This window comes from Streptomyces sp. NPDC046349, assembly GCF_055587885.1.
Genome location: NZ_JBVJFK010000007.1, coordinates 57,169 through 114,523, shown reverse-complemented (window position 1 = coordinate 114,523; position 57,355 = coordinate 57,169). Strand labels below are relative to the sequence as shown.

Here is a 57,355-nt window from a genome sequence, read left to right as displayed (position 1 = left end):
GGCCTGATCGCGCTGCTCGTGTGGGTGTCGCTGGTGGTGCTGGTCTCCGCGGGGATCCAGGACCGGGCGCGCCTGGACGTGCTGCTTCGCCGGGCCGTGGTGATGGGGGCGGTCGTGGCGGCCGTAGGGTTCTACGACTTCTTCACCGCGACCAACATCGCCGACCGCATCAGTATCCCGGGGCTGTCGTCGAGCGTGCCTCAGATCACGACCCTGGACCGCGGGGCGTTCACCCGGCCCCGGTCCACGACGGCGCAGCCGCTGGAGTTCGGCGGGATGCTGGCCCTGCTGCTGCCCTTCGCCGTGCAGCAGGCCTTCGATCCGGTACGGCGCCACCTGAAGGCCTGGCGCCGGTGGGCCCCGGTGGCGCTGATGGGCGGGGCGCTGCCGCTGACGGTGTCGCGTACCTCGATCATCGGTGCGCTGATCGTGGTCCTGGTGATGGTGCCGCGCTGGAAGCCGCAGCGGCGGTGGACCGCGATCGGTGTGCTGGTGGGGGCGGTGGCCTGCTTCAAGGTGGTCATCCCCGGGCTGATCGGCACCATCACGGCCCTGTTCGCGTCCTTCCTGACGAACTCCGACAGCAGTACCCAGGCGCGCACGGTCAAGTACAGCGCGATCGTCCCCTACCTGGACGAGCGGCCCCTGTTCGGGCGGGGCCTGGGCACGTTCATCCCCGAGCTCTACTTCTTCACCGACAACCAGTACATGCTGACCCTCGCCGAGACGGGGCTCCTGGGGCTGCTCGCGCTCCTGTTCCTCTTCCTCACCGGCATCCACCAGGGCGGGGCGATCCGCCGGCTGGCGGTCGGCGAGTCCGACCGGGAGCTGGGGCAGGCGTTCTTCGCGTCCGCCCTCGTCGCCCTGGTCGTCAGCGCCACCTTCGACGCACTCAGCTTCCCGATGTTCGCGGGGATGTTCTTCCTGACGATCGCCGCCGGAGGCAGTTACCTCGGCTTCATCCGGCGCGCGGCGCCGAAGCCCCGATCCGTGGAGTTCCCATGTCTTCCCGCCGATCAGCATCCCCCGACCCCCTCGCGGGCGCCGGCTCCGGCCCGGTAGCGGTCCTCGTCGTCACCTGGAACAGCGCGGGGGTGCTGCCCGGGTTCCTCGCCTCGCTGCCGGAGGGCATGGCCGGGATCGACTGGCGCCTGGTCGTCGCGGACAACGACTCCGCCGACGACACGGTGGAGGTGATCCGCTCCCTGGCTCCGGCTGCGACGGTCGTCCGGACCGGCCGCAACGCCGGGTACGCGGCGGGGGTGAACGCCGCGCTGGCGGTCGCCGCCGGGTGGGAGGGCGGCTTCCGTGCAGCCCTGGTGTGCAATCCGGACATCCGGATGCGGCGGGGCTGCGCCAGGATGCTGGTGGACGCGCTGGGCCTGGGGCAGCCCGGCGGCGGCCGGGTCGGGATCAGCGTCCCGCTGCTGTACGAGGAGGACGGCCAAACGCTCCTGCACTCGCTGCGCCGCGAGTCCAGCGTGACCCGTGCGCTGGGCGAGGCGGTGATCGGCAACCGCCGGGCGGGCCGCTTCCCGCGGTGGAGCGAGCTGGTCACCGATCCGGCCGCGTACGAGCGGGAGACGGTGGCGGACTGGGCGACGGGGGCGCTGATGGCGCTGTCCGGGGAGTGCCTGGCCGCGTGCGGGCCGTGGGACGAGTCGTTCTTCCTGTACTCGGAGGAGACCGAGTACTGTCTGCGGGCCCGGGACCTCGGCTTCGTGACCCGGCTGGAGCCCTCGGCCTCGGCCACCCACCTCGGCGGGGACTCGAAGGTGTCGCCGCGGCTGTGGACCCTCCTGACGGTCAACCGGGTCCGGCTCTACCGGCGCCGTCACGGCCTGGCGGCCACCACCGCCTTCCGGGCGGCCGTGCTGCTGCGGGAGTCCTCCCGGGCCGCCCTGGGCCGCCCGGCGAGCCTGGCGGCGGCGCGGGCCCTGACCGGCCGGCCGGCGCCGCACGGCACCCCGTAGACCGTCGGAGCCGGCGCAACCGGCGGAACCGGCATGTGTTGTCACAGGAGCGGATCGGCCGGTGTCCTGTGGGCGTATCCCTGGAGATGGAGGAGACACCATGAGCGAGGACGGCGCCGGCGCGGCGACCGAGACCTTCGTCGCGCACCGCAACCTGCTGTTCACCGTGGCCTACGAGATGCTCGGATCGGCGGCCGACGCGGAGGACGTCCTGCAGGAGACCTGGCTGCGCTGGGTGGAGGTCGATCTGGAGCAGGTGCGCGACCGGCGTGCGTACCTGGTCCGGATCACGACCCGGCAGGCGCTGAACCGGCTGCGGGCGATGAGCCGCCGCAAGGAGGCCTACGTCGGTTCCTGGCTGCCCGAGCCGCTGCTCACCGCGCCGGACGTGGCCGAGGACGCGGAGCTCGCCGAGAGTGTGTCGATGGCGCTGATGCTCGTCCTGGAGACGCTGTCGCCGACCGAGCGCGCCGTCTTCGTGCTGCGGGAGGTCTTCGACGTCGGCTACGAGGAGATCGCGGCCGCGGTCGACAAGAGCTCGGCGGCCGTCCGCCAGATCGCCCACCGCGCCCGCAAGCACGTCGACGCGCGGCGGCCCCGGCAGGCGGTCTCGGCCGCCCAGACGCGGGCGGCGCTGGAGTCGTTCCGGGGCGCGCTGGAGTCCGGCGACCCGCAGGACCTGCTCGCCGTACTCGCCCCGGACGTCGTCCTCGTGGCGGACGGCGGCGGTATCAAGCAGGCGGCGCTGCGGCCGATCGCCGGCGCCGAGAAGGTGGCCCGCTTCATGGTGGGCGGGATCGGCAAGAACACCCGCAGGAGCCTTCCGATGTCCCTCGTGCCGGCGGTGGTCAACGGCAGCCCTGCCCTGGCCGTGCATCTGGGCGGGGAACTCGACGGGATCATGACGGTCCGGGTCGAGGACGAGCGCATCACCGGCCTCTACTACGTCCGCAACCCGGAGAAGCTGGCCCGTCTCGCGTCGGAGATCCCGCTGGCGCTGCGGTGAGCGCTGCCCCCGCCCTCCTCACCCGCCGTCCCACGTGGTGTAGAAGCTGCCGGGGTTGACCAGGTAGCGGACGGTGGGGCGGGGAAGGTGGCGCACCTCGTGGCGGCGGGCGTAGCGGCGGATGAGCTCCCAGTCCTCGCGGGGCAGTACCTCGGGGGTGCGGCGCAGCCGGCTGAAGTGCAGGGCCCGGCCGCGGCGGGCCACGAAGGCGTTGGTGTCGAGGAAGGCCTCGTGGGCGGCGCGCCGGCGGTCGAAGGGCACCGACAGGACGTCTCGTTCGGTGCCGTCGGGCAGCACCCTGCGCAGTGCGGTGTAGACGGCGTCGGGTCCGCCGGCCGCGTCCAGTGCGGCAAGGGCGTGCTCCAGATGGTCGGGCTCCCACAGGTTGTCGTCGTCGAGGAAGGCCACGTACCGGGAACGGGTGAGCCGGATGCCGACGTTGCGGACGACTCCGGCGGTGGCCGTGTTGCGGGCGAGGGAGACGGCGAACAGGCGCGGGTCGGAGGGCAGTTCGGGCAGGCCGGCGCCGTCGTCGACGACGATGACCACCTGGTCGGCGACGGTCTGCGCCAGGGCGGAGCCGACTGCGGCGCGCAGTGCGTCGGGGCGGCGGTGGGTGGCGATCACGGTGGCGACCCGGGCGGTCGGCGGCCGTCCCAGGAGGGCGGCGAGGCGGGTGGCCTCGGCGTCCTCGAAGCGCCGCAGCCGTACGGCGGAGGGCAGGAGCAGGAGTTTGTTGCGCGCTTCGAAGAGCACCAGCCAGCCGAAGGCCCGCTTGAGCAGATCCCAGGGGGCCCGGGCGATACGGCGCATGTCGCACTCTCCGTCGTGGGGTGGGTGTCAGGAGGCCGGTTCCACGGGGCGGCCGTCGGACATGCGGTTGTCCTTCCACACGTTCCCGGCGCCGCCCGTGTTCCAGGCGGTGACCGGGCCGTAGGCGCCGCCGGCCGGGTGGTACTGGGTGGAGAAGACGTTCCCGGTGACCTCGATCCCGGTGGCTCCGGGGCCGCCGCCGTAGAGCGCGTACGCGCCGCCGGCCAGCCAGTTGTCCTCGACGACGACGGAGGAGACGACCCCCGTGTCGGCGAAGAGGCCTACGGCGGCGGTGGCGCCCTTGTCCACGGGCGTGGAGTTGAGCAGGGTGTTGTGCCGGATCGTCAGCCGGCCCTTGTTGCCGCCGCCGCTGATGACGGCGTCGATGTGCTGCCATTCGCCGCCCTGGTTGCGGAAGGCGACGAGGTCGTGCACGTAGTTGTCGTGCAGGTTGCCCTGACCCATGGACAGGGCGTTGCCGAACACCGAGATGTCGCACCAGCCGACCTCGATGGAGCTGCCGCCCATGTTCGAGACGGCGTAGTTGACCCCGCCGTTGTCGGGGCCCTTGCCCGGTACGGCGGTGATGGTGGTGTGGAGGACCTTGAGCCCGCTGAAGCCGGGGCGCAGGTTGATCCCCCACCAGTTGGTGGAGGTGATCCTGCTGTCGATGATCGTGACGTCGTTGGCGTAGATGTCGAGCGAGCCGCGGATGTCCCAGCCCTTGATGACCGTGCCGTCCTTCTTGACCGACATGTTGCCGGTGTCGTGCCGCTCGAGGGCGATCCGCGGTCCGGTGCTGTTCGCGTCGGGGTATCCGCAGGCCCCCGGTGAGGTGCAGGCGGTGGCGGAGGGCGAGGGTGACGGTTCGCCCGTGGCCTGCGGGTCCGTCGGGGAGGGTGGCGCCGACGGGCCCGGCGGGGCGGTGGGGGCGGGCGTCGCGGTCCCGGGGAGGGCGGCCGACGGTGTCGTGGAGGGCGCGGCCTTGGAGTCGCCCACCCCGGTGCGGTCGGCGTCGTACAGCGTGAGGACGACGGCCAGGAACACCCCGGCGAGCAGCCACGCACCGAGGCGCCTTCGGTTCCGTGTCATGAGCGGCCGCCTATCCTCGGAGCGTCTTTCGGGCGGGCAGGAGGCACACGGCGTAGCACAGGGTGCCGGCGGCCGCGGTCGCCAGGAGCGCGGGCAGGGAGTCGCCGAGGTACCGCTCCAGTACGAGCAGCGCCCCGGCCATCACGCCTCCGCCGAGCAGCGGCCAGACACAGGCCCGGGCGACCGTGCCCAGGCGGATGCCGCCGCGGTGCAGGGCGAGGAGGAAGACCGGGACCACCACGGCGCCGGCGATCACGACGTGGCCCTGGGCCACGCCGACGATGCCGCCACCGCGGGCGCCGATGACGAGGGCCGGGATCAGGAGGACGAGCCACAGGCCCTGCACACCGATGAGCGAGCGGCGGCGGCCGATGGCGACCAGGCAGTCGTAGGCGAGTTCGCAGCCGATGCGGACCAGGCCCAGGGCCATCAGCCAGGGCAGGGCGCCGGCCGCGGGCAGCCAGCGTTCGCCGTAGACGAGTTCGATGACGGGTTCGGCGAGGGCGGCCAGCAGGACGCAGAGCGGGACGGTGGCCGCGGTCACCAGGCCGAGGGCGCGGGAGAATCCGGCGGCCAGTGCCTGTGGTGAGTCGGCCAGCCGGGAGAAGCCGGCGAAGGAGACGCGGCGGGCGGCTTCGGAGATGACGCGGACGGGCCAGCCGGAGATGTTGAAGGCGAGCACGTAGAAGCCGAGGGCGAGAGGGTCGAGGGTGGAGCCCACGACCATGGTGTCCACGTTGACCACGCCGAGGGCGAGCATGCTGGCCCCGGCGAGTGGGAGGCCGAACTTCAGCAGGGCGCGGGCCTGTTCGCGGTCCCAGCCGAACTTCAGGGTGCCGGGTGCGGCGAGGCAGCAGCCGATGAGGGCGGCCACGTTGCCGACGACGGATCCCCAGGCGAAGCTCATCGCGCCCCAGCCCTGGACGGCCAGGAGCAGGGTCACGGCGGTGCTGAGGACGAAGTTGAGCGCATCGACGGCCATCCGCCGGCCCTGCGCGAACTCCCTGGTGAGGAAGCCGGCCGGCACCTGGGAGAGTCCGTCGAGGACCACGCACAGGCACATGACCCGCAGGACCCCGGAGGCTTCGGGTGAGCCGAGCACGTCGGCTACGGCCGGGGCGGTCGCGAAGAGCACGGCGTACAGCAGGCAGCTGGAGGCCGCGCTCAGGGTGAGGACGGTGGGGGCGAAGCGGCGCGGGTCGCCCTCCCAGCGGACGATGGCGAGGGAGACGCCGAGCTCGTTCGCGGAGAGCAGGACGAGCAGCACCGTCTGGGCGATGCCGTACACGCCCCAGGCCTCGGGCCCGAGGAAGTAGCGGGCGAGGACGATGCCGGTCGCGAAGTTGCCGAGGCGCATCACGACCGTGTTGACCAGGCTCCATTTGGCCGCCGAGCCGACCTTGCGCCCCAGGGAGGGCGGCGCCGCGGGGGCGGTGTGGGTGCTCGTGCCGGTGCCGGTCACGCCGACGGCCCCGCCCCGCCCGGGCCGACCGTGCGCAGGGCCATGGTCTCGTCGGTCGTGGCGGGCGTCGCGGCGACGGGTACGGCGGTGGCCGCGGGCGTCCCGGCGGGGGCCGGGCGGTCCTTCCCGCGCGGGGCGCGCCTGCGGGCCTCCACGAAGAAGACGGCAACCAGGCTGAGGACGAAGCCGAGGGCGCCCACCATCACGATGTACTGGATGCGGGTCTTGGTCTGGGCCTCCGGCTTCTGAGGGGGCACGATCGTCGCCATCCGGATCATGGCCTCGGGAGCCACGGACTGCTGGGTCTGGAACTCCTTGAGCCGCTTGTCGGCGTAGGCGGCGAGGAGTTCGTCGGACTTGAGGACGGCCGCCGGGTCGGTGCCGGTGACGGTCAGCCACATGAAGGGGCCCTGGGCGTTGTCGGCGATCTTCACTTCGTGCTTGCCGGTGACGCCGAGGGCTTCGAGGTCGGCCTTGGCCCCGTCCGAGTTGAGGTTGCGGGCGAGGCCGTCGGCCATGCCGGTCAGCGAGGCCTGCGTGCTGAGGAAGGGGTTTCCGTCGAAGGCCTCGGTGGCCTTCGACGAGTTGAGCAGTGTGACGGTGCTCTGCGACTGGTACTCCACCGGGATCAGCAGGTGCACGGCGGTGGTGAGTGCCGCCGTCAGCAGCAGGCCGGGCAGCAGCACGTACCAGCGCCTGCGCATGACCCGCCATATCTCGGCGAGATCCATGGTCTTCCCCCTTGTAGCGGATGTTCCGGTTACTGCGGTCCGTGCCCGGCGGCCGGCACGAGGTCGGTGGGTCTGGGCCGGGTGCGGGCGGCGCCGCCGTCGAGGAGGACGGCGGCGATGCGCTCGCCGGCGCGGCCGTCCCACAGTGCGGGGCAGCGCGGGGCAGGCGGCGTGTCGAGCACCTTGTCGACGGTGGCGGCGATCCGGTCCGGATCCGTGCCGGCCAGGACGTTGGTGCCCTCCTCCACGGTGATGGGGCGCTCGGTGTTCTCCCGCAGGGTCACGCAGGGCACGCCCAGCGCGGTGGTCTCCTCCTGGACGCCGCCGGAGTCGGTGAGGACCAGGCGGGCGGAGTCCTGCAGGGCGATGAAGTCGAGGTACCCGGCGGCCGGGACGATCCGGATGCCGTCGGGGACGCCGACTTCGGCCAGCCGGCCGGCGGCCCGAGGGTGCACGGGCAGCAGCAGCGGGCAGCGGTCGGCGATCTCGCCGAGGGCCTTGAGCAAGCGGCGCAGCGCGCTCGGGTCGTCCACGTTGGCCGGACGGTGCAGGGTGACCAGGCCGTACCGGCCGCGGGTGAGCCCGTAGCGGTCCAGGACGTCGGACTGCCGGGCCCGGTCCAGGTTGGCGAGGAGGGTGTCGATCATGACGTTGCCGACGAGGTGGATCTGGTCCTCGCGGTAGCCCTCCGCGCGCAGGTTCGCGGCGGCGTCGGGCGAGGGGGCCAGCAGGTGGTCGCTGACCCGGTCGGTGGCGACCCGGTTGACCTCCTCGGGCATGCTCCAGTCGCGGCTGCGCAGCCCGGCTTCCACGTGCGCCAGCAGGGGGCCGGCCTTCGCGGTCACCAGGGCGCAGGCGAGGGTGGAGTTGATGTCCCCGACCACCACCACGGCGTCCGGGGCCAGTTCGTCGACCAGCGGCTCGAAGGCGGCCATCACCCGCCCGGTCTGCTGGGCGTGGGTGCCCGATCCGGCGCCCAGGTACCGGTCGGGCGGCCGGATACCGAGGTCGCGGAAGAACACGTCGTTCATGGATTCGTCGTAGTGCTGTCCGGTGTGGACGAGGATCACCTCGGCGCCGCGGCGCTCCAGTGCGTCCATCACCGGTTTGATCTTCATGTAGTTGGGGCGGGCCCCGGCGACGCAGACGATCCTGGTCATGGGTTCAGAGCACCTCCACCTTGGGGCCGGTCATGCGGTTGCGGGTGTCGAGCACGAAGGAGGCGTGCTCGGTGATCAACTGGTAGTCGAAGGAGTCGTGGTCGGTCAGCAGGACGACGACGTCGGCGGCGGCCAGCTCCTTGCGGGTCGCTTCGACCCGGGCGAGGCGGGCGTCGACCTTCACGCTCTCCACCACGTGCGGGTCGACGGCGCGGACCTTGGCCCCCATGTCCAGGAGCAGCTGGGCGATGCGTACGGCGGGCGACTCGCGCGCGTCGCCGGTGTTCTTCTTGTACGCGAGGCCGAGCAGCAGGATGCGGGAGCCGTTGACGGAGCGGCGCTTGGCGTTGAGGCCGTCCATCACGCGGCGCGTCACGTATTCGGGCATGTGGTTGTTGATGTCGTTGGCGAGTTCGACGAAGCGGAAGTTCTGGCCGAGCTCCCGCTGGACGCGCCAGTTCAGGTACGAGGGGTCGATGGGCAGGCAGTGCCCGCCGACGCCGGGGCCCGGGGTGAACTTCATGAAGCCGAAGGGTTTGCTGGAGGCGGCCTCGATGGACTGCCAGACGTCGATGTCGAGGTGGCGGGCGAACATGGCGATCTCGTTGACGAGGGCGATGTTCACGTGCCGGAAGGTGTTCTCCAGCAGTTTCGCCAGCTCGGCCTCCTTGGGCGAGCGCACGGGCACGGTGGTGTCGACGAGCTGCCCGTAGAAGGCCTCGACGGCCTTCAGGGAGGCGGCGTCGACGCCGGAGACGACCTTGGGCGTCTGCTGGAAGCCCCAGACGGTGTTGCCCGGGTCGATGCGCTCGGGGCTGTATCCCAGGTGGAAGTCGGCGCCGGCGGTGAGTCCGGAGCCGTCCTCCAGGATGGGGGCGAACAGCTCCTCGGTGGTGCCCGGGTAGGTGGTGGACTCCAGGACCACGGTGGCGCCCGGGCGCAGGAACCGGGCCAGGGTGTGGGCCGACTCCTCGATGTAGCGCAGGTCGGGCGCCCCGTCCTGCAGGGGGGTGGGGACGGTGACGACGGCGACGTCGAAGCCGCCGCAGTCCCGGGCGAGTTCGCTCGGGCGGTAGGTGCCGCGCTCCAGGGCGCGGGCGAGGCGTTCGCAGGAGACGTCCTCCACGTACGACTCTCCGGCGGCGAGGCTCTTGACCCGCCGCCGGTCCACGTCGTAGCCGATCACCTGGTGGCCGACCTCGGCGGCCCGGATGGCCAGCGGGAGGCCGACGTATCCCTGTCCCACGACGACGACGCGCATCAGCAGTGACTCCTGTTCGCGGAACCGGCGGACGGTGTGCGGTGGACGAGCTCCCGCACCGTCATGGCGAGGAAGGCGGCGTTGGTGGTGAGGTAGCGCTTGCCGAGGCGGCGGGGTTCCTGGAGGGTGCGGTAGAACCATTCGAGGCCCATCCGCTGCCAGGCGAGCGGGGCCCGCTTGGTGATGCCGGCAAGGATGTCGAAGGAGCCGCCGACGCCGTGCACGACGTGGGCGCCGGTGCGCTTGCCGTAGCCGGCGGTGAAGATCTCCTTCTTGGGCGAGGTCATGCCGAGGAACAGCAGGCGGGCGCCGCTGTCGGAGACGGCGTCGGCTATCTCCTCCTGCTCGGCGTCGCCGAAGTAGCCGTTGCGGCTGCCGGCGACCCGCAGTGCCGGGAAGCGTTCGGAGATCTGCCCGAGCATCATCTCGAGCACGTCCTGCCGGGCGCCGAGCAGGTAGACGGGGATGTCCGCGACCTCTGCCGCGGCGAGCAGGCGCATGAACAGGTCGATCCCGGCGACCCGTTCGGGCAGCCGGACGCCCAGGACGCGGCCGGCCCAGACCACGGCCTGGCCGTCGGCGAGGACGAGGTCGCAGCCGGCGACCGCTTCGGCGAGGGCCGGGTCGCGCCGCATGTTGACGAGCTTGGCGGCGTTGACCATGCCGATCTCGATCTGCTCCCCGCGCCGTACGGCGTCGAGGCAGCGCTGGACGGTCTCGTCCATGGTCAGGGGGTCGAGTGCGATCCCGAAGAGGGTGTGACGGGTCATCTCTGCGGCCCCCCGAGCCAGGCGAACAGCATCCAGCCGAACTCGTACGGGCGGCACTCCCGGTCCACGGCCCGGGGGCGGAAGAGCACGTCCAGGGGGGCGAGCCGGGCGTTCCGGGCGACCCGGGTGGTGAGTCCGCGGGCGGCGCGGACGGCCTTCTTCGGGTCGCCGCGGTAGACCTTGCGCCAGGTGAGTCCGAGGTCCTCGCGGATCATCGGCTCGCGCGGGGTCCCGGTGGGCCCGGCGAGTTCGGGGACCTCCGTCATCCAGCGCAGTCCCCGGCGGACCGCCGCGCCGAAATCGCTGCCGCCCGCTTCCGCGAGGTCCGACAGGGCGGTGGGAGCCATCGCGTGCTGGTGCACGCTGTAGACGGGGTAGCCCTCGATCACGCCGCCCGCGCGGGCGTCGTAGTGCCACCACCACTGGCCGCCGTCGCCCTGCAGGTCGACGATGCGGGCGGCGCAGGCGTCGGCGGCCGCGAGGGCCTCCGGGTCGTCGCCGCTCGCGTGCAGCCGGGCCAGCGCCTGCAGCGGATAGGTCTGGTCGGCGAAGCAGGCCACGTGCGAGCGGTAGCCGGGCACCAGGCCCGGGCCGGTGGCGTGCGGGAACAGCGGACTGTTCCCGATCCTGGCCGCCAGCAGGCGGTCGCGGGCGGCTGCGAGGCGGTCCTCCACGTCCACCACGGCCCGTGCGGCCGCGAGGGCGGAGAGCACCCAGGCCGCCTCGACCGTGTACTGCGGCCGCCCGGGCTGGTCCAGGGCGGCGACGCGGTCGAGGGCTTCGGACGGTTTCGGGTGGCCGGTCTCGGCGGCGGCCCAGGCGATGAGTGCCGCGTCGCCGAGGTTGACCACCCCGGGCAGCCGTTCCACGAGCAGTCCGGTGAACTCCTCGGCGGAGCGTCCGCCGAACAGGTCGCGCTGGCGGTCCTCGGGCAGGAACCGGGCGCCCAGCGCGGTGATGGCCGCGTACCGGGTGCTGGTGCCGCGCAGTTCCAGGCGGCGGGTCCCCTCGGGGGAGACCGCTCCGGCCCGGGTGAAGGCGAAGGTCTCGGCCTCCGGCAGGTACATGGCGGGCAGACCCGCCTCGGCCAGCCGGAGCAGCCGCTGCGCCAGCGCGTGCAGTTCCGGGTCCTGTTCGGCCAGTGCTTCTAATCGCGTGGTGGTCATCGGGTCCCCACCCCGACGTCCCGGGTGCCGCTCGCACCCCGTATGTCCGAGCTCTTCGGCTCCAACACACCTACCCCCTCTGATCGCTCCTCGGACGGACCTGGCGGTCGTCATTCCGCGGAGGGGGACTGCGCGTGACGGCGCCCGCGCCCGCGGCGTCCGACGCCGAGGGCACGAGCCGTCCGAAGGCTGCCGTCTGGATCCCCCCAGCGATGCCTCGGACCGGGACACGCGTGCACGGCAGTGTCGGCGGGCACGGTGGAACCGCGCTCCGCCGGGCGCTGCCCGCGGTGCCCTCGTCGTACACAACCCCCCACTGAACAAGGCCTGTTGCCTGCTCAGATCCCGTGTGCAGGGACACGTTATGCCCACGGTTGTTCATTGATTGTGGTTTTGGGGAAATGCTTGTGGCCTGATTGCCGACATTCCGTCAGTTGCGCTCGACGAGCGCGCCGTCCTTCTCGTCGTGCAGCACCCCGGTGCGCGGACACTCCCAGACGCCCGGCTCGCCCTCGCGCTCCACCAGCCGAACCCCCGCCCGGCCCACCCAGCCGATCCGACGGGCGGGCACCCCGGCCACGAGCGCGAAGTCCGCTACGTCCTTGGATACCACCGCCCCTGCCGCGACGAGGGCCCAGCGCCCGATGCGGACCCCCGCGACGCACACCGAGCGGGCCCCCAGCGAGGCGCCCTCGGCCACCACGACCCCGGCGGCCTCCCAGTCGCCGTCGCGCTTGAGACGGCCGTCGGGGTCGACGGCGCGCGGGTAGAAGTCGTTGGTGAGGACGGCGGCCGGCCCGATGAAGACCCCGTCGCCGAGCTCCGCCGGCTCGTACACGAGCGCGTAGTTCTGGAGCTTCACGTGGTCGCCGATCCGTACGCCCGGCCCGACGTACGCGCCGCGCCCCACGATGCAACCGCGACCGAGCCGGGCCTCCTCGCGTATCTGCGCCAGATCCCAGATCGTGGTGCCCTCGCCGAGCTCGGCGCTCTCGTCGACCTGGGAGGAGGGTTGAATGCGGACACTCACGGCGCGGTCCCCTAACGGTTCGCGAGACGTACGGTGCACGGGTGCACGGGCATGCGGGCGCACGGATGTGCCGGTGTTCAGGCGTACGGAAGTACGCGCCGAGCATATGCGCCCGCGGGCCGCTCCATACGCGGATCAACCGACTGTTCATCCCACGCATGCGGGAGCGCGGGGCAGGGGGCACGGTTCAGGGGCGCGGAACACCGGACACGGCCGCGGGCCCGCCCCCTGCCCCGTCACAGGAGTCGTTCGGGAACCGATCCGGCGGGGACCGTGCGCGTGCGCAGACGCCCGTCGGGGGAACGGAACTCGACCTCCCCCATGGGATCGGCCGTGACCTCGCCGACGACGGCGGCCAGCCGGCCGCGGGGGTGGGCGTGCAGCGCCGCCAGGACCCGGCCGGTGTGCTCGGGCGGGACGAACAGGCACAGGCAGCCGGCGCACGCCGCGTCCAGGGGGGCGAGGCCCCGGGCGCCGAGGGCCACTCGGGCCTCGTGGCGTACGGGCAGGGCGGACTCGTCGACGCGCAGCGTCAGGCCGCGGCCCGCCGCGGTCCGCCGCAGCACCTCCGCCAGGCCGCCCGCGACCACGGTCCGGGCGTGGCGGACGTCGGCGCGCACCGTGCGCAGCAGGCCGGCCAGCGGGGCGCAGTCGCTGGCCACGTGGTGCTCGTACCCGAGGCCGTCCCGCAACGAGACGAGGTGGGCGGCGTGGCTGCCCAGCGGCCCGGTCACGACGATGCGGTCGCCCGGCCGGACCGAGTGGAGCTCGAGGGAGGGGCCGGCGGCCAGGACCCCGAACGCGGTCGTGGTGACGAAGACCCGGTCCGCCTCACCCGCGCGGACGACCTGGGTGTCCACCGCGGCGATGGCGACGGCGGCCTCGGCGGCGGCGGTGCGCACCGATGCCGTGAGCCGGTGGACCAGCTCCATCGGGAGCCCGGCCTCCAGCACGATGCCGAGGGCGATGTGCCGGGGCTCGGCTCCGGTGACGGCCAGTTCGTTGACGGCGCCGCAGACGGCCACCCGGCCGATGTCACCGTTGCCGAAGAAGGGCGGGTCGACGACGTACGTCCCGGTGCGGACGACGACGCCGCGGTCCGCGGGGAGCTCCTGCTCGATCAGGGCGCGCAGGCCCGGGCCGAAACCGACCTGGGCCGCGTCCCATCCCCGTGCGTACGTCACGCCATCCCCCGATGTGCCCGATTCGTGTCGCCCCATCATCCTGCGCCCGAGGGGCCGCGCCTACCCGTGTCACCCCTGCGGCGTCCGATCAGGGGTCGGTAGGGGCGGCCGGTCGGTCGTACCCGCGCAGCAGGACGACGGCGGCTGCCGTGGCGAGGGCCGGCAGGGCCGCGAAGCCGGCCAGCACGCCCAGTTCGGCGGTCGCGCTCTGCTGCGCGGCGCGGCCGGTGCCGGAGGAGACGTAGCCGGAGATCTGGAGCACGAGGCCGAACAGGAAGGGACCGGCGGCGACCCCGAGGCCCTCGCCGGTGGTGAACAGACCCGACAGGACGCCCGCCCGGCGGCTCCCGCCCCGGGCGCCGTCGCGGGCGATGCACTGCGGCAGCATGGCGTATAGGAAGAGCAGCTGGCCGGCGTGGCCGGTTCCCGCGAGAGCCATCACGGCGAGCACCGCGGCGTCGGGCAGTACGGGAGCGGCGAGGAGGAGCAGGCAGCCGGCGGCGAACAGCGCGGACGCCCAGGCGTAGCCGCGGCTGCCGCGCAGCCGCGACCAGAGCGGGACCGTCAGCAGGTTGGGGGCGACGAACGCGACGACGAGGGCGCCCAGCCCGGCGGAGTCGCGCAGCACGTGGTCGGCGAAGTACGGGGCGCCCGCGAGCAGGACGCCGGTCGCTGCGGACTGGACGACGGCGCACCGCAGCAGCGCCGCGAAGGACGGGTTGGCGCGAGCGGCGGCGAACTGGCGGCGCAGCCCGGGCTCGCTCTCGGAAACCCGCAGGCTGACGGGCTGGGCGGCGCCGGAGGTGCCGGCGAAGACCCACAGCGCGCCGAGGGCGATGACCACGGCGCCGAACACGCCGGCCCAACGGTGCCCGGCGAGGCCGCCGCCGCCGGCGTCGATCAGGGCGGGGGCGGCGGCCCCGGTGACGAGGGCGGCCACGCCGATGACCGCGACCCGGCCGCCCACCAGGCGCACACGGTCCTCGTCACGGTCGGCGAGTTCTGCGGGCATGGCCACGTACGGCACCTGGAAAAAGGCGAACGCGGTGGCGGTGAGCAGGTATCCGGCCGCCGTGAACCAGGCGCCCGCGGTGCCCGGCAGCGGGCCCGCGAAGGTCAGCGCGAAGGCCGCGGCCATCGCGAGCCCGCCCCACAGCACGTACGGGCGGCGGGCGCCCCAGCGGGTGCGCGTACGGTCACTGGCCCGGCCCACGAGGGGGTTGAGCAGGGCGTCCCAGACCTTGGGCACGAACACGACCGCGCCCGCGAGCGCGGCTCCTACGCCGAGGGTGTCGGTGAGGTACGGGAGCAGCAGCAGGCCCGGGAGGGTGGTGAAGGTCGCCGTGACGAGGGACCCCGAGGCGTAGCCGAACCGCAGCCGGGCCGACGGGCCGGCCGGCGGCCCGGGGGCGGACGGTGCCGCGCCCCGCGTGCGCGCGGTCGCTGTGGTGGCCATGGGGGTCCCTTCCGGGGGCTGTGGAACGCGGGTACGAGGGCCCCGCCCGGAGGGTGGGGGACGCCCCTTGAGGGGGCGGGGCCCCGGCCGGACCCACATTCCCCGCCGCGGCATGGAGCCCGCTAAAGCCCGCCCCGCGCGGGCGGGGCCGACGGGCCGGACGAGTTCCTGCCATGCACTTTGCTGACACCGGCTCCGGCTGGCCGCCCGCTCCGCGGCCGCCCCACCATGTCTGCAGAGAAGGAGAGGGACATGACAGTCGACAACGGCACGACCTCGCCCCCCACCATCCATGGACATGCGACCGCGGGCACCCAGCACCTGATCCACCGCCCGCCCTCGCGGGCGTACTACGCCCTCGACGCACCCAGCCTGGGTGAGGAGAACTTCACCCTCGTCGGCGCGACTCCCGTCACTCACCCGCTCTTCAACGACGGCCCGGGCCGCTTCCACGACCTGCAGATCGCGACCGAGACGGTGCGCGAGATAGGCGAGTTCGTCGGCCACCGCTACTTCGGCGTCCCGGACGACCGGCCCGGCCTGTTCTACCGCTTCGCCCTCGACTTCACCGATCTTTCCGCCTGGCGCACGGACGCGGGCGCCCCCCGTCCCGTGCCGCTGGCCACCCACATCCGGGCCCGTCCGGCGAACGTGGTGGCCGAGGTGCCGCGCGGGCTCGACTTCCACCTTCAGGTGACCATCGACGGACGTCCGTGCGCCACGGGCGCGGCCGGGCTGGTCTTCCTCATGCCGAAGCTGTACCGCAAGCACGTGGAGCACTCCCGGCGGGCCCTGCAGGCGGCACCGGAGATCGACGACGCGCCGGACGGTCCGCTGCGCCCGGCCGGCTCCGCCGAGGCGGGCCGCTACGCGCCCGAGAACATCGTGATCAGCGAGCCGACCGACGTATCGCGCGGCCGGCTGAGCACCTGGCTGCTCACCACCCCCGTCAGCCCCGTGTTCAGCGGCGAGGACGGCCAGTACTCCGGCCTGCACCTGCTGGAGGCGCTGCGCCAGACCTCGCTGGTCGCCGCGGGCCGCGCGCACGGGCTGAGCTCCGCGCACAGCACGCTCGGCGCCTGCCAGATCCACTTCCGCGGTCCTGCTGAGCGCGAGCTGCCGCTGCGCTGCACGGCGGTGGCCGGTCCGCTGGGGCGCGACGACGAGGGACGCCCTGCCGTCGCGGTCACGCTCACCCTGACCCAGCGGCGGCGTGCGGTGGCCGAGGCCCGTACGACCGTGGTGCAGGACCACTGAGCACCGTGCGCTTCGGGATCCTGGGCCCGCTGGAGGTCACCGGCGCCGCGGCCCCCGCGGACGGCCGCCGGGAGCCTTCGTACGCTCCGCAGGCCGCCAAGCTGCGGGTGGTCCTCGGCACGCTGCTGATCCGCGCGAACGAGGTCGTGTCGGTGGAGAGCCTCATCGACGAGCTCTGGCCGGACGCGCCGCCGCGCACCGCGACGACCACGCTGCAGGTGTACGTGTCCCACCTGCGCAAGACCCTGCAGAGCGCCGATCCGGACAACGGCCGCGAGGCCCTGGTCACCCGGCGCCCGGGGTACCTGCTGCGGGTCGGTGCGGACGCCCTCGACGCCCTCCTCTTCGAGGACCTGTACCGGCGCGGCCACCAGGCGCTGCAGACCTCGGACTTCGCCGCCGCGGCCGATCTGCACCGGCGGGCGCTGGCGCTGTGGCGCGGGCCGCTGCTGTCGGACACCCCGCACGGGCCGGTGCTGGAGGGCGCCGCCGTGCGGCTGGCCGAGGCGCGCACCGGCGCCCTCGACGAGCGGATCCGGGCCGAGCTGCACCTGGGGCTGCACCGCGAACTGGTCGCCGAGCTCCAGGAGCTGGTCGCCGAGCACCGGATGCACGAGGAGTTCCACACCCACCTGATGGTGGCGCTGTACCGGTGCGGGCGGCAGGCCGAGGCCCTGCGGGTGTTCACGTCGCTGCGGCGGACACTCGTCGAGGAGCTCGGGATCGAGCCGGGCCCCTCGTCGAGCCGGCTCCAGCGGCGCATCCTGGAGGGCGACCCGTCACTGGCGCGCGCCGGGGGCCGGGCCGCCGATCCGTCCGCGGGTCCGTTCGCCGGGACGGCCGGCGCGGCGGGTTCGCCCGGGCGGGACCCCGGTCACGACGGGCCGCCCGCGGCCGTCGCGGACACCGCGGACGGCTCCGTCCAGGCTGTCGGCGGCTGGTCGGCGGCGCTCGGCGCGCTGCCCGCCGCCGACCCCTGCTTCACCGGCCGCACGGAGGAACTGGCCGAGCTGGAGCGGCTACTGCGCAGCGCCCCGGCCGGCGGCTGTGTCGCGGTGACGGGCATGCCGGGGGCGGGCAAGACCGCGCTGGCCGTCGAGGCGGCGCACCGGGTCGCGGACGCCTTCCCCGACGGGCGGCTCTTCCTGGACCTGCGCGGCGGCGCCCGCACCGGCCTGCCGTCGGCCGCGGGCCCGGTCCTGGACCGGCTGGTTCGGGCGTCCGACCGGCCCGAAGCCGCCTCCGCGGACGGCGCCGCGGCGGCCCCCCGGCTGCTGCTGGTCCTGGACGGGGTCGGCTCGGAGACCGAGGTGCGGCCCCTGCTGCCCGCACTGTGCGGCGCGGTGGTGCTGCTCGTGGCCCGCCGGGTGCCCGCCGGGCTCCCCGGGCTGCGGTCGGTGCTCCTCGGCCCGTGGCGCCCCGACGAGGCGCAGCGGCTCGTCGGGCTGTTCACCGGACGTGCGGGAAGTCGCGCGGGGACGCTCGGCGCCGCGGCCGCGCTGGACGCCGGGCCCGGCCTCGGTCCCGACACGGTCGCCGAGATCGCCGAACTGTGCGGGCGGCTCCCGCTCGCCGTGCGGACGGCCGCGGCACAGCTCGCCGCCCGTCCGCACTGGACCGCCGCCGTCCTGGCGGACCGGCTGCGGGACGAGGGCGGACGCCTGGACGTGCTGCGGACGGGTGACGTGGACGTCCGCTCGCGCCTCCTCGACGCCTACGAGGCCTGTCCCGGCCCGCAGCGGCGGGCGTTCCGGCTGCTGTCCCTGCTGCCGCCCGGCCGGTTCGGCGCCCGGCAGGCCGCGGCCGCCCTGAACCTGACCGAGCCGCAGGCTGGCGCGGCCCTGGAGGCACTGGCAGACGAGCGGCTGGTGACCGTGGACCGGGACGGCTGCCGCCTTCCTGAGCTGCTGCGGCTGCTGGCGGTGGAACGGCTGGCGCTGGAGGACCCGCCCGAGGTGGTGCGGGCGGCGGCGGAGCGCGTGTGCCGGGCGTACGCGGACGGGGCGGCGGAGCCCGGACGCGTCTCGGACGCGGGCGCGCGCGGGCTCGTACGCCTGGCCCGGACCGCGTACGGGGCGGAGCTGTGGGCGCTGACCGTACGGCTGACGGACGCCTTGGCCGGGTGGGTGCCGGACGACGCGGAGGCCGTGTACGCGCTGGCCCTGGACGCGGCGGGGCGCTGCGCGGACCGTTCGGCGCAGGCGCGGATGCGGCGCTCGCTCGGTGAACTCGCCTGGCAGTACCGGCGCGTGGAGCGGGCGGACGAGCTGTTCACGGGCGCCCTCGAACTGGCCCGGGAGGCAGGTGACGAGGAGGAGGCCGCCCGCGCCCTGGTGGGCCTGGCCGAACTGCGTCTGGATGCAGGGGAGTCGGCGCGGGCCGCGGCGCTGCTGGAGACCGCGCTCGCCGCCCTGTCGGCGCCGGGCCGCGCCCGGGGGCGGTACGAGGCGAGCCGGGCGCGGGCGCTGCTGGCGCTGGCGCAGGAGGGCCGGGAGAGCGCCCGGGCCTGGTTCGGCGAGTGCCTGGAGCTTGCCGGGGCGCTGCGCGACCAGCGGCTGGAGGTGTACGCGCTGCGCTCGCTGCGCGCGCTGAGCCTCCCGCCGCAGGGCGGCTCAGGCCCGGCGTCGCGGGCGGTGGAGATCCGCCCCGGCCTCTGGCGCATCGCCCCGTCCGCAGTCCCCGCCAACCCTTTGTGAAAGGAGCACCATGAGCGCGATGGGCACCCTGCCGGCATCGCTCGGCCCGGTGACGGAGCTCGTCGGCCGGGAGCTCGAGGCGGCCATGCTGCGCGAGCGGCTGCGGGACCCGCTGGTCCGGCTGGTGACGGTCACCGGGCGGGCCGGGGTGGGCAAGAGCCGGCTGGCGCTGGAGGTCGTACGGGAGATCGGCGGGGAGTTCGGCCGCGTGGAGGTCCTCGACGCGGCTGCGCCGGCCGGGTCTTCGGCGCTGACCGCCATGACCGCCATGACCGATTCGGCTGCATCGGCTGCATCGGCCGAACCGTGTCCGCCGTCCGCGCAAACCGGGGAGCCCGGCCGGTTCCTGCTGCTGCTCGACGGCTGCGACCACGAGGCGCGTGCGGGCGCCGCCGCGGCCCTGGAGGCCCTCTCCGGGGATCCGCGGGTGGTGGTGCTGGCCACGGCCGTGGAACCGCTGGGCGTGTACGGGGAGTTGCTGCTGCCGCTGGCCCCGCTGCCGGTCCCGGGTCCCGTGCGCGGTCCGGCCGGCGGCGGATCGGCCGCGGCCGATCCGCAGGAGCTCCAGGAGGTGGCCTCGGTGGCGCTGTTCGTACGGCGGGCCCGGGCCGCCGACCCGGCCTTCGCGCTCACCCTGGAGAACGCCGCGGCGGTCGCGGAGATCTGCACGCTCCTGGACGGCCTGCCGCTCGCCGTCGAACTCGCCGCACGCCGACTGCGGCTGCTGCCCCCGCACCTGCTGCCGGTCCGGCTGCGGGACCGTACGACCGTCCTGTCCGGCGGGCCGGCGAACGCTCCCGAGCGGCACCGCTCGCTCGCCGCGCTCGCCGAATGGAGCTGCCGCGGCCTGGACGCCACCGCCCGTGCCCTGCTGGCCCGGCTCGCCGTGTACGAGCCGGGCTTCGGCCTGGCGGCGGCGGGGCTGTCGGCCGAACCGGCCGTGGACACGCTGATGGACCGCGGCCTGCTCGTCGTGGTGGGCGAGGAGCAGGGGGAACTGCGGCTGGCCGTCTCCGAGCCCGTACGCTCCCACGCGCGCGACGCGCTGGCGCAGACGGGCGGCGAGGACGCCGCACGGGACGCGCACGCCGAGCGCTACCGGACGCTGGTGGGCTCCGCGCAGGCCGGGCTCGGGGGGACCGGCCAGGACCACCTCCTGCGGGAGCTGGCGGCCGAGGGCGCCAACGTGACCGCGGCCCTGCGGCGGCTGCGCGAGCGGGGCGACGTCGAGGCGGCCGCCGCCCTGGTGCTCGGCTGCCGCCTGCCCTGGCTGGCGCAGGGGCGGCTGCGGGAGGCCCTGGAGTGGTGCGACGCGAGCGACGGCGCGGACGGTGCGGCACTGCCGGAGGCCGTGCGGGCCCGCCTCGCCGACATGTCCGGCGTCTTCGCACTCGCCCTCGGCGATCCGCGGGAGGCGGTCCGCCGCCACCGCCGCGCCCTGGCCCTGGGCAAGGGTGTGGGCGACCGGCGGCAGAACGCCCTCGTCTCCGCCCACCTCGGCGCGGCCCTGCTGGAGGCCGGCGATCCGCCGGGGGCGCGGGCCGTGCTGGTGACCGCGCTCAGCGCGCTGGAGTCGATGGGCGTCACCGGGGGCGCGGCCGGAGCGGCCGCCTCCCTGGCCGGCGTCCTGCGCGCCGAGGGCGACCGGCGCCGGGCCCGGGAACTGCTGGACCGGGCGGTGGAGGCGCTGCGGCGGATCCGGGACGGCCGCGGTCTCGCGGGTGCCCTGCGCACGGAAGCCTCGCTCGCCCTCGACGGCGACGAGCCGGCCCGGGCGGACCGGGCACTGCGGGAGAGCCTGCGGCTGTACGGCGCCGCCGGCGAGCGGACCGAACTTCCGGGCCTGCTGGAGGAGTTCTCGCTGCTGCTGATGCGCACCGCGCCCGCCCAGCGGCCGCGGACGGTACGGCTGCTGGCGGCGGCCGACACCCTGCGCGGCGAAACGGGCGCCACGGTCGCGGACGAGTGGCGCTCGGCGGCCGAGCGGGCCCGTACGGATCTCAGCGCCCGCCTGGACTGGACGGACTTCGCGGTGGCCTGGGCGGAGGGGGTACGGATGACCGCGCCGCAGGCGGTGGCGGAGGCCCTGTCGGCGCCCGCGCCCGCGCGCCGCGCGGCGACCGGACCGGCACCCGAGGACCGGTCGCTCACACCGCGCCAGGTCCAGGTGGCACTGCTGGTTTCCGAAGGTATGACGAACCGCCAGATAGCGGCCAGGCTGGACATATCCGAGTGGACCGTGGTCAATCACGTACGGCAGGTCATGCGCCGCCTGGGCTGTTCTTCCCGGGTGCAGGTCGCGGGGGCGGTGGGCAGATGGAGCTGACGAGCCCGGCGGATACCGCCCGTACCACGGGCCGCCCGGGCCGCGACCCCCGGCGGCTGCTGGACCTGGCTCCGCCCGCCGAGGTCGCGGACCGGTTCCGGTCCGCCGGCTGGTGGCGCGGGGAGACCTTCCTGGACGACCTGTACCGTACGGCCGCCCGGGCGCCGCAGCGTCCCGCGGTCGTCTCCGAGCGGGCCCACCGGCCCGCCGGCCGGCGCCTGGTCACGCTCACCTACGCCCAGCTCGCCGCGTACGTGGACCGGTTCGCCTGCGCTCTGTCGTCCCTCGGGGTCGTACCGGGCGACCCGGTCGCCTACCAGCTGCCGAACTGGTGGGAGACCACGGCCCTCACCCTGGCCTGCCTGCGGGTCGGCGCCGTCGCGGTGCCGGTGCTGCCGACCGTACGGGCCCGCGGCCTGCACCGGATCCTGGACGGCACCCGGGCCCGGATCTGCGTGGTGCCCGACGTCTGGGAGGGCTTCGCCCATGCCGAGGCGCTGGCGGACCTGGCCGGGCGGCTGCCGTGGCTGCGCCACCGGGTCGTCCTGGGTGACGCGGCGGCGACCGGAGCGGTGGACTTCACCGCCTACTTCCGGCGGACCGCGCACGAACGCACCCGGGCTCACCTGCGCGCGAGGCCGCGCGGCGGGCGGGCCGACCGGCCCGCCCTGTTGATCAGCGTCATGGGGTTGCGGGACGCCTACACCTCGGTGCTGCACTCCCCCAACACCCTGTACGCCAACGTCTCCGCGCAGAACGCGGACGACGGGCCGGGGCGGCGGCCGGGCGAGGCCTTCCTCAGCACCCTGCCGCTCACCTCGCTGGCCTCCTTGATCTACACCGTGTGCTGGCCGCTGGCCGTCGGCGGAACCGGGGTGTTCCAGGACGTGTGGGACCCGGACCGCTGCCTGGACCTGATGGCGGCGGCCGGAGTGGACCAGCTGTACGCCGAACCGGCCTATCTCGCCGAACTGGTGACGGCGCAGCGCCGCCGGCCGCGGACGGCGCGGCGGCTGCGTCTGGTGCTGTCGGGGGGCCGCACCAGTACGCCGGCGCCGCTCGCCGAGGAGCTGCGGGAGGTGTTCGGGGTGCCGGTGCTCTCCGTGTGGGGGGCTCCCGAGCTGGGCATGGGCGCGCTCTCCGGCAGCGGGGACGCCGACGGGGACGGGGTCCGGCCGCTGGGCGGCCTGGAGGTGTCGGCCGCGCACGCGGGCTCGGCGCTCGAGGTGCGCGGCCCGTCCGTCTGCCTGGCCACCTGGCGGCCCGGTGCTGCGGCGCCGGTGGCGACCTGGGAGCACGAGGACGGCTGGCTGGACACGGGGGACCTGGCGGTGGCCGGCCGGGACGGCGGCATCCGGGTCCTGGCCCGGGCCGGCACGCGGACCGGCGCCATCTTCATGGTGCCGGTCTCCGAGGTGGAGGAACGGCTGCTGGCCCACCCCCGGGTGCGGGAGGCGGCGGTGGTGGCCTACACCGACCCGGAGCACGGTGAGCTGCCGTGCGCCGTGGTGGTGCCGGTGGCCGAGGACGGGCCGCCGGGCCCGGCCGAACTCCGCGAGCACCTCGTCTCCCTGGGTGTCGCGGAAGCCTTCCTCCCCACCCGGCTGGAGATCGTCGGAGCGCTGCCGCGCGACGACCGCGGCAGGGTCCGCCGGGAGGCCCTGCGCAGCTGGCTGACCCGCCTGCGCCCGGGCGCCCCCCGCCCCACCCCGTCCTGACCGCCCGCCCGGGCGGACCGCCCGCCCGTCCTGACCGCCCGGACGATGCCGGGCGGGGCCGTCCCGGACGACGGGACAGGATCAGCCGGCGATCTCGCGGGCGAGGGCCCCGAGTTCGCCGCGCCACCCGGGGGCGATCCGCGCCCCGGCCACGGCCTTGTCGGCGCGGACCACGAGCGCCGCTATCGTCTCCTCGGCCCGTTCCCGCGCCTGGGCGTCGAAGAACACGTCACGCAGGAACTGCGCGTCGCCGTCGAAGCCCGGGCCCCCGCCGAGGAAGCCGCGGATCCGCCAGGCCGCGTGCAGGGCCCGCGCGTACTCCTCGTAGGCCGCGCCGAGGTCGTCGCGGCCCGCGAGCGCGGCGCCGATCAGCAACGCGTGGCGCAGCCCGTACCAGCCGGCGCCGCAGCCGGTGGCGCAGCCGTCGAGGCACTGGCCGGGCCAGGCGTCGTCGAGGTACTCGGTGGCCGCGGCGGCCTCCATGTGCGAGCCGATCGCCCGCTCGACGCGCAGGTCGTACCACAGCAGGCGGGCCCCGGGCGGCAGCCCGGCGGCGAGCCGGTCCCCGTAGGCGAGGGTGAGGTCCCCCGCGAGCACGGCGGTGCCCTCGCCGAACCGGCGCGGCTCGCCGCGCCAGCCGTTGCGCTCGTGTTCGGCGGCGTGGCTGATGTGCAGGGTCGGGATGCCGCGGCGCAGCGGGGCGTTGTCGCGTACGTCCGCGCGGATGACCCAGCAGGTGTCGAGGAGTTCGAGGGCGGCGGCCGCCGCGAGGGCGTCCTCGGCCCCGGGGTCGCCGCCGGCGGCGAGGTATCCGGTGAGGCAGATGGCGGGGCGGGCCCGTTCGCCGCCGGCCTGGATGAGCTCGGCCACCCCCATCACCAGGACGGCGCTGCGCGGATCGGAGGTGCGCCGGACGCGGTGCTCCTGCGCGAGGAGCTTCGCGAGTTCCTCCTCGACCCGGTCGAGCATGGCGTCGCGGACCTCTCCGGGCGGCGCGGTGCGCCACGGCCGGTCGTGTGTTGTGGTCATGGTGCCCTCCCTGCGGGCTACGGCTCATGACCGACTTTCCCGGACGCGGGGCGCGCAAGCCACCCGTTCGGCGTTCGGAGGCGGGAACGGGCGGTGCGGCGGTTGCGTCCGTGCCAGATGCCTGTCACGGGCGGGCCCGTCGGGCCGGGCTTGCCATGACCTTGCCATGGCGGCCCCTCGCGCCCCGTCGGCCACGCCCGCCCCACCGCCCCCCCTCAGACGGGCTCCGTGAGGCCCGCGGGGTCGAGATCGACCGGCAGCGCCTTCCGGCCCGGGATGTTCAGCTTGCGGTACACCCGGGTGAGGTGCTGTTCCACCGTGCTGACGGTGATGTAGAGCTTCTTGGCGATCTCCCGGTTGGTGTGGCCGTGCACCGCGAGCAGCGCCACCCGCCGCTCCGACTCGCTGAGGCTCGCCACCAGTCCTGCGTCCGGGGCCCCGGTCCCGCCCTCCTCGTCGGTGGGGTCCTCGGTGTGGCCGGGGAGGATCGTCTCCTTCAGGGCGTCCGCCCCGCAGGTCTTCGCGAGGTGCCAGGCCTTGCGGTGGACCATGGCCGCCCGTGCCGGGTCGCCGGCCTCGCGCAGCGCCTGTCCGAAGTCGGCCATGGCGCGGGCCAGTTCGTACTTGTCCCCCGAACGCTGGAGGTCGTCGACGGCCCGGGCCAGCATCGCCTGGCGCTCCCCGGGCCCGCGCAGGGACGCCCGCAGCCGCAGGGAGGTGCCGCGTACCCATGGGTCGGCGGCGTCCCGGGTGGTGAGCTGGTCCGCCAGGAAGCGCTCGGCCCGGTGCGCCTCGCCGAGCCGGAGCAGGGCCTCGGCCGCGTCCGCGCGCCAGGGCAGGACCCGGGGCCGGTCCAGGCCCCAGAGCTTCGAGCGCCGTCCGATGTCCAGGAAGTCGCCCAGGGCCGCGTGGAAGCGGCTCGTCGCCAGGGCGTGATGGCCCCTGGCACGCAGGTACGCCAGGCCGTGCACGCCGCCCCCGTGCTCCGCGGGCGCGGACCGGGTCAGGACGGCCGCGGCCTCCTCCGGCCGGCCCATCGCGGTGTACGCCCGGGCCAGCGTGCCCGCCAGTGCGCTCAGCAGCACGCTGGTACCCCGGGCGGGCGCCGCCCGGAGGGCCGCTCCGGCCGTTTCCGCGGCGCCCGTGAGGTCGCCCAGGCGCAGCCGGGCCTCGGCGGCGAGTCCCGCGAACACGGCCTGCCAGCCGGTGGCTCCGCGCCGGGCCGCCTGGTGGGCGAACTCCTCGCACCAGGGCAGGGCCCGGGCCGCGCTGTCCAGGTGGAGCAGGGTGCGCAGGGCCTGAGCAACCGGTTCCACCGTGCCCTCCGCGAGGGTGGCGCCCCGCAGGAACAGCTCGGCGGAGCGGGCTGCGGCGCCCTCCTCCGCCTCGACCGGGAGCGCCCACAGGGCCGCCGGGTGGACGGTGGTGCCGTCGGACCCGTGGGCCGGGTTCGCGCCGGGCTCGGCCGGGGTGCGCCGGCGGGCCGCGGCCCACCGGGGGAACGCCGACAGGCCGTCCAGGGGGTCGCTTCCCGGGCCGGCGCCGCGTCGTGCACCGTCGGCCGCGAGGCGTTCCAGTACGTCGGCGGACTCGTCGACGCGGCCCTGCGCGGCCAGTGCCCTGGCCAGGGGGGCGAGGGCGCGCGGTGCGAGCTGTCCGGCCGCCGCGGCGGCCAGGGGCGCCGCGAGGCGGTGTTCGGCGGCGGCCGGGTCGGTTCGTCCGAGGACGACGCCGAGCCGGATGTCCACCTCGGCGCGGGAGGTGGCGTCCGGGCAGGCCCCGTGGGCGAGCCGCAGGAGTGCCGCGGCCCGGTCGGTGTCCCCCTCGGCCGCGTGCTGGTCCGCGGCGGAGCGCAGGACGGACACGGACCACTCCGGGCGGGTGTCGCCTGCGGCGAGGAGCTGTCCGGCGACTTCGGTGTCCGGTGCGCCCGCGGCCCGTGCCAGCAGGGCGGCCTCCGTGTGCAGGGCCGACCGGGCCGCGGGGTCCATCCCCTCCAGAACGGCGGCCCGGGCGGCCGGGTGGCGCAGCCCGTGGCGCCCTGCGGGGGCGAGCAGTCCGGCGTCCTCGAGGGCGGTGAGGGCGCGGGCGGCGGCGGTCTGGGCGGTGCCGCTCAGCCGTGCGAGGTGCGCGGGCGTGGCGAGGCCGTCCAGTACGGCGATCGCGCCGGCCAGTTCGGGGGTGGCGGGGCCGCAGCGGTGCAGGCAGGTGAGGACGGCTTGGGCGTAGGCGTCGCCGGGCCGGCCCGGCGGGTCCTGCAGCAGGGCCCGCAGCAGCAGCGGGTTGCCGCCGCTGGCCTCGTGGAGCAGGGCGGCCTCCCCCTCGGTGCGCCCGGGCAGCAGGGCGTGGACGGCATCAGGGGTGAGCCGCCGCAGGCGCAGGCGGACGAAGTGGGGCAGCCGTAGCAGTTCGGTGCGCAGCAGCGGGTCGTCGTGTTCGTGCGGGGACGCCGCCAGCACCAGCAGGACGGGGGCGCGGCGGATCGCGCGCGCCAGGTGGAGCAGGTGGCGGCCGGAGGGTCCGTCGACGTGGTGCAGGTCGTCCACGCAGATCACCACGGGTGCGGCGGCGCTCAGTTCGCGGACGGCGACGGTCAGGTCCCGCAGGGCCAGGGCGTCTTCGGCCCGGTCCGGCGACGACGGCACGGGCAGTGCGCCGGGCGGGGCGTCGGCGGCCAGCCGGCGCAGGACGCCCAGGGCGCGGTCGCGTCCGGCCGCACTGCCGCCGGCCCGCAGCACGAGGGCGCCGCGGTTCTCGGCGTACGCGGCCGCCGTTTCGAGGAATTCGCTCTTTCCGCAGCCGACCGCCCCCTCGACGAGAAGCAATCCGGCATTTCCTTCGGCGCAGCCGTCGAGCAGCGCTTCCAATAAGGACAGTTCCTCGGCACGGCGGAACGGCAGCATGAAAATCCCCCAGGGCCCCCGTTCCGGCATTCGAAAAGGCGACTCGAATACCGAACGAGGAGGTTCGAGCGTGGAGCGAGCGAGAATTCGCGATCAGTCTAGGGGGCCTGATCCGCACCCGGTGGTGTCCGGAAGTTGCCTGGCATCAATCCCCGCGGCCGGCGGCGGGGAAGATCCGGCGGGGAGTATTCCGCGGGTGGCCGGGCCGCTGCCACTCGCGGGGATAGCCGACGGAGACCTCCTCGAAGCGGACGCCGTCGTACCAGGTGGTGCGCGGGATGTGCAGGTGGCCGTAGACGACGGCGGCGGCCCGGAAGCGCAGGTGCCAGTCGGCCGTGAGCTCGGTGCCGCACCACTGGGCGAACTCGGGGTGGCGCAGGACGTCCGTGGGGGCGCGGACCAGCGGGAAGTGGTTGACGAGGACCGTGCGCAGGTCGGGGCCGCACGCGGCCAGCCGCTGTTCGGTCGCGGCGACCCGGGCGCGGCACCAGGCCTCGCGGGAGGCATAGGGGTCGGGATGCAGCATGAACTCGTCGGAGCACACCACCCCGGCCTCGTACGCCTGCTCCAGGGCCTGTTCCCTGGTGGCGGCGGTGGGGGTGCGGAAGCTGTAGTCGTACAGCAGGAAGAGCGGGGCCACCACGAGCGGGCCGCCCGGCCCGGACCAGACGGGGTAGGGGTCCTCCGGCGTGTGCACGCCGAAGGACCGGCAGATCTCCACGAGCCGTCGGTAGCGCGCCTCGCCGCGCAGGGGCTCGGGATCGTCCCGTACGGTCCACAGTTCGTGGTTGCCGGGCGCCCACACCACGGTGGCGTAGCGCCGGGTGAAGAGGTCGAGCACCCACCGGAGATCGTCGAGTGACTCGCTCACGTCGCCGGCCACGATGAGCCAGTCGGCGGGACTGTCGGGATAGAGGTTCTCGACGATCCGGCGGTTCTCCGGGAATCCGACATGGAGGTCGCTGATACCCATGAGGTTTCCGTGCGGCATTCCGTGAGTGTGGACGGTCGGTGATCGCGTGAACACCCCTTAACGGCCCCTCAATTGACGTCGGCGTGCCCCTCTTCGGGCCCATGGCAGGGGGATGGCAATGACAGTGCGGGCGGCTGCCAGCGGACCGGCAGGCGCCGGGGCGGCGGACGGGTGGGATGGCAGCGGCCTGGCACAGAACCGGGCCGCACCCCGGTCCATCCGGTTGACCTGCGCCTTCGATCCTGGGCGGGGTGGCGCGGCGGCGTGAACGTGGGAGCTGTCCGACCGGAACAGCGACCCGAGGGAACGCCGTGCTCACAAAGCTCCTGCCCGCGAACGTCGCGACTGCCGAAGCCACCACCGACCCCGCCGACGTCTTCCTCTACCCCGAGGAGGAGTTCCTCGTCCGAAACGCCGTACCCAAGCGGCGTCTGGAGTTCGGCACCGTCAGGTGGTGCGCCCGCCGCGCCATGGGAGAGCTGGGGCTGCCCCCGGCCCCCGTGGTGCCGGGCCGGCGCGGTGTCCCGCAGTGGGCGCCCTCGGTCGTCGGGTCCATGACCCACTGCGCCGGCTTCCGGGGCGCGGCGCTCGCCCGCTCCGCCGAGTTCGCCTCGGTCGGGGTGGACGCGGAGCCCAACGCCCCCATGCCGGACGGGGTGCTCGACTCGATCGCGCTGCCCCGGGAGCTCGATCTGATCGCCGGACTGGAGCGGACGGCGCCCGGTGTGGCGTGGGACCGGCTGCTCTTCAGCATCAAGGAGGCCGTCTACAAGACCTGGTTCCCGCTGACGGGCCAGGAACTCGACTTCACCGACGCCCTGGTGAGCGTGGACCCGGTGCGCGAGACCTTCCACGCCCGGCTGCTGCCGGACCCCGAGACCCTCTCCCCGGCCGGGCCGACCGCCTTCGACGGTCGCTGGTCGGCGGAGCGGGGCGTACTGCTGAGCGCGATAGCGGTGCCGGCCGGCCGGCTCGCCGCCGTCGGCGCTCCGGTACGCGGAAGCGCTCCCCGCATCTGCCGTGCGGGGAGCGCTTCGTGAACCGCCGGACGTGGTGTCAGATCACGTCCACTGGTCGTCCTCGGGCTTGGCCCCGACGTCGGTTCCGGTGTCGGAGTCGGTCAGCGGGGCGGTGACGGCCGACTCGGCGGACGCTCCGGACACGACCGGTCCCGTCATGACCTGAACCCCCACCGCCAATACCACACTGGTCACCGCAGTCAAGCAAATCGAGAAGACCTTAACGGAAACTGTTCTCACGACTTCCCCCAGTCGAAGATCGAGATCTACTCATCCGTACCGCTCGCCACTTCCGGCTCTGCGGCTCGGTTGATGGGAACAGAGTGCTCGCTCTCGATCAATCCCGCCAAGGGCGGTACGTTGGCGTAAAGTTACGTGGCAGCAAATACATCAATCAGCGGGGGCTGACATGTTTGCAGGGGAGGGCTCGGATTCGGGGTTCGCCGAGCTGGACGACGTCAGTGCCGCGGCATACGGCCTGGCCGTCGAGTACGGCCGCTTCGAGCGGGAACGGATCGCCGAACAGCTCTCTGTGACGCCCGACGAGATCGCCCGGGTGGAACAGGTGCTGAGCGGGGTCCGCCTCTTACAGGCGATGCCGGGAAACCCCTCGGAGCTGACCCCCGTCACGCCCGACGTCGCGGCCGCGTCCCTGGTCGCACCCGCCGAACGCCACATACGCGACCTCCAGCAGGCGGTCACGGACGTCCGGGCCAAACTGCTCTCCCTGACGCCCCTGTACTTCGAGGGCCGCCGGGTGCGCAACCGGCTGGAGGCCTTCGACGTCATCACCGACGTCTCCCGCATCCAGTCGATGCTCAACCACCTCACCCAGAGCTGCCAGAGCGAGATGCTCACCGTGCAGCCCGGCGGGGCCCGCCCCGCGTACGCGCTGGCCCAGGCCAGGGAGTCCGCGCTGACGACCCTCGAGCGCGGGGTGCGGATCCGGACCATCTACCAGCACACCGCCCGCAACGACCTGCCGACCCGCAGCTACGTGCGCGAGGTCAGCGAACAGGGCGCGGAGATCCGTACCGCCGACGAGGTCATCGACCGGCTGATCATCTACGACCGGGAGGTGGCGTTCCTGCCGGAACGGTCCGCCGGCGACCGCACCCCCGGCGCGGCGATCGTGCGCGAGCCCACCCTGGTGGCGTTCCTGTGCTCGGTCTTCGAGTACCTGTGGGACGGGGCGAGCCCCTACGTGGTGGAGTCCCAACGGTCCCCCGCCTCCTCCGACGAGCTCAAGTGGTCGATCATCCGGCTGATGACCAAGGGCTACAAGGACGAGATGGTCGCCCGGCGGCTCGGCATGTCCGTGCGCACCTGCCGCCGCCACATCGCCGAGATCACCGAGGAGCTGGAGGCCACCAGCCGCTTCCAGGCCGGCTACAACGCCGCCCGCCAGGAGATGCTCGCCGGGGGGCCGCAGCACTAGCCGGTGTCGGCCGGGCCCGTGCAGGGCCCGGCCTCCCGTCCGGTCAGGCCCCGTCCGGGACCTCCTCGAGCGCCTCCGTGATGGCGTCCACGCAGTCCTGGTCGAGCATCGTCGTCACGTGGGCGTCCTGGAGCCGGCCGAAGCCCGCGTCGTACACGGCCGCACTGACCACGTACCCGTCGGCGACGGGGAACGTGCGGAAGATCCACTCGTCCCCGGTCCCCGCGGTGCCGTCGGGCCGCTGGACCCGTACGGCCCTGCCGTCGGGGCCGAAGCCGAACTCGGTGAACCGGAACTGCATGCCCTGTCCGATCGCCTTGCTGTAGGCCTCCTTGAGCGTCCACAGGCGCACGAGGGCGTCGTTGCGCTGCGGTTCCGGCATCCCCGACAGCAGCACCGACTCGTACGGGGTGCAGATGTGCCGGCCGAGGCCGCTGCCGTGCATCTCGCGGTCGGCGCGCTCCGCGTCGACCCCGATCAGCCCGCAGGTCGTCAGACCGACGAGCAGCAGGTCGTCGGTGTGGCTGAGGCTGATGTCGATCTGGTCGCAGCCGCGCAGGTACGGGCGGCCGGTCGGCCCGTAGGCCAGCTCCAGGTCGGCGGGATCGCTGTCGAGCACCGCGCTCGCCGCGTACTTGAGGAGCATCCGGGAGGCGATGTAGCGGCCCCGCACGTCGGCGTGCGTGAGGTCGAGGTAGCGCGTCCAGTCGCGGCCGAGCAGCTCGCGCAACCCGTCACCGGAGGGCACGACCGGCTCCAGGTCCCTCAGTCGCGCGTAGACCAGGGCTGTCCCGTGGGTGGCCAGGTCGTCCCGGACCCGGTCCCACGAGTCGCCGCCCGGTACCACGGCGACGGGCTCACCGAGCGGCGGGCCGAGCGAGGGGCTGCCCGGGGCAGTCATCCGTACTCCTTCACGAGTGTGTGGACCTCCCGGAGGCAGCGCGCCTCCAGAAGGCGGTGTACCGGAACCCGGTGGCCGGACTCCTCCAGGAGCGCCAGCAGCCGGAGCAGGTTCAGCGAGTCCCAGCCCGGCAGGTCGCCCAGGGCCGTGTCCGCGCCTTCGGGAACCGCGATGGCCAGGCCGAGGTCGTCGCGGACCGTCCGCAGGAACACGTCGAGGCTATCGAGACCCATCGGCCCGCCCTCCGCCCGGGGTTTCGGTGATGCGCACGTGCGCGGGGACCTCCGGCAGCCGCGCCAGGTCGTGGTGGAACACCACCGGACCGCCGGCGGCGCCTTCGCTCGCGTCGGGGACCGCCGGAATGAAGCCGCAGGACGGATAGAAGTCCCGGGCCCGGTGGTTGCGGGCGGTGGGCACGTACCGGGCGCCGACCGCGGACAGCCCGAGTTCCCGCGCGCGGGCCAGCAGCAGCGCGAGGCAGGCCTGTTCCACGCCGCGGCCGAGCACCCGGCAGCTGAGCCACATGCCGTCCAGCTGGAGCACCTCCCCGGCGACGGTTCCGAGCACCGCACCCACCAGCCCGTTGTCACCGAACCGGTCCGCGCTGCGCGCCACGAGCAGCAGCCGCCCGGGAGCGGCGGCCCGCAGGGCCAGCCCGGTTTCCGTGTACCCCACACCGGTCAGGTTGAACTGGTTGGTCCGCAGCGTCAATTGGGACACGCGGGCGAACTCGTGGCGGCCGGGCGGGCCGAGCCCGACGCTCACCTCCAAGGCTCGCAGGAACTCCTCGTACGAGCCCGAACCGGCCCGCAGCGCCCCGCGCTCGCGCCGTCTGCGGTACTCGCCGCTCCTGGCGCGGTCCTCGTCGGTCAGCCGCAGGGTGTCGAACCAGCCGTCGGCAAGCAGCCGGGTGACGTGCAGCGCGGGTTCCTCGTCGAGCGCCACGACGGCGACGCCGGGTGCGCCGAGGCGGACCTGGGCGCGTTCGGCCGGCGAGTCGTCGGCGAAGACGAGGGCGTCGGGGCCGAGGTCCAGGGTGCGCGCGATGTCGGCGAGGTTGCCGTCCTTGGGCTCCCAGTTGGCGTTGACCGCGGCGAAGTCCGGCTCCCGCAGGACCAGATCGGGATGGGCGGCGAGCGTCTCCAGGACGAGGTCCTCGTCGTTCTTGCTGCTGACGGCGAGGAGCACGCCCTGGGAGGCGAGCTGCTTGACGCACTTCTGGAAGGCGCCGAACGCCTCCCCGCGCAGGGTGCCGGCCGCCGCGACGCCGTCGGGGCCGTCCTCGCCGAGCACCCCGTCCCACAGGGTGTTGTCGAGGTCGAGCACGAGGCACTTGCGGACCCTGCCGCGGAGCGCGCGGGCCAGGTGTCCGATCTCGCGGGCGTACGCCGCCAGGAGTCCCGCGCCGAGCTGTACCCCGGCGTGGCGGGCCAGGCGCGGGTCGGTGACCGGCCCGCCCTCGCCGACCAGCGGTTCCAGGTCGATCACCACCAGCCGGGCGGCGGACTCGGTCAGCCGCAGCAGGCGGGCGTTGAACTCCCGCCACACGGCTCCCAGCCGGGCCCGGGAGCGGTGGTCGACCAGCTGGTGGCTGTAGGAGCGCGGCAGCGGCACGGTGTTGAGCACCAGGGTCCCGGGGGCCTGGGTGGCCAGGGCGGCGCACCGGTCCAGTGCCTCCTCCCCCGCGCGCTCGACGTCCTCGGGTCCCCACACCGCGGGGACCTGGGAGAAGAGGGTCTCGGCGTCCAGCAGGCACAGGGTGAGCTCGGGTGCGGCCGCCCGGAGTTCGCCGGCCGGATCGGTGAGGTCGCGCAGGTACGTGCCGTGCTCGCCGAGCACCGGGCGCAGCAGCATGCCGTGGCGGGCCAGTTCGCCCCTGAGGGGGTCGACGACGTGGCCCACGGTGGACTGGCCGGTGACCGCCACCGTCACCACCGGGGTGTGCGGGTGGCGGTCGAGTACCGCGTCGTGGTCGAGGCCCGCGAGCAGGCGGCCCGCCGCGGCCGCGTCGCCGGGACCGTCCTCCTCGGCGAGCAGCGCGGGCACCCGGTCGTAGGACTTCTCCAGCAGTCCCCGTTCGCGCAGTTCACGTAGTTCGCGCAGCCGGTCCGGTGCCTTCGTCATGGGGTGCCTCACACCTTCTCCAGGGCGAACCCGGCTCTGATCCACCTGCTGGACTCCACGCACAGGGCCAGCGCGCGGTCCCCGGCGGCGAACTCCGGCAGCAGCCGTTCGACTTGCAGGAAGGGAAGGGCGTTGCCCGTGTTCCCGGTGTCGGAGACGCAGGAGACCTCCCGGGCGGGCCCGGCCGGGAGCCGCTCGACGATGCGGGCGGTCATCCGCTCGGACAGTTGGGGCGGCAGCAGGAAGGCGAGGTCGTCGAGGCTCCACCCGAGCCCGCCGAGCAGCTCCCAGAGGATCTCCACGGAGAGGGCGGGCACGTGCTCCTCGATCGCCTTGTAGTCCTCGGCCAGCATCCGCCGCTGCGAGTCCCGGTCGGTGGTGCCGTACCAGTCCAGGAGCTGACCGGGCGGGCGGCCGCGCCCGGTGAAGGAGCTGAGCACGGACCGCAGGGCGATCCGCTCGCCCTCGGGTTCGTCCGTGAGGACGGCGGCTCCGGCCCCGTCGCCGAACAGGACGTGGTTGACCAGTTCCTCGGTGGGCATCCGGGCGGTGTCCCGCCGGGGCGAGAGGAATCGGTGGGTGACGTCCCCGCCGAGGACCAGTCCGGCCCGCCGGCCGCCGAGGACCAGGGTGCGGCCGAGGTCGAGGGCCTGGACGGCGCCGGAGCAGCCGGCCTGGATCTGGTAGACCGGCAGGTGGTCGAGGCCGAGCCGGTCCGCGACCTCGCTCGCGGTGGTCGGCAGGAGCGTGTCGGGGGTCGCGGTGGCCAGCACCACGAACTCGATGTCGGCTGGGCCGAGTCCGGCGGCGTCCATGGCCCGCGCGCCGGCCTCGGTGCACAGGTCGGCGAGCGAGCCGCGGACCTCTCCGGTGACCGGGTCCCAGCCGAAGTGGCGGGTCCGCGTGCCGACGAAGATGTCGATCCACTCCTCGCTGACCCCGAGCAGCCTGCCGAGCGCGGTGTTGTCCACCGGCTCTCCGGGCAGCGCCGTACCGGTCGAGGCGAGGTACACCGTGCCGTGGCCGGCCGCGTCCGGTCCCCGTGTCACGCCGACCTCGCCATGAGCACGTCTCCCAGGAATTCTGCCAGCGCGCCGACGGACCGCAGCGCCGGCAGCATCTGCTGCACGGACACCTCGCCGACCCGTGGCAGCCGAGCCTCCACCTCGTTCTTGAGCTGCATGATCATCACCGAGTCGAATCCGAGGTCCTCGTAGAAGCGGGCCTCGGGCACGACGCGCTCGGGCGGGTGGCCGCCGACCGCGGCGACGGCCCGCACCACCGCGTGCAGCACCGGGTCGTCCGCGTCGGGGCCCTGCGCCCCGATGTCGGCACCGCCGGACGGCTCCGGCCGTTCGGCGGTGAGCGCGGTGACGGGCGCGGCGTGCGCGGCGTGCGGCCGGGCCGTCTGGACGAAGGACTCCCGGTCCCAGGAGCGCCGCGCCGAGGAGAAGACGTACGGGGCCAGGGCCTCGGCGCTGCGGTGCTCGGGGGCGTACAGCTCCTCCCACAGCGGGTCGAGCCCGCCCCGGTACAGGGCCGCGACGGTCTCGGCGAGCTCCAGGCCGGTGGCCCGGGGGCCCGGGGACGGGTGGAGGTACTCCACGGCGGGTGCGCGCCCGCCGCGGGCGGCGATCTGCAGGAGCAGGCCGCGCGGACCGATCTCGATCAGATGCGTGGGGGCCACGTCCGCGACGAGCGCTCCCAGCGCGCTGTCCATGAGGACCGGCTCCTCGATCTGGTCGGCCCAGTAGCCGGCGTCCATGAGCTCGTGGCGCAGCATCCGGCCGTACCGGGTCGAGGCCAGCGGCACGGCGGGCGGCGCGCACAGCACCGTCTCGGTGCGCAGACCCGCGGCGGCCCGGGCCATCAGGGGTGAGTGGAAGGCGTGGGAGACGGGCAGCGGCCGGACCCGGACGCCGCGGCGGGCGAGCTGCTCCGTGAGCCTGTCCAGCGCGTCCAGGGGGCCGGAGAGCACGGTGTCGGAGGGGCCGTTGAGGGCTGCCGCCACCGTGCCGGGCTCGGCCGCAAGCAGTGCGGCGAGCTCCTCCGGGCCGGCGCTCGTGGCGATCATGCCGCCGCCGGAGGGGAGTTCGTCCGTCAGGGCGCCGCGCCGGACGACGAGCCGGGCGGCCTCCTCCAGGCCGAGGGCGCCTGCGGTGACGGCGGCGGCGTACTCGCCGAGGCTGTGGCCGAGGACGGCGGCGGGGGTCACGCCGAGCGAGGTGAGCGTGCGGGCCAGGGCGTACCCGACGGCGAACAGGGCGGGCTGCGCGAAGCGCGGCCGGTGCACGCGCTCGTCGCCGCCGACGAGGAGGTCGCGCACCGACTCGCCGAGGTGCGGGGCGAGTGCCGCGTCGGCCTCGGCGAGGTGCCGGCGGTAGAGCGGCGAGTCACGGTGCAGCCCGGCCGTCATGCCGGGGAACTCGCTGCCCTGGCCGCTGAAGAGGAAGGCCGTGACGGGCCTGCCCCACGCACGGACGGCGCCGGCGGCCGTGTCCTGGAGCGCCGCCGCGCGGCGCAGGGCGTCGACGAGTTCGCCGGTGTCGCGGACGGGGACCGCGAAGCGGTGCGGCAGGCCGGTCTTGACGAGGTTGCTGCTGCGGCACAGGGCGGCCGCGCCGCCGCGCGGCCGCCGGGCCACCGCGTCGGCCTGGGCGGCGAGGTTGCGGCGCAGGGCCTCGGGGGTGTCGGCGCTGACGGTGAAGACGCCGACGGCGTCGCGCGCGCCGCGTGTACGGCCGCCGCCGGCGCCGGCGGTGCGCGGGGTCCGCAGCGCCGAGCCGAGGACCGCGTGGGCGTTCGTGCCGCCCATGCCGAAGCTGCTGACGCCGGCGAGGCTCTCCCCGCGCGGCAGCCGCATCGGCGACTTCAGCAGCCGCAGGCCGCGCTCGCCGAGCCGCAGCTGCGGGTTCTCGCGGTCGGCGAAGAGGCTGGCGGGGACGATGCGGTGGTGCAGGGCGAGGGCCGTCTTGATGAGGCCGGCAATACCCGCCGCGCCTTCGGTGTGGCCGAGGTTGCCCTTGACCGAGCCGATCGCGCACGGGGTCTCGCGCGGGACTGCGTGCACCGCGCCCAGCGCCGCGCACTCGATGGCGTCGCCCAGGACGGTTCCGGTGCCGTGCGCCTCCACGAAAGCGACACGGTCCGGGGCGATCCCGGCACGCCGGTAGGCGGAGTCCAGTACCCGCTGCTGGGACCAGCGGTTGGGGGCGATCACCCCGTTGCTGCGGCCGTCCTGGTTGACGGCGCTGCCGCGCAGCACGGCGTAGATCCGCCGGCCCTCCGCGAGGGCGTCCTCCAGCCGCCGCAGCACGACCAGGCCCACTCCGTCGCTGCGGCCGATCCCGTCGGCGTCCGCGCTGAAGGGTTTGCAGCGCCCGTCGGCGGCGGCCAGGCCGAGCTGCCCGTACACCATGCCCAGCGAGGGCGAGAGCACGATGTTGACCCCGCCGGCCAGGGCGGTGTCGCACTCCCCGGTCAGCAGGGCGCCCGCCGCCAGGTGGACGGCGACCAGTGAGGACGAGCAGGCCGTGTCGACGGCGAGGCTCGGTCCGGTGAAGTTGAAGTGGTAGGAGATCCGGTTGGCCGCCATGCCCGCGCTGCTGCCGGAGCCGAGCAGCGGGGTGACGCGTGCGAGGTCGCTCATCGTGAGCCGGCCCCACTCACCGCCCATGACCCCGACGAACACCCCGGTCTCGGTGCCCGCGAGGTCGCCGGGGGCCGTGCCCGAGTCCTCCAGCGCCCGCCAGGCGCACGGCAGCAGCAGCCTGTGGTGCGGGTCCATCGCGGCGGCCTCGCGGGGGGTGACCGAGAAGAAGTCGCTGTCGAAGACATCGGCGTCGTCGATGAAACCGCCGCTGCCTGCGACGGCGGGGAAGTCCCGGGCGTCCCAGCGCTGCTCGGGCACCGGGGTGATGCCGGCCCCGCCGCGCATGAGCAGGTCCCAGTACGCCTGCACGCCCGCCGCCCCGGGGAACGTGCAGTCGATCCCGACGATGGCGACGTCCCCCATCAGTGCCGGTCCCGCGCGTGGGCCGGAGCGGCGGGGAGCACCGACGACAGGTGGCGGACGAGGCTCTCCACGGTGGGGTGGTCCCAGAGCAGCGTCGGCTCCACCTCCAGGCCGAATTCGTCCTCCAGGTCGCCGCACAGGCTCAGCGCCGCCACCGAGTCCATCCCGTACTCGGCGAACGGCACGGTGGGGTCGATCGTCTCGGGGGCGCGCCGCAGGTACAGCGAGAGCCGGGCGTACAGCCACTCCTGCGGCAGGACGCCGTCGGCGGTGGCGGGCCGGCCGGTGTGAACGCTCATCGTGGGGCTCCTTCGGTGCGTACGGCGCATCCGCCGGCCGGCCGGGGCTGCCGGTCAGCCAGGGATGGGAGTGGAGTAGAGGTCGTAGCTGATCTGGGTGCTGAAGCGGAGCTGGACCTCGTGCCGGATCCGGGTCTCGCACTCCGCCGGCAGGTCGGCGACGCGCGCGCCCAGCCGACGGGCGATGCGGTGCAGTGCGGCGGCCGCCCAGGACGGGTCGGCGAGGAACGGGTCGGGGCCGTAGCGGGCCTGGTCCCACAGGCCGAGCACGGCGGCGGCGGCGAGGAGCAGCGCGTACCGGTCCATGAGGGCGAACCTCGCGGGCCGTGCGGCGGCCTCCGCCCCGGCCGCCTCCAGCGCCAGGACCCGGCGGCGTACGTCGCGGAACTCCCCGACCAGCTGGTGCGCGAGGGTCCGCAGGCCTCGCTCGACGGGGCCGTCGCCGTCGATGCCCGCGCTGACGGCCAGCATGGTCGCGCTGAGGGAGTCCCGCCCGCACGCGAGGCTGAGCCGTTCGGTCCGCAGCGGCGGCAGGTCGCCGTGCAGCCGGAACAGGTCGGCGGGCGCCTCGTCCTCGGCGAACCACGAGGCCCGCGCCAGACGGGGCATCTGCGGGATGACCGTGGCCTGGCAGGCGACGGTCCCGGCGTGGCCGAGGCTGAGCACCGGCACGTCCCTGACGTGTTTCTGGAAGATGCCGAGCGTGCCCTCGCGGGTGTAGAAGCCCGAGCCCAGCACGATGGACAGGTCGTACATGGTCTCGGTCAGCACGCGGGGCAGCAGGTACTTGAGCGCCGCCGAGTAGACGCTGGTCTCGGCGGGCAGCAGGTGCAGGGCGCGGGTGGCGACGACGGCGAGGGCGTCGTAGAGCAGCAGGTTGACGAAGGCGTTGGTGAGGGCCGCTCCGGTGCGGCCGCCGTCCCGGCCGCCCCCGCCCGCCTGCCATCCGCCGGAGCGTTCCCGGTCGAAGCGGACGGCGGTGCGCAGGCTGGTGTCGAGTGCCGCGACGGCCGTCGCGGCGATCACGGTACGGCTGATCTGGAACGACCGCAGGGCCGTCCGGATCCCGCTGCCCTCGGGGCCCAGCAGGGCCGACCCGGGCACCGGGCAGTCGTCGAACTCCACCCCGGCGAACCGGCAGCCGCGCAGCCCGACCGGGGTCCGGCGGGCCGTCACCGCCGCCCGTGCGCCGGTCAGCTGTCCGGGCTCCAGCAGGAGCACCGAGTGGCTGCCGCTGCCCGGGGCGGGGTCGGTACGGCAGAACAGCACCAGGGCGCCGGCCCGTTCCAGGTTGTTGACCAGCGGCTTGCCGCCGCTGATCAGGTAGCCGTCGGCGCTGCGGCGGGCCGTGACCTGGCTGCGCACGAAGTCGTTGCTGTGGGCGGTCTCGTGCTGGGCGATGGCCGCCTTGCCGCCGCCGCGCAGCAGCCCGGCGAGCCAGTGGCGCTGCCGGGAACTGCCGGCGGCCCAGACGTCGGAGGCGGCCATGAAGGTGGTCATGCCGTGGCCCATGGCCAGTCCCACGTCCCGGCGGAAGACCGGCCGCATGATCCTGACCAGGGTGTCCATCCCGTCGAGCCGACCGCCGAGGGCGCGCGGCACGTACTCCTCGGCGATCCGGAAGTCGTCGAGCAGCGCCTCGCCGGCGGCGAAGGGCACCGCGGCCCGGTCGGCCTCCAGCAGGGCGGTGTAGCCGACCGGGTTGTCCGGGTCGGTGGGGTCGCCGAACCGTGCCTCCAGCTCGGCCACCCGCGCGCGGACGGCGTCCTCGCGCTGCTGCGCGGCCGCCGCGGCGCCGAGGAGCCTCGTCACCACCGTCTTCCTCCGTCGGCTCCTTCCGGACGCAGCAGGTCCTCGCCGAACAGCACGTCCTGCGGCCGCGCCAGCGCCCGTACGTCCGGGGTCAGCACTTCGTAGTCGCCACGCAGCACGCCGTCGAGGAACAGTCCCCGCATGAGGGTGCGCTGGACCTTGCCGCTGCTGGTGCGGCGTACGGTGCCGGGGCGTACGAGGAGCACGTTGCCGGCGGGGATCTCGAACTCCTTGCCGATCAGGGCCTGGATCCGCTGCGCGACCGTGCGCAGCTCGGCTCCGCCCGCGCCGCGGACCTCCTGGACGAGGACGAGCTGTTCGCCGCCGGCGTCCACGGAGAACGCGGCGCCCGCGCCGAGGGTCAGCGCGGGGCTGACCGTGCGCGCGGCCCATTCGACGTCCTGGGGGTAGACGTTGCGGCCGTTGACGATGACGACTTCCTTGAGCCGCCCGGTGACGAACAGCTCGCCGTCCTCCAGCATGCCCAGGTCGCCGGTGCGCAGGAAGTTGCTCTCCTCGTCGTTGAGGCTGGCGCGGAAGGTGTGGGCGGTCTCGGTGGGGCGGCGCCAGTAGCCGCGGGCCACGCTGTGGCCCCGCAGCCAGATCTCGCCGACGGTGCCGGCCGGGAGTTCGTGGTGGGTCAGCGGGTCGACGACGCGGACCTCCACGTCGACCGGAGTGCCGCAGCCGACCAGGGTCCGGACGCGCCCGCCCGCCGCCGCCCGGAGCACCCGGTCGTGTTCCAGGGCGGTCCTGTCGAAGTCCTTGCGTACGTGCGGGGTGCCGGGCACGCCGCCGGAGACCACCAGGGTGGCCTCGGCCAGTCCGTAGCAGGGGTAGAGGGCCTCGGGCCGGAAACCGGCGGGGGCGAAGCGCCGGGCGAACTCGTCGAGGCTTTCCGGGCGTACGGGTTCGGCGCCGTTGAGGGCCAGGCGCCAGCGGGACAGGTCCAGGTCCGCGATCTGCTCGTCCTTCACCCGGCGTGCGCACAGGTCGTAGCTGAAGTTGGGGCCGCCGCCCACGGTGACGCCGTAGCGGTCGACGGCCTGGAGCCAGCGCAGCGGGTGTTTGACGAAGGACAGCGGGGTGACCTGGACGCAGTGGGTGCCGAGCCAGACGGGGTGCAGCAGGTGGGCGACCAGTCCCATGTCGTGGAAGTAGGGCAGCCAGCTGCCGAAGCGGTCCTCGCGGGTGGTGCGCAGCACCTTCTGCAGGGCGGCCTGGTTGGCGAGGAGGTTGCGGTGCGAGACGGTCACGCCGCGCGGTTCGGAGACGGAGCCCGAGGTGTACTGGAGGAACACCAGGTCGTCCGGGCGGGCGGTGACGGGCTGCCAGGCATCGGCGTCACCCACCCCGGGCACGTCGCTGACCAGGCACGCAGCGTCGGGCCGGGAGTTGCGGGCGAGCCACAGTGCGACCTCGGGGGCGGCGGCCGTCTCGGTCAGCACGAGGGTCGCGCCGGTGTCCCCCAGTACGGCGGTGGTGCGGTTGAGGCGCTTGTCCCGGCCGGCTTCGCCCGGCATCGGTACGGGTACGGCGACGGCGCCGGCGTAGAGGCAGCCGGCGAAGGCCTTGAGGAACTCGGCGGTGGAGGAGTAGACGAGCAGCACGGGCCGGCCGGCGACGTCGTACTCCTGGAGGACGGCGGCGATGCGTCTCGCCTCGCTGTCCAGCCGCCCGTAGGTGAGGTGTTCGGCCTCCACCCCGCCTGCCGTCTCGCGGAGGAAGACGTGGACGTCCTCGTCGGCGAGTTCGGCCGCCCTGGCCCGGAGGAGTTCGGTGAAGGTGGCGAAGCGTGGCTCTGACATCCGCGGTCCCCCCGGGTCTGCGGGCCCGTGGAGTGGCGGACCTCGATTCCCCGGATCATGCGTGCGCTCCCTTAAGGGGCGCTTGCGCCCGCCCGGCCGTGCGGCGGGCGGGGCGCGACCCCTATCCCGGTCAGGGGGGTGGTCGCTGTTCTCCGCGCGCGCCGCCGCTGCCTTCAATGGCAGGCACTGTCCAGGGCCGCCGCAGGTGCGCCCCGACGGCCGAGGAAACGGGTGGAGCATGACAGTTGGCGATGTCGGTGTCCGAGTGGCCGAACTAGGAGCGATCAAGGAGTCCGCCGAGCTCGGTCCGTCGCCCGGCGCCTCCGAGGCGCAGCACGCCCGCGGCAAGCTGACGGTGCGCGAGCGGCTGGACCTGCTCTTCGATCCGGGGACCTTCCGCGAGATCGAGCAGCTGCGCCGGCACCGGGCAACGGGCTTCGGACTGGAGGACCGCAGGCCGCACACCGACGGTGTGGTCACCGGCTGGGGAAAGGTCGACGGCCGGCGGGTGTTCGTGTACGCGCACGACTTCCGGATCTTCGGCGGTTCGCTCGGCGAGGCGCACGCGCAGAAGATCCACAAGGTGATGGATCTCGCGCTGGCGGCGGGCGCCCCGCTGGTCTCGCTCAGCGACGGCGCGGGCGCCCGGATCCAGGAAGGGGTCACCGCGCTCGCCGGCTACGGCGGCATCTTCCGCCGCAACGTGGCGGCATCCGGGGTGATCCCGCAGATCAGCGTGATGCTCGGGCCGTGCGCCGGCGGGGCGGCGTACTCCCCCGCCCTGACGGACTACGTGTTCATGGTGCGTGACATCGCCCAGATGTACATCACGGGCCCCGACGTGGTGCAGGCGGTGACCGGCGAGCGGATCAGCCACGACGACCTCGGGGGCGCGCAGGTCCACTCGTCGGTGTCCGGAGCGAGCGCCTTCCTGTACGACACGGAGGAGGAGTGCCTCGAAGAGGTGCGGCACCTGCTGTCGCTCCTGCCGGCCAACAACCGGGAGCTGCCGCCGGCGGTCGTCCCGTCCGACCCGGCCCACCGGCGCACCGCGGCGCTGTCCGAGCTGGTGCCCTCCGACCCGGCCCGCTCGTACGACATGCGCGCCGTGGTCGAGGAGATCGTCGACGACGGCGACCTTTTCGAGGTCCACGCCCACTGGGCGACCAACATCATCTGCGGTCTCGCCCGGCTGGACGGCCACGTGGTGGGCGTCGTCGCGAACCAGCCGGCCTCGCTCGCCGGGGTGCTGGACATCAACGCCTCGCAGAAGGCGGCTCGGTTCGTGCAGACCTGCGACGCCTTCAGCATCCCGCTGGTGACCCTGGTGGACGTGCCGGGCTTCCTGCCGGGCAGCGGCCAGGAGCACAGCGGTGTCATCCGGCACGGCGCGAAACTCCTGTACGCGTACTGCGCGGCCACGGTGCCCCGGGTGCAGGTGATCCTGCGCAAGGCGTACGGCGGTGCCTACATCGTGATGGACTCCCGCTCGATCGGCGCGGACCTGTCCTTCGCGTGGCCCACCAACGAGATCGCCGTCATGGGCGCCGAGGGCGCGGCGAACGTCGTCTTCCGCCGGGAGATCGCCGCCTCGGACGACCCCGACGCGGCGCGGGCACAGCGCGTCAAGCAGTACCGCCAGGAGCTCATGCACCCCTACTACGCGGCCGAGCGCGGCCTGGTGGACGACGTCATCGACCCGGCCGCGACCCGGCAGGTGCTCGCGGACGCGCTGGAGGTGCTGCGCGCCAAGCACGTGGCGCTGCCCGAGCGCAAGCACGGCAACCCGCCGTTCTGATGGGCGAGCGGGCCGAACCACAGGTGAGGATCGTGCGCGGCGCCCCCGACAGCACGGAGCTGGCGGCCGTCGTCCTCGCCCTGCTCTGCCTCGCCCGGCCACCGGACGGCGACGCCGGCCGGTTCGCCGGCCCCCCGCCCCGGGCCCTGTGGCGTCCGGGGCGCGGCTGGCGGCCGCCGGGCTCCTGGACCGCCCCCTGAAGCGGGTGGGCCCCCACCGAAAGGAAACCGAACGACGATGACCCCTACGACCACGGCCGCCCCGGCCCTTCCGGCGACCGGCGACTGGCTGCGGCGCTTCCACCCCGCCGACGACGCTCCGGTGAGGCTGTTCTGCTTCCCGCACGCGGGCGGCGCGGCCAGCTGGTACTTCCCGATGTCCCGGGCCCTGTCCCCGCACGCCGACGTGGTGCCCGTGCAGTACCCGGGCCGCCAGGACCGGCGCGGCGAGCGGTGCGTCGAGGACCTGATGGAGCTCGCGGACCTGGTCACCCGGGAACTGCTGCCCTGGTGCGACCGGCCCGTGGCGCTGTTCGGGCACAGCCTGGGCGCGTCCCTGGCCTTCGAGGTGGCGCTGCGGCTGCGGGAGGCCGGGCAGCCGGATCCGGTGGCCCTGTTCGCCTCGGGCCGCCGGGCTCCCTCGCACCACCGGGAGAACCAGACGGTCCACCTCGCTCCCGACGACCGGCTGCTGGCCGAGATCAAGGCGCTCAGCGGCACGGACCCGGCGGTCCTGGCCGACGACGAGCTGCTGCGGTCGGTGCTTCCGGCGATCCGCGCCGACTACAAGGCCGCCGAGACCTACCGCTACCGTCCGGGCCCCGCCCTGACCTGCCCCATCACGGTCCTCACCGGGGACGCGGACCCGGCGGTGACGGCCGAGGAGGCAGCGGGCTGGGCGGACCACACCGACGGCCCCTTCGCCCTGCACCGCTTCGCCGGCGGCCACTTCTACCTGAGCGGGCACGCCGCCGGGGTGAACGACCTGGTACGGCGGCAACTGTCGTGAGGGCGTCCGTCCCCGCCGCCGTTCGGACGGTGGGGGCGCACGCCTCGGCGCGTTGCGGCGCACACGGTGGTGAAACCCGATCGGCTGTCGGGCGTTAGGGAAGGTGGGCCGCCGTTCGCCCGTGATGCACGCGAGAGCACGAGGAGCACGATGACAGACCCCAGGCCGGCCGGACGCCGTCGCATGAAGCTGGCAGCCCGGTGCCGGGTTGCCACCGAGGCCCCCGCCTTCGGGCTGGTCGTCTTCTGCGTGATCCTGTTCAACGCCGCGCTGATGGGTGTCGAGACGTACAGCGGGCCGGCCGTGGAGTACCGGCGGCTGCTGCGGGCCGCCGAGCAGTGCTGCCTGGCCCTGTTCACCCTGGAGATGCTGCTGCGCATCGGCGCCTTCGCGGACCGGCCGAAAGCATTCTTCCGCGACCCGTGGAACCTCTTCGACCTCGCGGTCGTCGCCTCCGCCTTCGTCCCGTTCGTCCGCGAGAACACCACCCTGCTTCGGCTGCTGCGGCTGGCCCGGGTGCTGCGCACGGCTCGTTTCCTTCCGCACCTGCGCATCCTGCTGATCGCGGTCGGCCGCAGCCTGCCCGGCACCGCCAGCTTCCTGTTCGTCGGCGGCCTGGTGCTGTACGTGTACGCCATGGTCGGCTGGGTCTGCTTCGCCGAGTCGGACCCCGGACACTACGGCTCGGTGGGCCGCGCGATGCTCACGCTGTTCCTGCTGACCACCCTGGACGGCCTGACCGACGCCGTCCGCGCGGGACTGCAGATCTCCCGGCTCAGCATCGTCTACTACGCCTCCTACGCTCTGCTCGCCTCCTTCGTACTGGTCAACGTCCTCATCGGGGTGGTCCTCAACTCCCTCGACGAGGCCCGCGAGATCGAGGACGCGGCCAACCGCGCACGCAAGCGGCCGGGCCCTCCGCCGGCCGCGGGCCCCGACACCGACGTCCGGGACCGCATCGCGACGGCGCGGCGCGCCCTGGACGAGATCGAGGCGAGCCTCCCCGCCCAGGACGGCCACTCCCCACGCCGCCTGGAGGCGTCCCACAGCGGCTCCTGAACGGCCGGACGCCCGCCCGTTCACTGCTCCCCGGTGCCCAGCCGGTGGATGTCCCAGGTGTCGTCCGGGCGCTGGTGGACGGCCCAGCGACCGCTGTGGTCCTCGAAGGCGGATCCGGGCGGCCCGGGAAGGCGCAGCTGCTCCAGACGGACCCGGCCCCGGAACGTGGCTCCGCCGAACTGCACCGGCCCTTCGAACACGGCACCGGTGGACACCAGTCCCAGTTCCCACGTCGTGGCGGCGAAGGAGACCGGTCCGGCGAAGGAAGCGCCGCTCAGCCCGGTCAGGCCGCAGAACAGGGCGCGGGAGAAGTCCGCCCTCCCGGCCACCTGCATCCCGTTCAGGTCCGCCGAGGCCTCCAGCACCGCCCGGACGAAGGAGACCTCGTCCAGGAAGGCACCGCCCGAGAAGCCGGCCGTTCCGCGGAAGTGCGCACGGCGGAAGCTGCTCGCGCGGTGGAACGTACTGTGGTCGAAGTCGCCGACGCCGAGGAACACCGCCCCGTCGAAGGAGACCGGGCCGGTGAAGGTCGACTTCCCGAGCCTGGCCCGCCCGGCGAAAACGGCGCGGGTGAACGACGTACGGGCCAGGAACTCGATGCCGCCCTCGTTCCAGTCGTCCACGAAGGTGGCGTGGTCGAAGGCCGCCGCGCCCATCGTGACGGGCTGCGAGCGCGATGCCCGCAAGGCGTCCAGGAGCCGCTGGAGCATCCCCTCCTTGAAGGTGGTGCCCCGGAAGTCCACCGGGGAGCCGGGCCTGAGGGTCCGCAGGTACGCGTGTTCCTCCTCGGGCTCGAGATGGGCGAGGCACCGGTCGTGGCCGGGCAGCCGGATCCCCGTGCACGGGGCGCGGAGGTCGTCCACGGCTCGGCGGCCGCACACCGGCCATGCGACGCCCCCGTCCTGCGACCCTCCCGCCTCTGCCAGTGCCTCGCCGAGGTCCTGCGGAGCGCCTGTGCACAACCAGCCCTGCCTCCTGCCGCCGAGTGGGGCGAGGGCGCGCGTCGCCGTGGGACCGACCAGGTCGCCGAGCGCCTCGTACACGGGCTGCGACAGCGCGACGGCGAGGGATGCCGGGAGCAGCCGGCGCCGGTCGGCCATCCCGGGATGACGGACGATCCGGGCGGCCTCCGACGTGGGCACCCCGGCGAGGTCGCCGTCCGTCAGGACCGGTCCCATCGGCCCCATGGCCACGGCGACGTCGAGCGGGAGGAGACCGCCGTCCGCCGTCCGGCTCGAGAACCGGGCCATGGCATCGGGGAGTTCGGCCAGCAGCCGACCGGCTTTGGCGAGCGCTCCCGGTCCTTCCAGCAGCAGGAGGAGAGGCTCTCCCGGACCGCTGCCCGCCAGCCGCTCGGTGAGGCCCGTGTCCGCGACGAGCGCCTTCAGGAGTTCCACCGCCTCGGTGTGGGGCGAGCCCCCGACCGGGTGCACGCCGTCGTCACCGGGCCGCACGGCCAGGCAGACGTAGGGGCTCACCGCCGGGCGGACCCGCCCGTGCTCGGCCATCGCCGCCCGGAAGCCGGGCTGTTCCAGCAGGGCGCGGCCGGACAGGAAGACCATGCGGTCCGGCCAGACGCCGTGGACGACTCCGAGCAGGGCGCCCTCGTGGGAGACGGGGCCGCCGCGGTAGTGGGTCCAGGCCTCCGGTTCCGGGGAGAGCCGGACGAGCTCGCCGTTGCGGTCGCCCGCGTACGGAACCGCTTCGCCCGTCAGCGCGACGGGGCGGCCCTGGTCCGTGACGCCGTCGACCCGCACGCGGAGCACCTGGGGATCCGCCTGCGCCCAGGGCGTCGCCTCCGACCAGGGCGCGGGGTCCGCCAGGTCTTCGTCGGCCAGCAGGAGGAAGACGCGGGGCAGGGCGTCGTCCGACCACACCGCGCGGCAGGCGGCCTCCCGGTCGCCGGCCCGCACCCATGCCGGCGTCCCGGAGGGCAGCGGCGCGTCCCCGACCGTGAGGACGAGGCGCGGTGTCAGCAGGGTGCCCACCTCCTGCGGCTCGGGCATCGGGTCGTAGCGGACCCGTACGACCCGGTCCGCGAGCCCGGGGTCCTGCGGCGGCCGCGCCGCGAAGGGCAGGGCCCCCTCGGCGACGCCGCGGCGGCCCTGCCGCCCGTCGGTGACGCGGGTCGCGGAGAAGTCCGGCCCGGTGCCCCGGCTGCGGGCCATGTACTCCCACACGCGGCGGCGGACCAGTTCCCGTACGGCGGCCACGTCTCCACGCAGCTGTGAGCCGAGCAGCGCCTCCCGGACCCCCGGCAGGAACGCGAACTCCACCTCCTCGGCGTTCCGTTCGTGGTCCCAGGGTGCGAACAGCCCGCCGAGGGCGACCTCCGCGAGGTGGCCGTGCTCGGAGTCCCGCAGCAGGGAGCGCCGGACCAGGTTCATGACGGGCAGGGTCAGCGGTACGGCGGCCAGGTGCGCGGCGAGCTGCTGAGCGGTCGGGGAGGCGCTCGCGCGGAAGCGTTCCACCACCTCCAGCGCGCTGTGCGGACCGGCCGGGGAGGCTTCGGCCACGCCCGCCCCCGGCTCCGGCTCCGGTTCCGCGTCCAGCCGCAGGCAGGCCAGGCGCCGCCAGCGGCCGTCCCCGGAGACCACCCGCACCAGCCGGGCCAGACTGCCCGGGGCGACGCCGACCACGGGGACGACGTCGGGTGCGCGCCGGCGGCCGGGGCGGGAGCGGCGGGCCGTCGCCGCCCGCTGCCAGGAGCGGGTGGCGGCCGCGGGCCGGTCCGCGCGGACGGCGAAGGGGACGGGTCGGACGGCGCCGCGCGTCCAGAGCCGTTCGGGCAGGACGTTCAGCACGGCCACGGCGTTGTGCGCGCACCAGTGCCGCAGCACGCCCTGCACGGCGGCCTCGCGCCAGCCGCCCGCCACGGTGTCGGAGAGGACGAGGATCAGCCTGCGGCCGGCGGGGTCGGCCAGTTCCAGCGGGTTGCGCGGGGCGCCGGAGCGGCCGCGGGTGAGCATCGGGGTGGCGCCGGAGCCGGTGCCCGTCAGCCGCCATGTGCGTACGTCGCGGAAGACCCCGCTGCGGGTCAGCACACGGCGCAGCTCGTCCACGAGGTCCGCCCAGAGCAGCATCGAGTGGTGCGTGTCGACGACCAGCGCCAGGTCCAGCCAGCGGCTCTCGGCCGGCCGCAGGACGGGCGTCGGCACCATCCGCTCGATGCTGCGCTCGACGGTGAGCTGCTCGTCCAGTTCCTCCCCGGGGCCGCCGATGGAACGCCGGCCCACGGGGCGCAGGGCGCGCATCAGGGCGAGCGGGTCGTCGAGGGAGGCTGCGCGGGGCAGGCGCACGGGAGAGCCCCGGCGGCCGGCGCCGTCGCCGGCCGGCTTGCCGGCCGGGTCGGGTACGGAGGCGGGGAAGATCTTGACGGCCGGCTGCCCTTCGGGCGGGCCGCCGGACACCCTCGCGGCATCGGGGGCCGGCGGGGCGGCGGCCCCGGGCGGTGCGCCCGCGAAGTCGCCCGGCGCCACTGCGGGCGCGCGGGGCCCGGCGGGATCCACGCGGGCGGCCAGCCACAGGATGTCGGCGATCTCCTCCGCCCCGATGCCGGGACGCGGGCCGGCGTCCTCGGCGCCGTCGGCGAGGGCGGCGAGCAGCTCCTCGATCACGCCGTGGGCCCGGTCAGGTGCTGCATGACGGTCTTGAGGAAGCGGTCACGGTCGCCGGGGGCGGACCAGGCTCCCGCGAGGCGCAGCTGGATGGCGTTGAGGAGCTGGTCGGTGGCGAGGTCGCCGTCCCCGGCGCGGTCGATGAAGTCCCGGACGAGTTCCTGGTACTCCCCGCCGGCCTCGACGTCGATGCCGAGCCGGCGGCGCACGATGAGGGCGAGCTTCTCCTCGTCGGGCGGTTCCAGGTGCAGGCGGACGCAGCGGCGCAGGAAGGCGGGCGGGAAGTCGCGTTCGCCGTTGCTGGTGAGGACGACGACGGGGAAGTACCGGCACTGCACGCGGCCTTGTGTGATGCGTACGGCGGCGTCCGGGTCGTCGTCGGTGCCGATGGCGACGGTGGGGTCCTCCTGTGCGAGGCGGGCCAGTTCGGGGATGACGAAGCCGCCGTCCTCGAAGACGGTCAGGAGGTCGCCGGGGAGGTCGATGTCGCTCTTGTCGATCTCGTCGACGAGCAGCACGCGGGGCCGGTCCTGCGGCAGGAGGGCGGTGCCCAGCGGCCCGAGGCGCAGGTAGCGGGAGATCGAGGGCGCGTGGGCGGGCTCGGGTGCGGATCCGGGTGCGGAGGCGGCGCCGGCCGGATCGGCCGGCCTGCGCAGTTGCTCCAGGCCGGCCTCCTGGAGGCGGCCGATGGCGTCGTACAGGTAGAGCCCGTCGCGCAGGACCGTCCGACTGGTGATGGGCCAGTGCAGTACGGGCCCCAGGTCCAGGTCCGAGGCGATGCTGTAGGCGAGGGTGGACTTTCCCACGCCCGGCTTCCCGGTGATCAGCAGGGGCCTGCGCAGGTGCAGGGCCGTGTTGACGACGTCCTTCTCCTGCTCGTCGGGGACGTAGCCCTCGCCGCGCCGCCGTGTGCGCTCCCAGGCCGGGCCCTCGCACGCGGGGGGCTCGTATCCGGGGTCGGGGGTGCCGGTGAAGTCCCGCCAGGGCGGCGGGGATCCGGATTCCAGGCGGGCGCGCCGGTCGGCGCCCCCACCGGTCCCTTGGTACAGCCACCAGTCCTTCACCACTGCCTCTGCCTCCATCGTCGTGTCGCCGTCTGTCAGTGGTCGGGGTCAGGCCAGGGACCGGAAGCCCGGTATGTCGTCGGGATCGTCCCACAGGAGCACCAACTGGTCTTCCCCTGAGGGTTGTTGCGCGGCGCGTCCGGCGCTCGTAGCGGCGCCGGCGGCCGCCCGGCGCACTTCCCGCACGCGTGCGGGAAGTGCCAGTACGTCCAGTGCGCCGGGGTCCGGGCGGCCGTCCGGCCCGACCGGTGCGAGCAGGTCCAGGAGCGGGCGCGCCGGCGCTCCGCCCCCGCGCCGCCACACCGCGACCGGGACGCCGCCCTCGAGTACGGCTTCCAGCAGTCCGGCGTGCGGGGCTGCGGTGGTGTGGGCCAGGACGCACGCGGGTGCCGGCCGTTCGGCCAGCTCCATCCCCAGCGCGTCCGTGACCTCGGCCTCCCGGACCACCCGGACGGCCTCGGGGTGCCGGCCGCCGCGGGTGCACAGCCACCGCCAGCTGGTCTGCCATTCGGCCCGCGTGTCCGCGCGTTCCTGCGGGCACCGCACGACGACCTGGTGGAGCAGGCCGAGGGCGCGGTGCCGGCCGGCCGGACCGCGGGGCATCGGCCACTGGTCGAAGTCGGTGTCGAGCAGCTCGTACGGCACGTGGAACTCGATGCGGTCGACGCCGCCGCGGGTCCGCGGCCCTGCCTCGCCGCCGTCGGCCGGCGCAGCGCCGATGAGGGCGAGCTGCCGCCGGAGTTCCTCCCGTACGGCGTCCAGCCGCACGGGGGTGCCGTCCGACTCCCAGATCTGCTCGGTGCGTTCGCCGCTCAGCCACATCCGGGCCCGGAAACCGGGCCCGCCGTCCGGCGGCGGCTCCAGCCCGACGTGCACGACCGTCGTGCGCGCCGGGGGCGGGGGCGGGGGCAGCACCGGCAGGGCGAGCCGCTCGCGGGTGGCGTGCACCCAGTCCTTCAGCCGCCCTGCCCACGCCGCGTCGCCCCCCGTACCGGCCCGGTCCGCGAGGAACCGTACGAAGGGCACGGCCAGCGGCATCCCGCCGCGTCCGCCCTGGCGTTCGTCCAGGTCCTGGACGACTTCCAGGAGGCCGTCGCCCGGCAGGCCGCCGCCGACCGGGGTGGTGCAGCCGGCCGCCTTGAACGCCCAGGCGTAGGCCTCGTAGGCCCAGCGCGGCAGTTCGCGGCCTTCGAAGAGCTCGCCGAGGCCGTCCCAGGCCTGCTGGTCGAGCCGGGCCGCGCGGTGCGGCGCGAGGGCGGTCGGGTCGTCGTCGAGGAAGGAGCAGGCGTCCCAGTCCCGGTCGACGAGGAACTGCGGGAGCTGCCAGCCCCCGCCGCGTTCGCGCAGTTCCTGGAAGGTGCGGTGGATCCTGCGGGCGGCGGTCGGCAGCCCGCTGACGCTGTCCCGTACGGAGCGCGTGCCGAGTTCCGCGAGGAGGGCTTCGGTGAAGCGGCCTGCGCCGCGCTCGGCGTCGTTCTGCGCGGCCTCGCCCTCGCGGGAGGCGTAGAGCCGGAACTGCCGGCGTCCCGGCACCGAGTTCCCGCCGCCGTAGTCGGTGCTGCCGAAGTTCCAGCGGGCGTCGCGGGGCACGTCGACCCGGCAGGAGTCGACGAGTGCGGCCTGGAGCGGAAAGCTGCGGTGTTTGACGAGGTCGGTGCGCCACCAGCGCAGCGCCGAATCGAGGTTGAGGTGCCGGATCTGGCTGGGGCGGGCATCGGCGCAGGGCAGCATCAGCTCCTGGCGCGGCCCGAGGTAGCCGTGCCCGGCCCAGAAGATCCACAGCAGGTCGCCGTCGCACTGGGGGAGTTCGTCGAGCAGCGCCGTCTTGACGTTCTCCTCGGTCGCCGGCCGGTACGCGGTCCGCAGGGCGGCCATGGCCGGGGAGTCCGGCCAGTCGAGGGCGTCGGGCTCGTCGAGCGGGGACAGCAGGAGCCTGAGGTTGCCGGCCGGCACCTGGGCGGGGCCGGTCAGCCACTGGGCGAAGCGCAGGGCGTCGCGGGCCGGGCCGCGCAGGTTCCAGCGGTGGCTGATGTCGTAGCGCTCGACGCCGGCGACGAGCGCGAAGGTGCGCTGCGGGCCGAGGGCCGGGGGCAGGAAGTCGGCGGGGATCACCCGATCTCCGCTTCGGCCACCGCCTGTTCGATCCGTTCGTAGAGGGCGTCCTGTTTCCAGTAGGCGCTGTGGCAGGCGGGGAAGGGCTGGCGGCTGCCGATCTCGTGGTCGGTGATGCGCGGATCGCCGGGGAAGACGGGTGCGGCGAGGTAGGACAGCACGTCCTGGCGGTCGTAGACGTTGAGCCAGCGCGGGAAGCCGTACGGGAGCTTCGCGCCCGGTTCGAGCGAGGTCAGGGCGCCGAGCTCGTAGAGGAAGGGGGCCTGGGAGCCGACGGTGACGAGCAGTTCCGCGCCGGGGGCGGCTTCGCCGCGGGCGGCGGCGAGGGCGAGGAGGTCCACGAGGGCGATCCCGCCGAGGCTGTGGCCGATGAGCACGGTCGGCCCCGGGGCGGCGGCGATGCGGGCGAGCAGGAACTCCCGCAGCTCGTGGCCGCGGGCCTGGTAGCGCAGGATGTCGCCGAGCGCGGGGGTGGCTCCGGCCGTGAGGGAGCCCCGCCGGGCGTTGAGCAGGGGCTGGGTGGTGACCCGCAGGGCGAGCCGGCCGAGGAAGGCGGCCGCGCGGGCTCCGGGCACCCGGGCGTCGCCGCCGAGGCGGGTGGTGAGCAGCTCCACGAGCCGGTCGCGTTCGGCGCCGGTGCAGAGGGCGTCGGCTCCGGCGGCGGCGAGCGTGCCGGCGGCCACGGCCCGGGCGAGGGCGGTGGCCAGCTCCCGCGCCTGCGGTTCGCCGGTGGCGCGTCCGGCGGCGCGTGCCGCCTCCGCGGAGCGGGCGGCGGCGTCCAGGGCGGCGGGGTAGTCCGCGGCGAGGCCGGTTCCGTGCAGCAGGGCGCCGAGCTCGTCCCCGGGATGGGGCGGCGCCGGGGGTAAGCCGGCCAGAGTTGCGAGCACCCGGGTACCGGCGGGCTGTACTCCGGGCATCGCGAAGGCGTCGTCGTCCCCGCCCTCGGGCCCGCCGGGCCAGCCGGCCTCGGCGAGGACCCGGAGTTCGCACAGGGGGTCGGCGAGCAGCAGGGCCCATTCGGCCGTCTCCGCGTCGATCCCGTCGGGCGTGTGCGGTGCGGCTCCCGCCGCGGGTTTCAGGCCGGGTACGGACCGGCCGCCGGCGCCGAGGGTCGCCCCGAAGCGGTCGCCCCAGTAGCAGGAGTCGACGGCGGCCTCGGGGAATCTGGCCGTCAGCCGCTCGGCGACCAGGGCGAAGAGCCGGTCGTGCCGTTCACGCCGTACGCCCGTGCCGTGGACAAAGAGAAAACGCATCGCCGCCCCGCCCCCCTCGTGCAGTCGCCCCTCCGCCCCGGCACGATAGCGCCGAGCGTGCAAGAGGCGGTAGGGAACGCCCGGTTCCGCCTCACCGGGCCCAGGCTGAGCCGAATGCGTGTGCGGCGAAGCGCTCGCCGATGCGGCGGTGCCCGGCGGCGTCGGGGTGGAGGCCGTCGGGCAGCGGCAACTCCGCGTGGTCGGCCTCCCCGTACAGGGTGCGCCCGTCGAGGTGGTGCAGGTGGGGGTCGTCGGCGGCGCGCGCGGCGGCCGTCGACCAGCAGCTCGTACACGGCGTCCGGGGGTTGCGGGGCTCCGCGGTAGACCGTCGTCGTGGCGAGGACGTCCAGTTCGACGGTTGTGGCCCTGGTACGGAAGGCCAGCCGCACGCCGGCGGGCTGGGCGACGACCTCGGTGAGTTCGGCGGGGGCTTGGCGGCGGGCCCGGGCGGGCAGCCGGTACGGCAGAAGGCCGTGGTCGGTGCGTTCCGCTTCCAGCGCGCCGCGCAGGAGTTCCGGCCCGACCGGGGTGGTGACCGGGCCGGGAGTGCCGTCGGGGGATGCGTTCTGGGGCAGGTCGTCCATCCCGTCACCCTGCCCACTGCAGGCGTCTTCCCGCATCCGGTTTCGGGGCGGGCCCGGCCGGGGCCTGCCGGGCGGGCGGCGGCCGGTGCGGCCCCAGCACGGCCCGTACGGCCCTTGGCGGCCGGGTGGCATACGCAGGCCAACTCATGCCACGCACACGGCGGGAGGCTCGGTTGTGAGAACGGACACGTCCCGGCCTCGGAACCCGGGCCGCGCTCCCCCCATCGAACCGAGAGTCGGACGCGTACGCGGGCGGGAGGGGCCACATGTCCAACAGGGTCGAGGGGCGGGAGCGGGGCCGGACCGCGGCGTGGGGCGGCGTGGCCGTCGGCCTCGTGTGCACCCTGGTCCTGGCCGGGGTCGGGTACGTCGCCTGGGAGCTGCGCGGCATCGCCGCCACCCGGGCGGACGGCGATCCCGCCCGGGGCGTCTACCAGCAGGACCCCGAACGTGCCGACCGGACGGCGTCGGCCGTGCTCGACGGGATCGTCCGCGAGGACCCGGAACCCTCCACGGACGGCAAGGCCTTCGCCGGGGGCGGTGCGGTGAACTGGCGCTCCGCCGGCTGGGAGCCCTCCGATCCGCTTCAGGCCCGCCCCGCACCGGCCGAACCCGCGATCGGGGCGCTCTTCTCCCCCGGCAGCGACGGCGACCCCGACCACCACTGCTCGGGCGTCGTGGTCCACTCCCCCGGCGGCGACCTCGTCGCCACCGCCGCCCACTGCGTGCACGCCGGCGGCTTCCGCACCAACCTCGCCTTCGCCCCCGGCTACCGGGACGGGATCGCACCGTACGGCGTCTGGGTGCCCACCCGTATCGACGTGGACCCGCGCTGGACCGCGGACCAGGACCCCGACTACGACATCGCGTTCCTCCGACTGCGCCGGCCCGGATACCCCGGCCAGCGGCTGGAGGACGTAACCGGCGCCACGACGATCGCCTTCGGGACCGGACTTCCCGTGCCCGCACGGCTCGTGGGCTATCCGAACTTCTCCGAGCAGCCGCTGGACTGCCGGACCACCGCCCGCCCCGCCGGTCCGACACAGCTGCGGCTGGACTGCGCGGACGTACCCAACGGAACCAGCGGCGGCCCGGTTCTGACCGACGGGCACACCCTCGTCGGGGTGATCGGCGGACGCGACGGCGGCGGCGACGACGAGACCTCGTACAGCATCCGGTTCGGCGACGGCATACGCGCCCTCTACGAGCGTTCCGCCCACTCCTGACCCGCTCCCGTGTGCGCTCCCGTTCCGGAGAGGTCCGGCCGTTTCAGCGGATTGCCAGGCTCCGTCCACACTTTCCGCATCGCGGCACCAGGCACACCGACGGGACCGGCGCATGTCTCCTGAGCAACAACGCGGCGAAGCCACCGTCGACCTGCTGCTGACCACCGCGCTGCGGGTGGTCGCGCGGTCCGGCCAGCAGGGCGTCACGGTGAACGCGGTCGTCTCGGCCAGCGGGGTCGGCCTCGGCAGCCTCTACCACCACTTCGGCAGCTTCGACGGCCTGGCCGCCGCGCTCTACATCCGCTGCATGGGGTGAAGTCGTACCTGCGCTCGGTGGGCCACCGGGGCGGAACCCGGGGTGTGCCGAGACTCTCAAGGGTGGGCGCGGGCGGCGGAGCCGCAGGCCAGTAGGCTGCGGGTCCGTCCTCTTTCCCCTTCCCGCCCCGAGGTACAGCGCAGTGAGCTCCGCACCGCCCCCCATACCCGTGACGGTCGTCGGCCTCGGCGCCGACGGGTGGGCCGGGCTCACCGCCGGCGCGCGGTCGTCGCTGTCGTCGGCCGAGGTCCTGATCGGCGGGCCGCGCCAGCTGGACCTGCTGCCCGCCGCCGAGTGCCCCGGTCGGCGGGTGGCGTGGCCGAGCCCGCTGCGGCCGGCCGTGCCGAGGCTGATGGCCGAGCACGCCGGGCGCCGGATCGCGGTGCTGGCCAGCGGTGATCCCATGTTCTACGGGATCGGCCGCGCCCTCGCCGAGGAGCTCGGGCCGCACGCCCTTCTCGTCCGCCCGCACCCCTCGTCCGTCTCCTACGCCTGCGCCCGCCTGGGCTGGCCGGTGGAGGACACCGAGGTGGTCACCGTGGTGGGCCGCCCGACGGCCCGGCTGGCGGCCGCGCTGTACGACGGTCGCCGGGTGCTGGTGCTCAGCGCCGGAGCCGCCTCCCCGGGAGAGATCGCCGCCCTGCTGCGCGAACGGGGTTTCGGCCCGAGCCGGATGCGGGTGCTGGAACAGCTCGGCTCCGAACGCGAGGACGCGTACGAGGGCACGGCCGACGGCTGGGACCACGCGCCCGGCGACCCCCTGAACGTCGTGGCCGTCGACTGCCGCCGGGACCCGGCCCACGACGGGCCGCGCCTGGGCGCGACCCCCGGCCTGCCGGACGCCGCCTACGAGCACGACGGCCAGCTCACCAAGCGCCACGTGCGCGCCGCGACCCTGGGCGCGCTCGCCCCTGCCCCCGGTGAGCTGCTGTGGGACATCGGCGGCGGCTCCGGCTCCATCGGCATCGAGTGGATGCGCACGCACCCCTCGTGCCGGGCGGTGGCCGTGGAGCGGGTCCCGGAGCGGGCCGCGCGGATCACCCGCAACGCGGCGGCGCTCGGCGTGCCCGGCCTGCGTGTCGTCGTCGGAGCCGCGCCGCAGGCGCTCGCCGGACTTCCGGCCCCCGATGCGGTCTTCATCGGCGGCGGGCTGACCGCTCCGGGCCTGCTCGACGCGGTGTGGGCCGCGCTGGCCCCCGGCGGCCGGCTGGTGGTCAACACCGTCACCCTGGAGTCGGAGGCGGTCCTGGCCGACCGCTACCGGCGCCACGGCGGCGACCTGGTGAAGCTGGCCGTCGCGCACGCCGTGCCGGTCGGCGGCTTCACGGGCTGGCGGCAGGCCATGGCGGTCACCCAGTGGTCGGTGACGAAGCCGGCTACGGCAACCCGGACGGACGCGGACACCAAGGAGAAGGATCAGACATGACCGTGTACTTCATCGGCGCGGGCCCCGGCGCCGCCGACCTGATCACGGTGCGCGGTGCCCGGACCCTCGCCGCCGCCCCGGTCTGCCTGTACGCGGGCAGCCTCGTGCCGCGCGAGCTGCTCGCCGAGTGCCCGGCGGACGCCCGCCTCGTCGACACCTCGCAGCTGAACCTGGACGAGATCGTCGCCGAGTGCGTACAGGCCCACGAGGCGGGTCGGGACGTGGCGCGGCTGCACTCCGGCGACCCGTCGATCTTCAGCGCGGTCGCCGAGCAGATGCGCCGGCTGGACGCGGCCGGCATCCCCTACGAGGTCGTCCCGGGCGTGCCGGCCTTCGCCGCCGCGGCCGCCGCCCTCAAGCGGGAGCTGACGGTGCCCACCGTCGGCCAGACGGTGATCCTCACCCGGATCGCCCAGCAGGCGACCCCCATGCCGCCCGGCGAGGACCTGGCCACCCTGGGCCGCAGCGGT

The 57,355-nt window shown here is 74.6% G+C and carries 42 protein-coding genes and 3 pseudogenes (2 of these 45 running past the window's edge); 17 read left to right on the top strand and 28 right to left on the bottom strand.

Going from position 1 to position 57,355, the window contains the following annotated elements; genetic code table 11:
* From ACZ6JS_RS17910 to ACZ6JS_RS17900, 3 genes are all read left to right on the top strand, one after another.
* On the top strand, positions 1 to 1,062 hold the 3' portion of the coding sequence (locus tag ACZ6JS_RS17910; protein WP_469298946.1) for an O-antigen ligase family protein. Its footprint begins 969 nt before the window's first position; 1,062 of the gene's 2,031 nt are visible here — the last part of the coding sequence; the start codon falls outside the window, past its left edge; its stop codon occupies positions 1,060 to 1,062.
* Complete coding sequence (locus tag ACZ6JS_RS17905; RefSeq protein WP_469298944.1) at positions 1,002 to 1,973, top strand: glycosyltransferase family 2 protein; 972 nt, start codon at positions 1,002 to 1,004, stop codon at positions 1,971 to 1,973. Before ACZ6JS_RS17910 ends, ACZ6JS_RS17905 begins: the two co-directional genes overlap by 61 nt.
* Positions 1,974 to 2,073: 100 nt before the next feature.
* Entirely contained in the window at positions 2,074 to 2,979 is a 906-nt protein-coding gene (locus tag ACZ6JS_RS17900; protein ID WP_469298943.1) for an RNA polymerase sigma-70 factor, read from the top strand.
* An 18-nt stretch (positions 2,980 to 2,997) separates the two neighbouring features.
* On the opposite strand, the gene ACZ6JS_RS17895 is transcribed toward ACZ6JS_RS17900, so the two are convergent.
* The 11 genes from ACZ6JS_RS17895 to ACZ6JS_RS17845 form a co-directional block, all read right to left on the bottom strand.
* Entirely contained in the window at positions 2,998 to 3,792 is a 795-nt protein-coding gene (locus ACZ6JS_RS17895; RefSeq protein WP_469298941.1) for a glycosyltransferase family 2 protein, read from the bottom strand.
* 27 nt (positions 3,793 to 3,819) lie between these two features.
* A complete protein-coding gene (locus ACZ6JS_RS17890; RefSeq protein WP_469298940.1) occupies positions 3,820 to 4,884 on the bottom strand; it encodes a hypothetical protein in 1,065 nt (354 codons plus the stop codon).
* A gap of 10 nt (positions 4,885 to 4,894) precedes the next feature.
* Positions 4,895 to 6,346 (bottom strand): lipopolysaccharide biosynthesis protein, encoded by a 1,452-nt coding sequence (locus ACZ6JS_RS17885; RefSeq protein ID WP_469298938.1) that lies wholly within the window; start codon positions 6,344 to 6,346, stop codon positions 4,895 to 4,897.
* On the bottom strand, positions 6,343 to 7,077 hold the full coding sequence (locus ACZ6JS_RS17880) for a YveK family protein (RefSeq protein ID WP_469298936.1): 735 nt from the start codon (positions 7,075 to 7,077) through the stop codon (positions 6,343 to 6,345). Before ACZ6JS_RS17880 ends, ACZ6JS_RS17885 begins: the two co-directional genes overlap by 4 nt.
* A 29-nt stretch (positions 7,078 to 7,106) precedes the next feature.
* Positions 7,107 to 8,237, bottom strand: a complete 1,131-nt coding sequence (gene wecB, locus ACZ6JS_RS17875) for a non-hydrolyzing UDP-N-acetylglucosamine 2-epimerase (protein WP_469298935.1) — start codon at positions 8,235 to 8,237, stop codon at positions 7,107 to 7,109.
* Positions 8,238 to 8,241: 4 nt separating this feature from the next.
* Positions 8,242 to 9,498, bottom strand: coding sequence for a nucleotide sugar dehydrogenase (locus tag ACZ6JS_RS17870; protein ID WP_469298933.1), 1,257 nt, complete (start codon positions 9,496 to 9,498; stop codon positions 8,242 to 8,244).
* Positions 9,498 to 10,268 (bottom strand): WecB/TagA/CpsF family glycosyltransferase, encoded by a 771-nt coding sequence (locus ACZ6JS_RS17865; RefSeq protein WP_469298931.1) that lies wholly within the window; start codon positions 10,266 to 10,268, stop codon positions 9,498 to 9,500. Before ACZ6JS_RS17865 ends, ACZ6JS_RS17870 begins: the two co-directional genes overlap by 1 nt.
* Positions 10,265 to 11,434 (bottom strand): hypothetical protein, encoded by a 1,170-nt coding sequence (locus ACZ6JS_RS17860; RefSeq protein ID WP_469298930.1) that lies wholly within the window; start codon positions 11,432 to 11,434, stop codon positions 10,265 to 10,267. The genes ACZ6JS_RS17865 and ACZ6JS_RS17860 overlap by 4 nt, the downstream gene beginning before the upstream one ends.
* Positions 11,435 to 11,864: 430 nt before the next feature.
* Positions 11,865 to 12,464: an acyltransferase gene (locus tag ACZ6JS_RS17855; protein WP_469298929.1), complete on the bottom strand. Its 600-nt coding sequence runs from the start codon at positions 12,462 to 12,464 to the stop codon at positions 11,865 to 11,867.
* Positions 12,465 to 12,700: 236 nt separating this feature from the next.
* Positions 12,701 to 13,648: a hydrogenase expression/formation protein HypE gene (hypE, locus tag ACZ6JS_RS17850; protein WP_469298927.1), complete on the bottom strand. Its 948-nt coding sequence runs from the start codon at positions 13,646 to 13,648 to the stop codon at positions 12,701 to 12,703.
* Positions 13,649 to 13,736: 88 nt separating this feature from the next.
* The gene (locus ACZ6JS_RS17845; protein WP_469298925.1) at positions 13,737 to 15,104 is read right to left on the bottom strand and encodes an MFS transporter; all 1,368 of its coding nucleotides are present in this window, start codon (positions 15,102 to 15,104) and stop codon (positions 13,737 to 13,739) included.
* 252 nt (positions 15,105 to 15,356) lie between these two features.
* Here ACZ6JS_RS17845 and ACZ6JS_RS17840 point away from each other — a divergent pair, with 252 nt between their 5' ends.
* Genes ACZ6JS_RS17840 through ACZ6JS_RS17825 form a run of 4 tightly spaced genes read left to right on the top strand, consistent with a single transcriptional unit; the run spans position 15,357 to position 23,101 of the window.
* Positions 15,357 to 16,361, top strand: a complete 1,005-nt coding sequence (locus ACZ6JS_RS17840; protein ID WP_469298923.1) for an AfsA-related hotdog domain-containing protein — start codon at positions 15,357 to 15,359, stop codon at positions 16,359 to 16,361.
* A 5-nt stretch (positions 16,362 to 16,366) separates the two neighbouring features.
* Positions 16,367 to 19,057, top strand: a complete 2,691-nt coding sequence (locus tag ACZ6JS_RS17835; protein ID WP_469298922.1) for an AfsR/SARP family transcriptional regulator — start codon at positions 16,367 to 16,369, stop codon at positions 19,055 to 19,057.
* A 10-nt stretch (positions 19,058 to 19,067) separates the two neighbouring features.
* Positions 19,068 to 21,383 (top strand): ATP-binding protein, encoded by a 2,316-nt coding sequence (locus ACZ6JS_RS17830; protein WP_469298920.1) that lies wholly within the window; start codon positions 19,068 to 19,070, stop codon positions 21,381 to 21,383.
* Positions 21,374 to 23,101: an AMP-binding protein gene (locus ACZ6JS_RS17825; RefSeq protein WP_469298919.1), complete on the top strand. Its 1,728-nt coding sequence runs from the start codon at positions 21,374 to 21,376 to the stop codon at positions 23,099 to 23,101. The genes ACZ6JS_RS17830 and ACZ6JS_RS17825 overlap by 10 nt, the downstream gene beginning before the upstream one ends.
* An 81-nt stretch (positions 23,102 to 23,182) precedes the next feature.
* Here ACZ6JS_RS17825 and ACZ6JS_RS17820 read toward each other — a convergent pair whose 3' ends face one another.
* From ACZ6JS_RS17820 to ACZ6JS_RS17810, 3 genes are all read right to left on the bottom strand, one after another.
* Positions 23,183 to 24,130 carry a polyprenyl synthetase family protein gene (locus tag ACZ6JS_RS17820; protein ID WP_469298917.1) on the bottom strand — a complete coding sequence of 316 codons (948 nt, stop codon included), beginning with the start codon at positions 24,128 to 24,130 and terminating at the stop codon, positions 23,183 to 23,185.
* A 215-nt stretch (positions 24,131 to 24,345) separates the two neighbouring features.
* Positions 24,346 to 27,033 (bottom strand): helix-turn-helix transcriptional regulator, encoded by a 2,688-nt coding sequence (locus tag ACZ6JS_RS17815; protein ID WP_469298916.1) that lies wholly within the window; start codon positions 27,031 to 27,033, stop codon positions 24,346 to 24,348.
* Positions 27,034 to 27,178: 145 nt separating this feature from the next.
* Positions 27,179 to 28,006, bottom strand: coding sequence for a metallophosphoesterase family protein (locus ACZ6JS_RS17810; RefSeq protein ID WP_469298914.1), 828 nt, complete (start codon positions 28,004 to 28,006; stop codon positions 27,179 to 27,181).
* 311 nt (positions 28,007 to 28,317) lie between these two features.
* On the opposite strand from ACZ6JS_RS17810, the gene ACZ6JS_RS17805 reads away from it, so the two are divergent.
* Positions 28,318 to 29,046 carry a 4'-phosphopantetheinyl transferase family protein gene (locus ACZ6JS_RS17805; RefSeq protein WP_469298912.1) on the top strand — a complete coding sequence of 243 codons (729 nt, stop codon included), beginning with the start codon at positions 28,318 to 28,320 and terminating at the stop codon, positions 29,044 to 29,046.
* A 388-nt stretch (positions 29,047 to 29,434) separates the two neighbouring features.
* Entirely contained in the window at positions 29,435 to 30,463 is a 1,029-nt protein-coding gene (locus ACZ6JS_RS17800) for a LuxR C-terminal-related transcriptional regulator (protein WP_469298911.1), read from the top strand.
* 43 nt (positions 30,464 to 30,506) lie between these two features.
* On the opposite strand, the gene ACZ6JS_RS17795 is transcribed toward ACZ6JS_RS17800, so the two are convergent.
* From ACZ6JS_RS17795 to ACZ6JS_RS17760, 8 genes are read right to left on the bottom strand one after another with little or no spacing between them, the layout of a single operon-like run.
* Positions 30,507 to 31,364, bottom strand: a complete 858-nt coding sequence (locus ACZ6JS_RS17795; protein ID WP_469298909.1) for a 4'-phosphopantetheinyl transferase family protein — start codon at positions 31,362 to 31,364, stop codon at positions 30,507 to 30,509.
* Positions 31,361 to 31,597 (bottom strand): phosphopantetheine-binding protein, encoded by a 237-nt coding sequence (locus ACZ6JS_RS17790; protein ID WP_469298907.1) that lies wholly within the window; start codon positions 31,595 to 31,597, stop codon positions 31,361 to 31,363. The genes ACZ6JS_RS17795 and ACZ6JS_RS17790 overlap by 4 nt, the downstream gene beginning before the upstream one ends.
* Entirely contained in the window at positions 31,584 to 33,488 is a 1,905-nt protein-coding gene (locus tag ACZ6JS_RS17785; protein ID WP_469298906.1) for an HAD-IIIC family phosphatase, read from the bottom strand. The genes ACZ6JS_RS17790 and ACZ6JS_RS17785 overlap by 14 nt, the downstream gene beginning before the upstream one ends.
* Before the next feature lie 8 nt (positions 33,489 to 33,496).
* On the bottom strand, positions 33,497 to 34,537 hold the full coding sequence (locus ACZ6JS_RS17780; protein WP_469298904.1) for a 3-oxoacyl-ACP synthase III family protein: 1,041 nt from the start codon (positions 34,535 to 34,537) through the stop codon (positions 33,497 to 33,499).
* Positions 34,534 to 37,503 (bottom strand): type I polyketide synthase, encoded by a 2,970-nt coding sequence (locus ACZ6JS_RS17775; protein WP_469298902.1) that lies wholly within the window; start codon positions 37,501 to 37,503, stop codon positions 34,534 to 34,536. The genes ACZ6JS_RS17780 and ACZ6JS_RS17775 overlap by 4 nt, the downstream gene beginning before the upstream one ends.
* Positions 37,503 to 37,802, bottom strand: a complete 300-nt coding sequence (locus ACZ6JS_RS17770; protein ID WP_469298901.1) for an acyl carrier protein — start codon at positions 37,800 to 37,802, stop codon at positions 37,503 to 37,505. The genes ACZ6JS_RS17775 and ACZ6JS_RS17770 overlap by 1 nt, the downstream gene beginning before the upstream one ends.
* 54 nt (positions 37,803 to 37,856) lie before the next feature.
* Entirely contained in the window at positions 37,857 to 39,617 is a 1,761-nt protein-coding gene (locus ACZ6JS_RS17765; RefSeq protein WP_469298899.1) for an acyl-CoA dehydrogenase, read from the bottom strand.
* A complete protein-coding gene (locus ACZ6JS_RS17760) occupies positions 39,611 to 41,422 on the bottom strand; it encodes a fatty acyl-AMP ligase (protein WP_469298898.1) in 1,812 nt (603 codons plus the stop codon). The genes ACZ6JS_RS17765 and ACZ6JS_RS17760 overlap by 7 nt, the downstream gene beginning before the upstream one ends.
* Before the next feature lie 238 nt (positions 41,423 to 41,660).
* On the opposite strand from ACZ6JS_RS17760, the gene ACZ6JS_RS17755 reads away from it, so the two are divergent.
* From ACZ6JS_RS17755 to ACZ6JS_RS17740, 4 genes are all read left to right on the top strand, one after another.
* Positions 41,661 to 43,220 (top strand): acyl-CoA carboxylase subunit beta, encoded by a 1,560-nt coding sequence (locus tag ACZ6JS_RS17755; protein ID WP_469298896.1) that lies wholly within the window; start codon positions 41,661 to 41,663, stop codon positions 43,218 to 43,220.
* Between the two features lie 32 nt (positions 43,221 to 43,252).
* Entirely contained in the window at positions 43,253 to 43,420 is a 168-nt protein-coding gene (locus ACZ6JS_RS17750; protein ID WP_469298894.1) for an acyl-CoA carboxylase epsilon subunit, read from the top strand.
* 37 nt (positions 43,421 to 43,457) lie between these two features.
* Positions 43,458 to 44,228 carry a thioesterase II family protein gene (locus tag ACZ6JS_RS17745; protein WP_469298892.1) on the top strand — a complete coding sequence of 257 codons (771 nt, stop codon included), beginning with the start codon at positions 43,458 to 43,460 and terminating at the stop codon, positions 44,226 to 44,228.
* Positions 44,229 to 44,378: 150 nt separating this feature from the next.
* Complete coding sequence (locus ACZ6JS_RS17740; RefSeq protein WP_469298891.1) at positions 44,379 to 45,287, top strand: ion transporter; 909 nt, start codon at positions 44,379 to 44,381, stop codon at positions 45,285 to 45,287.
* A gap of 20 nt (positions 45,288 to 45,307) precedes the next feature.
* Here ACZ6JS_RS17740 and ACZ6JS_RS17735 read toward each other — a convergent pair whose 3' ends face one another.
* The 6 genes and pseudogenes from ACZ6JS_RS17735 to ACZ6JS_RS17710 form a co-directional block, all read right to left on the bottom strand.
* Positions 45,308 to 48,904 (bottom strand): SAV_2336 N-terminal domain-related protein, encoded by a 3,597-nt coding sequence (locus ACZ6JS_RS17735; protein ID WP_469298889.1) that lies wholly within the window; start codon positions 48,902 to 48,904, stop codon positions 45,308 to 45,310.
* Positions 48,901 to 49,986 carry an AAA family ATPase gene (locus ACZ6JS_RS17730; protein ID WP_469298887.1) on the bottom strand — a complete coding sequence of 362 codons (1,086 nt, stop codon included), beginning with the start codon at positions 49,984 to 49,986 and terminating at the stop codon, positions 48,901 to 48,903. Before ACZ6JS_RS17730 ends, ACZ6JS_RS17735 begins: the two co-directional genes overlap by 4 nt.
* Before the next feature lie 30 nt (positions 49,987 to 50,016).
* Positions 50,017 to 52,080, bottom strand: a complete 2,064-nt coding sequence (locus tag ACZ6JS_RS17725; RefSeq protein WP_469298885.1) for a VMAP-C domain-containing protein — start codon at positions 52,078 to 52,080, stop codon at positions 50,017 to 50,019.
* The gene (locus ACZ6JS_RS17720) at positions 52,077 to 53,333 is read right to left on the bottom strand and encodes a hypothetical protein (RefSeq protein ID WP_469298883.1); all 1,257 of its coding nucleotides are present in this window, start codon (positions 53,331 to 53,333) and stop codon (positions 52,077 to 52,079) included. The genes ACZ6JS_RS17725 and ACZ6JS_RS17720 overlap by 4 nt, the downstream gene beginning before the upstream one ends.
* 91 nt (positions 53,334 to 53,424) lie before the next feature.
* Positions 53,425 to 53,595: pseudogene (locus ACZ6JS_RS17715) on the bottom strand (lipase); the annotation flags it as partial.
* A pseudogene (locus tag ACZ6JS_RS17710) lies at positions 53,588 to 53,917 on the bottom strand (lipase); the annotation flags it as partial. The pseudogenes ACZ6JS_RS17710 and ACZ6JS_RS17715, both read right to left, overlap by 8 nt.
* 266 nt (positions 53,918 to 54,183) lie before the next feature.
* Between ACZ6JS_RS17710 and ACZ6JS_RS17705 the strand changes: the two are divergent.
* From ACZ6JS_RS17705 to cobM, 4 genes and pseudogenes are all read left to right on the top strand, one after another.
* A complete protein-coding gene (locus ACZ6JS_RS17705; protein WP_469298881.1) occupies positions 54,184 to 55,143 on the top strand; it encodes a trypsin-like serine peptidase in 960 nt (319 codons plus the stop codon).
* 112 nt (positions 55,144 to 55,255) lie between these two features.
* A pseudogene (locus tag ACZ6JS_RS17700) lies at positions 55,256 to 55,456 on the top strand (TetR/AcrR family transcriptional regulator); the annotation flags it as partial.
* 145 nt (positions 55,457 to 55,601) lie between these two features.
* Complete coding sequence (gene cbiE / locus ACZ6JS_RS17695; protein ID WP_469298879.1) at positions 55,602 to 56,885, top strand: precorrin-6y C5,15-methyltransferase (decarboxylating) subunit CbiE; 1,284 nt, start codon at positions 55,602 to 55,604, stop codon at positions 56,883 to 56,885.
* Positions 56,882 to 57,355, top strand: the 5' portion of a protein-coding gene (gene cobM, locus ACZ6JS_RS17690) for a precorrin-4 C(11)-methyltransferase (RefSeq protein ID WP_469298877.1). Its footprint extends 276 nt past the window's final position; only the first 474 of its 750 coding nucleotides appear in the window; it begins with the start codon at positions 56,882 to 56,884; its stop codon lies beyond the right edge, outside the window. Before cbiE ends, cobM begins: the two co-directional genes overlap by 4 nt.

Excerpts from the sequence above, each read along its gene's own strand:
- ACZ6JS_RS17815 (WP_469298916.1), bottom strand. The coding sequence starts at position 27,033 with ATGCTGCCGTTCCGCCGTGCCGAGGAACTGTCCTTATTGGAAGCGCTG.
- ACZ6JS_RS17795 (WP_469298909.1), bottom strand. The coding sequence starts at position 31,364 with ATGACTGCCCCGGGCAGCCCCTCGCTCGGCCCGCCGCTCGGTGAGCCC.
- ACZ6JS_RS17745 (WP_469298892.1), top strand. The coding sequence starts at position 43,458 with ATGACCCCTACGACCACGGCCGCCCCGGCCCTTCCGGCGACCGGCGAC.
- ACZ6JS_RS17890 (WP_469298940.1), bottom strand. The coding sequence starts at position 4,884 with ATGACACGGAACCGAAGGCGCCTCGGTGCGTGGCTGCTCGCCGGGGTG.
- ACZ6JS_RS17705 (WP_469298881.1), top strand. The coding sequence starts at position 54,184 with ATGTCCAACAGGGTCGAGGGGCGGGAGCGGGGCCGGACCGCGGCGTGG.
- ACZ6JS_RS17800 (WP_469298911.1), top strand. The coding sequence starts at position 29,435 with ATGTTTGCAGGGGAGGGCTCGGATTCGGGGTTCGCCGAGCTGGACGAC.
- ACZ6JS_RS17865 (WP_469298931.1), bottom strand. The coding sequence starts at position 10,268 with ATGACCCGTCACACCCTCTTCGGGATCGCACTCGACCCCCTGACCATG.
- ACZ6JS_RS17740 (WP_469298891.1), top strand. The coding sequence starts at position 44,379 with ATGACAGACCCCAGGCCGGCCGGACGCCGTCGCATGAAGCTGGCAGCC.
- ACZ6JS_RS17820 (WP_469298917.1), bottom strand. The coding sequence starts at position 24,130 with ATGACCACAACACACGACCGGCCGTGGCGCACCGCGCCGCCCGGAGAG.
- ACZ6JS_RS17845 (WP_469298925.1), bottom strand. The coding sequence starts at position 15,104 with ATGGCCACCACAGCGACCGCGCGCACGCGGGGCGCGGCACCGTCCGCC.
- ACZ6JS_RS17730 (WP_469298887.1), bottom strand. The coding sequence starts at position 49,986 with ATGGAGGCAGAGGCAGTGGTGAAGGACTGGTGGCTGTACCAAGGGACC.
- ACZ6JS_RS17760 (WP_469298898.1), bottom strand. The coding sequence starts at position 41,422 with ATGTCAGAGCCACGCTTCGCCACCTTCACCGAACTCCTCCGGGCCAGG.
- ACZ6JS_RS17880 (WP_469298936.1), bottom strand. The coding sequence starts at position 7,077 with ATGGATCTCGCCGAGATATGGCGGGTCATGCGCAGGCGCTGGTACGTG.
- ACZ6JS_RS17790 (WP_469298907.1), bottom strand. The coding sequence starts at position 31,597 with ATGGGTCTCGATAGCCTCGACGTGTTCCTGCGGACGGTCCGCGACGAC.
- wecB (WP_469298935.1), bottom strand. The coding sequence starts at position 8,237 with ATGACCAGGATCGTCTGCGTCGCCGGGGCCCGCCCCAACTACATGAAG.
- ACZ6JS_RS17825 (WP_469298919.1), top strand. The coding sequence starts at position 21,374 with ATGGAGCTGACGAGCCCGGCGGATACCGCCCGTACCACGGGCCGCCCG.
- ACZ6JS_RS17830 (WP_469298920.1), top strand. The coding sequence starts at position 19,068 with ATGAGCGCGATGGGCACCCTGCCGGCATCGCTCGGCCCGGTGACGGAG.
- ACZ6JS_RS17860 (WP_469298930.1), bottom strand. The coding sequence starts at position 11,434 with ATGACCACCACGCGATTAGAAGCACTGGCCGAACAGGACCCGGAACTG.
- ACZ6JS_RS17905 (WP_469298944.1), top strand. The coding sequence starts at position 1,002 with ATGTCTTCCCGCCGATCAGCATCCCCCGACCCCCTCGCGGGCGCCGGC.
- ACZ6JS_RS17900 (WP_469298943.1), top strand. The coding sequence starts at position 2,074 with ATGAGCGAGGACGGCGCCGGCGCGGCGACCGAGACCTTCGTCGCGCAC.
- ACZ6JS_RS17895 (WP_469298941.1), bottom strand. The coding sequence starts at position 3,792 with ATGCGCCGTATCGCCCGGGCCCCCTGGGATCTGCTCAAGCGGGCCTTC.
- ACZ6JS_RS17785 (WP_469298906.1), bottom strand. The coding sequence starts at position 33,488 with ATGACGAAGGCACCGGACCGGCTGCGCGAACTACGTGAACTGCGCGAA.
- ACZ6JS_RS17755 (WP_469298896.1), top strand. The coding sequence starts at position 41,661 with ATGACAGTTGGCGATGTCGGTGTCCGAGTGGCCGAACTAGGAGCGATC.
- ACZ6JS_RS17870 (WP_469298933.1), bottom strand. The coding sequence starts at position 9,498 with ATGCGCGTCGTCGTCGTGGGACAGGGATACGTCGGCCTCCCGCTGGCC.
- ACZ6JS_RS17720 (WP_469298883.1), bottom strand. The coding sequence starts at position 53,333 with ATGCGTTTTCTCTTTGTCCACGGCACGGGCGTACGGCGTGAACGGCAC.
- ACZ6JS_RS17840 (WP_469298923.1), top strand. The coding sequence starts at position 15,357 with ATGACAGTCGACAACGGCACGACCTCGCCCCCCACCATCCATGGACAT.
- ACZ6JS_RS17770 (WP_469298901.1), bottom strand. The coding sequence starts at position 37,802 with ATGAGCGTTCACACCGGCCGGCCCGCCACCGCCGACGGCGTCCTGCCG.
- ACZ6JS_RS17775 (WP_469298902.1), bottom strand. The coding sequence starts at position 37,503 with ATGGGGGACGTCGCCATCGTCGGGATCGACTGCACGTTCCCCGGGGCG.
- ACZ6JS_RS17810 (WP_469298914.1), bottom strand. The coding sequence starts at position 28,006 with ATGGGTATCAGCGACCTCCATGTCGGATTCCCGGAGAACCGCCGGATC.